A 54,701-nucleotide genomic window follows, 5' to 3' on the forward strand; every position below is an offset into this window, starting at 1 on the left:
ATTATTTCTTCGAAGCTTGTTGCAACTGTGAATATATTAGTACCTTTATATTTTTCCTTGGGTTTAAGGTGCCTCAAATTGTTTCCCGGTACGGGCTTTTCTGTAACCATTAATATTCATCCCTTCTCCATCCTTAATTAGCAAAATTATATTGCAATTGATTGCTCTTTTTTAAACATATATAAACTTATATATGTTTGGGAGAATATATAATATTATTTTTAATGTATAGAAATCAAGTCCATACATATTATAATTGATATGTTATTTTTATTTTAAATGTATTTCATTTTCGCCATCATTATGAGAAAAATATATGTAGCATGTTTTGTTGCACTATTCTTGCATAAATGACTCATATGGCGGGTTTACCCTATTATCTTGTTGTCTAGTTTCCAAAAAGTTATATAAAGGCAGAAGGCTATACGAGACAGACCTTTAACATATCATATTAAAACTAAATTCAGAGTTGATTATATTGGCAATCGAAAATGGAGATTTCATAAAAGTATCATATACTGGTAAATTCGAAGGCGGTCTGATTTTTGACACTACCGATGAGGAATTGGCCAAGGAAAACCAGATCTTCAATCCACGTGGAGTTTATGGCGGTGATGTGGTAGTTGTAGGTGCCGGTCATACCATTAAAGGACTTGACGAGGATTTTGTTGGCAAGGATGTTGGATACAAGGGAGAACTTGTCATTCCTCCTGAAAAAGGATTTGGAGAACATGACCCCAAGAAGGTTGAGACCATTTCCCTGAATAAATTCGAGGACCGTAAAGCAACTCCCGGGATGGGTGTAGAAATAGAAGGAAAACGCGGTGTGGTCACCAAGGTCATCGGAAGACGTGCACGCGTTGACTTCAATCATCCCCTTGCAGGTAAGGAAGTAACCTATGAATACACCATTGATGAGAAACTCGAAGGAGATGTTGACAAAATAAATGGTTTGCTTTCCCTTTACACCGGAGTACCAGAAATCGAAGTTGAAGTTGAAGATAAGACTGCCATTATCAATATCCCTGTTGCACTGAGCTTTAACCAGCGCTGGCTCATGTCAAAAAATAGGATTGCTTCTGAGATAATCGAAAATATCGGAATGAAAAATGTCAAATTTGTCGAGACTTATCCGGTAGAATCTTCTGCACCTGCTGAAGAGGCAGAAGCAGAAAGCGAAGATAATGACTCTGGTGAAGAGTAATCTTCGCCAATTTTTTATATTATAAGCGCTGTTCACCAGATGCTTGTGATTGTTTTTCATTATGCTGAGGTAGCCAAGCGGACTACGGCGCCGGTCTTGAAAACCGGTGGTGCTCTGCGCCCCGGGAGTTCGAATCTCCCCCTCAGCGTCTCTTTATTTTTCTAACAATCAAAAAAAAAGAAGGTAGATTATTCTTTCAGGAATTCCTGGACAGTTTTGCCGAATGAGGGAGCAGCCTTCGGGTCTCTGGCAGTGATTATATGGCCATCTCTGATAACATCTTTGTCTTTATATTCAGCTCCTCCCTTTTTTATTTGTTTTACACTTTCCGGATCGCTGAATACGGTGCTCTTTTTACCTTTTAGTATTCCTGCTTTTGCCAGCACTACCGGCGATATACAGATAGCAGCGATTAATTTACCCTGTTTGTAGGCATCCTGGACAATTTTGTGTAGTTCTTTGTTATCCCAGAGATACTGCTTTGCACCTCCGCCTCCTGAAATAACGATGGCATCATAACTGTCTGCTTTTTCAGAGGAAATAGTTGTGTCGGGCTTGACTTTACATCCAAGCATCCCTCTGGCAACTTTCTTTTGGTTTGTTGCAACGACTATGTCAAATCCTGCATTTTCAAAGATTTCTCTGGGTTGAAGGAATTCTTCGTCACGGAAATTTTCCTGGGCGATTACCATTAGTATTTTCTTCTTATTATCCATACCGATCACCGTATTATGATATCTGATGTATCCTATTTGGTACTGGCGATTACAATCTAATATAACAAATCATCCTGGACTTCTCAGTTAATCCCGGTTCATGCAACATAGTAAATTAATTTTTTGTAATATTGAGATTATTAATCAGTTGTACAAGTTCCTGACGTCGGAACATTCCTTTATGCATAATGCAGGCAACATTATCGTCAAGCATTTTTCTGTTTTCTTCGGTAAGTTCCTGTGCCGTACAGATAATAATAGATATATTTGAAGTCGAATCCAGGTTTTGAATATATTCAATAACATCATAGCCACTGAACTCTGGCATCATCAAATCAAGCAGTACTATATCGGGTTGCTGTTTTTGGAGAATTTTGATAGCTTCTTCCCCTCCGGCAGCATCCAGTATCCAAAAACCTTCAGAATCCAGCATGGAATGGATAAGCTCCCTATCTTGTTCCTCATCATCCACCACAAGAATCGTTGTCTCTTCTGGTTTCATATTTTTCCTGACTCTTTCAAGTGTTTCGATAAGGTCGGTTTTGTCAACAGGTTTCACAAAATAATCTTCCACCGTCCACATGCTATCGATTTTGGCTTTGTCCAGTACGGATATCATGATAACAGGTATGTCCCGTGTATGGCTGTCCTTTTTGAGTCTATCAAGTACGGTCCAGCCGTCCTGGCCCGGCATCATTATATCAAGGGTGACGGCAAGTGGTTTGAGTTCCCTGACCTTTTTTATTACCTGATCCCCTCTTTCCACTCCTATTGCATGGTATCCTTTAGAACTCAGCATCGCAAGCAGAAGTTCTCTTGATTTTGGATCATCTTCAGCAACGACAACTACCGGGTCGTCTCCTTTAGGATTGTGAGGTGCAGCGACAAAGGTTTCATCATCCACTTTCATCTCAGGTATTTTCTTTTCAACTTTATCTTCCGGTATCAATTCGTTTGTTTCTGCAGGATCAACAGGTATGGAAAATGTAAATGTGCTGCCTTTTCCTTCTTCACTTTTCACTTCAAGTGATCCACCGTGAAGTTCTATGAACTTAGTTATAAGTGCAAGTCCCAGTCCTGTACCTTCATATTCTCTATTTGCTGATGAATCAAGCTGGACAAAAGGTTTGAACAATTTGTCCCGATCATTTTCAGCAATGCCTATGCCTGTGTCTTCTACAGCTACATGGACCATCTTTTCGGATTTGGTAGGAATAATTCTAACATTCCCTCCCTCCGGGGTGAATTTTATCGCATTACTTAACAGATTATAAAGCACTTGTTTAATTTTTCCTTTATCTGCTTTTATTTTTGGAATGTTTTCGGCTGGCTCTATCTGTAAGTTTATGGATTTCTTGGATGCCAGTGGTGAAATGATTGTTTTAACTTCTCTGAACACATCATTAAAATAGAATATTTCGTACTGGAGATCCATTTTTCCTGCTTCTACTTTTGATATATCAAGGATGCTGTTTATGAGATCGAGCAAATGTTTGCCACTTTTAAGCACATTTCCCACATACTTGGTTTGTTTTTCGTTCAGTTCTCCAAAAACCTGGTCAAGTAGTATATCCGAAAATCCGATTATGGAATTAAGTGGGGTGCGCAATTCATGACTCATTGTCGCCAGGAATTCACTTTTTGTGCGGTTGGCAGTTTCAGATTCTATTTTTGCATTTTCCATCTCAAGTTCTGTATTTTTACGTTTTGTGATGTCCACTACAATACCGCTTACAATAACTGGATTCCCTTGCTTGTCTTTTTCTGTAATTGCACCCCTGTCGTGATACCATTTCCATTTACCATCCTTTGTCTCTATTCGATAGTCCACTTCATAGGTAGGACATTTTCCTTCTATATGGCAACGCATTGCTTCCATTGCATTTTTTTTATCCTGGGGGTGCAGTAGTTTCATGAAATCAGTATAATGCGCATCTTTAAATTCATCCATGGAATATCCCAGTCTGGTAACTTTGCCGGGATCAAAGTTTACTTTGCCACTAGGAATGTCCATTTCCCACCAGCTAAGGTTGCCTTCTCCCATTGCATTCTGTAGTCTGTGTTGCAATTTTCCAATCTGTTCTTCCGCTTTTTTCCTTCTGGAGATATCCCTTGCAATACTGAGTATTACTTTTTCTTCACGATAATCAATGACTTTACTGCTTATTTCCGTGGGGATTTTTTTGCCGTCTTTGGTCAGATGGACAGTTTCAAATATCAATGAGCCATTTTTAAGAATTTGTTCTATCATTTCGGGTACTTCTTTGGTATTTGCTTGACTATCAATATCCATAGGTGTCAGGTTTAGTAATTCTCCTCTGGTGTATCCCAGTCTTTTGCAGGCAATTTCATTTATCTCCACAAAATTGCCTTCCTGATCATGGATGAAAATTGCATCAGCTGCGTTATCAAAAATAGTATGGAATTTTTTTTCGGAACGGGTGAGTTTGTCTTCCGCATTCCTGCTCTTTATAGCCTTGGTCAAACCCTTTTTCACCAATTCCACCAGTTTTTTTTCTTCATCCAGAAAGCACGTGTCTTCTGATGATTTGTTTTTGAAATACTCCAGTTTGCCTTTTGTATTTCCATTGACATTGATGCTGTGCTCAAGTTTAAGGTCAGTCTCAAGGAAGTTGGTGCTTGTAAATATTTTATCTTCAAAAGTTATGCGTGCAAAATACTGATTTCCACCACATCTGTCTGCCAGAAGTTCTGTAATATCCTCCATCAGTTTATCTGTATTCTCTGAAGATGTCAGGATATCGTAGAAACTGTCAAGACATTCTAATATCTGAAGGGTACAAGAATTTTCAGATTTAGTATCAGTATGTTTTTTGTTGGTCATGGCTATCAGTTTCCTTTTGTATATACAAATAGTCGGTTTGGTTTTTATTTATAATTATCACTTATAATAAACAGGTCTCTACTATTTTTGATCACAACTTATTTTTATGTAGAAGGTGTTAGCACAAATATCATCTAGTACCGATTGAGCCTTTTTCCTGGTGTTTCTTTTCAGACATTAACATTATATAAGAGAAAGTCATATTGGGCCGAGTAAGTCTGTATCATAGGTTTTTACACAGCCTGTAAAAGGGCAGTGCTGGACCTTAGTTCCAGGGCTACGGGACGCAAGAATGTGTCCTTAAGGAGGTTTATAATGGCAGACGAAGAAATAAGACATCTTGTACGTATAATGAACACTGACTTGCAGGGTAAGCAGAAGGTCCTTTATGCACTCACCGGTATCAAGGGGATTGGCAGAAGGACTGCAAGACTCATTGCAGAAAGTGCAGAAGTAGATCCATCAGAAACCATTGGTTATCTTTCTGATGAGGGTATTGCCAGGCTTAATGAAGCTATAGAGACATTTGAAAACCATCTTCCTGTGTGGATGCTTAATAGGCAAAAGGATTTGTTGACAGGTGAAAATAAACACCTTCTTGGACAGGATATTGACCTGACTATAAGGGAAGATTTGAACGATCTTAAAAAGATTCGTGCCTATCGTGGTATACGCCATGAAAGAGGTTTGAAGGTACGTGGACAGAGAACCAAATCCGCAGGACGCGGTGGGTCCACAATAGGTGTCAGCAAAACAAGATGAAGGTGATTTGATATGGTTTATCCCGGAAAGAAAAGAAAAAGTTATGACACCCCGAAGCACCCCTGGCAAGCTTCCCGTATGGCAAATGAGGTTGACCTGATTAAAAAATACGGCCTCAGAAATAAAAAAGAACTCTGGAAAGCACAAAGTATTCTCAGACGTTACAGGGCAGATGCCCGTAGATTACTTGCTGATTCTGCAGAAGCTGAACTTACCGGTCACGCAAAGACTGAAGCAGACCAGATTCTATCCAAATTGATTCGTTATTCCATGATAAAAGGCGATGCCGAGATCGATGACATTCTGGCATTAAATACAGAAGCTATACTCGAAAGAAGGCTTCAGACCCTTGTCCACAGACTTGGTTTAGCCAGAACTCCCAAGCAGGCAAGACAGTTTATTACCCATGGTCATATTGCAATTGGTGGTAAGAAGTTGACAGTCCCTGGTATGCTGGTGTCAAAACAGGATGAGATGATGATAGATTACTATGGAACATCACCTATGACTACCGAGTCACACCCGGAGAGACCCGCTCAGATTGCATCTTCCCTTGTGGAGGAATGAAGGAGGTTTGAATTATGGCAAATGGAATATGGGCTGTTGCTCACATCAAATGTTCATTTAACAATACTATAATCACAGTTACCGATATAACCGGTGCTGAAACAATAGCGAAATCATCCGGTGGGATGGTAGTCAAAGCTGCAAGGGATGAGAGTTCTCCTTATACTGCTATGCAGATGGCCGGCCAGCTTGCTGATACTCTCAGGGATAAAGGTGTCGAAGGTGTACACATTCGTGTCCGTGCTCCCGGTGGTAACAAGCAGAGAAGTCCCGGTCCAGGTGCACAGGCAGCCATTAGGGCTTTCGCACGTGCAGGTATCAGGATTGGACGTATTGAGGATGTAACTCCTGTGCCACATGACGGTACCCGTCCAATAGGCGGCAGGCGCGTCTAATTGGAGTATAATATATAGAAGGTTTGTAATTTCACGAGGTTCCCGAAAATGGATATCGATATACTTGAGCTGTCTGATAGATCTGCCAGATTTATTTTGTCAGATGTGGATGCAGCTTTTGCGAACGGATTGAGGCGGGCTATGCTTGCCGATGTCCCCACTCTCGCAATCGATGAAGTCAATATTTACAACAATACTTCAGTCCTTTATGATGAACAGGTAGCTTTGAGACTGGCTCTGGTACCTCTTGTGACAAGCTTCGATGAGTTTACTCCTCATGAAGAGTGTTCCTGTGAAGATGGGTGTCCGGCATGTACGGTTTCTCTCACGTTGAGTGTGGAAGCACCAATGGATGAGGAAAATACTGTTTATTCAGGGGACCTTGTATCCGCAGATCCCAAAGTAAAAGCTGCTGATTCTAATATCCCTGTTGTTAAGCTTAAAGGCGGGCAGGAACTTTTCCTTGAAGCGATTGCAAGGATGGGTTACGGTCACGACCACGCTAAATGGCAGGCAGGAGTTGCCTGTGGTTACAAAAATGTGCCAGTGATCACAATTGAAGGCTGTGACCTCTGCGAAAAGTGCGTTGAGGCATGTCCTCGCGATATATTGGCCCTTGGTGAGGAATCTGCAGAAGTTGTGAATGATAGACTATTGAATTGCTCTCTCTGCAAGCAGTGTGTAGAAGTCTGTGGAATTGATGCAATCTCGGTTCGTGAGAATGATACATCTTTTATTTTCACTCTTGAATCCGATGGTTCATATAGTGCAGAAGAGTTAATTATAAATGCAGTTAATACTATCAGGACGAAAGCTTCAACCCTTGATGACATCCTGGGTGAATTGTAATAGGAGATACCCTTTCCTATTATCCTTTTATAGGATCTAATAGCAGAAGCAAAAATTCATAATTGGAATTTTTGTGACCATCCATATGGGCAAAGTATATATACCATTGGCCCATTTATGGCGAAAAACAACAGCGTGCGAGGGTTGCCCAGCCAGGCCAAAGGCGCTAGGTTGAGGGCCTAGTCTCGTAGGAGTTCGAGGGTTCGAATCCCTTCCCTCGCACCAAATACTTTTTTAAATCACTAAAAACATTTTTATAATTGTGTTTCTTGGTTTTATGTCTCATAATATTACATAGCATTCCTTAACTGTGTTATTTTAACGATAAGTTTAGTATTTAATTCAGGTAAACTTAAACTCTCCTTTATCTTTTTGATGTGAATTTGATAGGTTTGCGTTTTGCACAATAGTTAAATATAATTGAGTTATTACAAACTTAGTTGATTAAATATCGCTCCATAGTTAAAGGGGGATTTATTCATTTCAATAAAGAATATCTGGGGTAAAATAGAGAATACACTAAAGTCAATAAAAGGCATCGAAGAAACTCTTTTACTGAATCAGGCTGACAGGCATTATATTCTTGGGCTTGAGTTTTCGGATGAAAAGAAATCTTCCGGAAGCCTTGGAATAAAAAATAATACCGGGGTAAAAAAAACACTTGGCTCACAGATTCTCGTCTCTTTCCTAACAAACCAGGAATATGACTGGCCAGAAAATAATCTGAAACTCATATACGGGGATGAAATTGTGGGTGAAGATATCAGTGATCCGCTGGAGCTTGCACGACTTGAAAAATGCAAGGATTGCTGTGTGATGGGTAACATAGTGTTTTATAATGACCGTTTCAAAAGTCTGAAAGCACCGGATTTAGAACTTGAAATGTTAATTCAGGCAAAGCCTTTCCCTGAAGTTGAGAATATCTCCTGTGTTTCAGAAGCTATGGTTGCATTACCCTCAAGGTTAAGTGATTCCTATATCAAATCCAGGATGGGTATTGAATCGAACAACTCTATGGGAACTTTCCTGTTAGGTCTGGATTTAAAACCGGATTTTTGTACAAATATGGAATATTGCGAACCAGTCGAAGTTTGTAATTTTTAACTCTGATTCATCTTTTTTTTGCATAACTTCCAATAATCGGCAATAATTTGGTAAAGTATTAATGCTTGAACTTACTTCATATACTCAATAATAGAGAATTGATTATTTATGGGCGTAAGTTTTAGATTTATATGATGTAAAAGGAGATTGATATGTCTGTTTTGAGGGATATGGGGTGCAATGTTCCTTCTAGGATTGTTAGTAACTTTGATCCATTCTATAATCCACAGAAAATTGAGGGTATGATTATAGGCAACGATCTAGATTCTCTTCTGAGTGCCTCTTTCCTTAAAACAAAATTTGGATGGGACATAGTTGGTGTTTATGACTACAAGACATTAAGTTTTTCAGATAAAGTGGGAGATTTCCACAATAAGTTGCTTGAAGGAAAATATATTGCTGTGGATCTGGACATATATCATCCATGCATCTTCTCCATTGGACATCATATAATAGGATCCAGCTGTCAGGACTGCCTTGAAGGTCATTCAAATTCGCTGAATCCGAACCTTCTAAGGGGTATCTATCTCCAAAATTACAGGAGAAAATATCCCTTAAGTACCATTCATTTTCTTCTCTGGTTGTTTGAATCCGAAGATGGCCTGGATATAAAGACCAGAAGCCTTGTATGGCTTGCAGATTCTTCTTATGTAAATGGACAGCGTCACAGATTCAGGTCGAATGTTCATGAATGGGTGATGAACTTTTTCAGATCACAGGCATTTCTGGATTCTTTCGAATTAATTGATACGTATAAGTTTGAATATTTATTATCCGACTGGCTATTCCCTCTACTTGAGGGAACCGGTTTGAATATCTCAAGGGGTCAGGTTAGGTCTTATCATCTGGGTCTTTCCGGTTATCAATGCCAGTGGACATCTACTGAAAATGAAAGAGATTGTATCATTGCGATGCTTGAGCTGATAGAACATATTACAGGTTGGTGCAAACCTGTCTTCCCGCGTAAATTCATCGACATAAAAGGTGTCCGCAGAAGCATTTTCCTAAGCGATATTTTCAACAATAGTACAAATCTGGACTCTTTTTTGCTTAGGAACAATGTGTTTTCGTTTGTATTTCCCACGTCAAAAACAATTAATTATACAACAGGAATTAAATTGTGATCTGGGTGGATTTCGGGTTATTGGGTTTATTGTGGTTACCTGTTTTCATTCTTTTTGCTCGTTTTCTTAATTGCTTTCTCTATACTCCATCTCCCCCTGCCCAATTCCTCCCCTATTATCTCTATAGTATCTTTTTTGTTTTTTCCGCATTGGCGCAATTCCCTGTATCTTGTACACAGGTAATCTTCTTCCTGAGGGGTCCAGGGGTTTCCCTGGTTTTCCAGATTTTTGATGACAGGATTGCGTAATTCCGGGATCATAAATCCCGGTTTGATTATATTGCTCTGGCTAATTTCCCGGGTTTTTGTTCTAAACATCGTTTCTGATATTTCAAAACCAATGCAGCGTCTATTCAGGCCAATTGCAACGGTTGCAGTTGAAAATCCGCCCAGGAACATGTCACAAACAAGATCACCTTCATTACTACTGTATTGGATAATTTTTTTCAGAAGATTGTAGGGCAATTCATTTTTATTTTTAATTTTACCGGGTTTGTACTCCCTGTTAATTACCCAGACATCTTCCCTATCCCTGTAATTCAGCGATCTGCCATCTTCTGTTTTTTCACAGGTTCCGTACCTTGATTCAAGATTAAATGTGCGCCTTTTGCCGGGTTTTTCGTAGTATAAAATATGATAATGGGAGGATACGTATTTTGCTTTTGTGTAAACACCAAAATTGTATTTCCATATTATGTGATTGATCTCTTCCAGATTTGTCTGGTACAGGGCATGGAGGATATGGTAAAGATTTGTGTATCCCGAAACAATGTAGATGGAGCCACCAGGTTTGAGAATTCTTTCTGCTTCTTTAATCCAGGCCAGGCTGAAATCTGCATATTTATCTTCCGGGATTTCTACATATCCATCAACTACAAATTTTTCATTCCTATTGTAATGCTGATGTAATTTGTCCCCTTTTATCCCATATGGAGGATCGGTAATAATCAGATCTACCGACCCGTTGGGGATATGAGTTGCAGCTCCTGTAATGCAATCCTCATTGTAAAATACATTCCCATAAATTTCAACGGGCTTCATTTTCAACTCCTTACGCCAGGTATTTTCATAACCTATCTGGAAGAATAAATAAATATTGTCTGAAGAGTGGCTGTTTTTGAGTCTTCTATATTACTTTCACCTTGCTTGGAGGTCCTTGAAATAGTTTATATTCTTATTTCTTATTGAGGTGATCAGTATGGATGAATTCTTCAAAGGACTTATAGAGAGAACCAAACGCTATGAAAAACTGGACCACTTTAGGAACAATTAACAATAAAAAGGCTGGCCGGTCTTCATCACCCTCCCGTCATGGTTTCTGATGATACCGGCCTTTTATGAATTTTAGCTATTTTTTTCAGGTAATTTTTTTGGTTGAGAATCAATATCTCTTACATCCAGTTTTCTCTCTATATTATGGATAAAATGCAGTGTCCTGTTGGAAAGTGTCCTGCTTCTTTCTTCCTGTCTCTGCTGGTATGTACGGATGGAACGAAGGAAATCGATTTTCCTGAAATCCGGCCAGTAGGGGGCGCAGAAATAGGCTGCACATTCATTTCCACATGCTTGCCAGGGAAGGAAATTCGAAACCCTTTCATTTCCTCCTGTACGGATTATGAGATCAACGTTTGATACGGCCGAATTTTCTTCTGGATATAGGTGTCTTGATATGGTTTTTTCAGTTATTTCACCCTTTTCGATATCCCCTGTTTTTACCTTCCTGGCAACTTCACGTATTGCCTGTATGATATCCTGTCTTCCGCCATAAGCAATTGCAATGTTAAGTTTTAGCCTGTCATAGTCCTTTGTTGCCATCTCAACTTTATCAATACTCTGCAAAAGGTCCCCGGGTAACAAGGTTCTGTCTCCAATTACACGTACTTTTAGGCGTCTTTTATGTGTCCTTTCATCAACACACATCTCTTCAAGTCTGGTTCCTATAAGTTTTAGTATGCTTTTCTTCTCATCTTTTTTCCTGTTGAAATTCTCAGTAGAAAAAGCATATATTGTCAATTCCTTGATGCCGCTTTCATAGGACCATTCAATGACTTTTTCAGTAATATCGGCTCCCCGGGTATGGCCGTATGAGGTGAATTTACCAATTCTTTTGGCGTATCTGCGGTTTCCATCCATTATAATAGCTATATGCTGCGGTAATTTAGAATTGCGGATATTTTTTTCCAGAATAAATTCATATCCTTTATACAATAATTTCGGTAATATCCGCCACATCATAATCAGAGCTACAGGCGATGTTAATAATTGTCAAGTACTGAACGTACGATATCCCTGTAATCATTTTTTAATAAATAGATGTTGTGATCGCCGGTTACATCAATACTCAGGATTCCCAGGCGTGTGTTCATGAGCCCAACCATAGCTGAAACTCCCCTGTAACTGATATCAAAATCCTTTTCGTGAAGGAATTTATAGATATCATTGGTGGTATATTTTCCGCCGTCAAGGAACAGCTTAAGTACCACTTTGCGTATCCCTGTGTCATCCCGGCCAAGATATTTTATCAGCCTTGATCTTACCCGGTTTTCTATGGTTTCCAGCACGAACACCTCTATCTAAACTATGTTATTTTTGCATATATATTTATGCTAACTTGTAATATGTATCCCTGAAAAGAAACAATCGCAAGACCTTTTATTTTTCTGATGCGGGATACCTATTTATCTGCCTTTTAAAGCTTGAACTGCCCTTTATAATTCATTTTAACATAAAAACATATTGTTTTATTTTAAGTTCAAGGGTATTTTTGCACCTTAAACAGGCATGCTTTCAACAATAAGGCCATCTGAGGTAGGGTACTTTTCAATAATTTCAATTTTATCACTAATGTCCCGAATCTCATCTGCAATATCTTCAAGTATCCATGATGCGATTTCAATATTATTTACCTTTAGTTCATACATTTCTTCAGGAACTTCAAATTCCTGCAATTGATCACGTATTTTAGTAGTATTTTTAGTATGTATTATTCCAAATATGATAGTTCCATCATCGGTTATTTCGTCAAATGGGCGAGAAGTATTTTCTGCAATCCTGATAAGACGTTTCCTTAGCTGTATAGCGTCTTTATACGCAGATGAACAGAAATGGCCCCTTTTAAAAAGTTTCATGACTTTTAATGCACTATCTCGTGAACCCGCTACAGCATTTGAAATATCGTCCTTTAACCGGTACCCTCTGCGATGCAATTCCCCGTAATTTGTATCTGTAAATTCCAGTTCATTGAAATTTATGTAACAGTCAACGTTATCACACAAATCAGCAAACTTTCCAATACCTTCTATGGCAGGCACTTCGATTCCTGTTTCCAGTCCTGCTTGTTTACAATTGAGGATTGCCGTTTTAAATTTACTTTTTTCAATATATTCCCATTCCTGCAGGGGAGGGTGAAAACGTATCTCGTCCAGTCCTGCTTCAACAAGATTATTTATTGTTTTTTCATCTACGGGTAAGGCAGTATAGAGATGAATATGGTACTTTTGTCCGAATGTGCTTTTCAGTAGATGGATGTAATGCAGGACCCTTCCAATTTCAAGGAGTGGTTCACCACCCGTAATTCCTGTTCCCAGGGCCTGCATACGCATGCTTTCTTCTATTACTTCATCGTCGCATTGCACTTTCCTTTCATTGGCATATGCGGCATCGCTTTTTCTCTCTTCTGATAGCGGGCAATAGAAACAATTCTTACCACAAAGGCCGGTTACGTATAACACCATTTTTGCACCATCACGGCACATTTTGCAACCGGTTGAAAGATAACTGTAAAAAGAGCCTGCTTCTGCTTGCTGGATATTTGCCATTGCTTTTGCATGAATATATCAGTATATAACTTTTTCTTTACCCATCAGGGTTAACTAGTATAAAATCAGACACCATTTCATGGTTTGTGGGTCACATGTAGCCGTAATCGGATGTAAAGGCTGTAGAAAATGCATATCTATTTGCATTGAGAATGCAATTTTTTATAGTGCCGGCCGCGTTCAAATAGACATACAAAAGTGCAATGCTTGTGGTCAATGCGTTTCTCATTGCCCGAATAAGGCTCTTTTGTTGATGGATTAAGCAGTCTTTAATCCTGTAGTCAAATTAGTATAAATATTTCCCATCATGTTTTTATTTGATAGCAAGTATGATTAATACATGAACAATACATGTTATCCGGAACCGGTTGGTTATGTTAAAAGTACCTTTAAGGAACCTGTATTTGATGAAAAAATGTATTCATCAATTTCTTTTATTGAAATCTATCCTGATTTTGCAGAAGCCCTGGATGGAGTTGATGAATTTACGAAAATCCAGATATTGTTTCAGTTTGACAAAAGTCAGGGTTATAAGTTAAAGCAAAAGCGTCGAACAGATGGTAAATTGGTGGGACTATTTGCCACCCGAAGCCCTCATCGTCCAAATGGTATAGGTATAACAACGGTAAACCTGCTTTCAGTCGATGGATTAACCCTGGAAGTAGAAGGTCTTGATGCTATAGATGGTACCCCTGTACTTGATATTAAACCATATACCAGCAAATTTGACTGAAATAATTTTCCGTGATTCGATTTTACCAATAAGTATAAATGATTGTTTTTACATTCAGGATGTGTCGGTAGCGGGCGTGTGGCCTAGCCAGGATATGGCGGCAGCCTCCTAAGCTGTAAGTCAGGGGTTCAACTCCCTTCACGCCCGCCATTTTCTTATTATGTAATTAATTATATTGTATTTCTTTTTATACTCAAGTTTGTAAATTCTTCTATTCTCTATTGTAATTAAATACTATGAAGTACGAATTATATATTGTTATACAAAGAATACTATATGTATTTGTGCAATATCGATTAATTCATAGAGGTGAGTTGATGAGAATAAGGATGTTGAATTCCAAATATGAGATTGAAACGCTTAAAGAAGATGAAGAAGTTGTACATCTTTCTTTCAGGCCGAGCAATACGGATATTATGCAGATTATCACCAGGTGTAAGGGCTTAAAGGCTTTGCAATTGCCTTCATCCTACAGGAAAACATTGTCTGATGTGGCAATTAAATTCCTTGAAATGGAAGATGTTGAGTTACTTGAAGGCGATCTGAAAAGTACTGGTATTTCAATGTATAAAGAAATAGATTCTGAAGAGTGATTATAGTTTTTATAATATTATTTGTAATTTTATATTATTTATCCCTGTCACGTGCATCTTCCAGACAGGGTTATTACAATTTTGACTCGATATTTTTATTTATCTTTTTGTTCATTCGTATCATCCATGCTATTATTTCGGAGGAATCTAATATCCATAAGCAGTTACCGGGTATAATTCGTAAGGCTGTAATTGAGGATGTAACTCCCATGAAAGACCTCATAAACAGCTATGCGAAAAAAGAGATTATGTTACCCCGCTCTGTGGGGGAACTGTATGAAAACATAAGGAACTTTTATGTTTATGAGGAAAATGGTGAAGTGGTTGGTTGCTGTGCTCTTCAGGTTGTATGGGAAGATCTGGCCGAAATCCTGTCTTTTGCTGTTAAACCCGAATGCACTGGAATGGGCATTGGGTCGATGCTACTTGATGCCAGTATCGAAGAGGGCAAAAACATCGGGGTTAAAAGAGCATTTACCCTTACTTACGTGCCAGAATTTTTTGAAAGACAGGGTTTTTCAAAAGTTGAAAAAGCATCATTGCCGCATAAGGTATGGGTGGGTTGCATAAAATGTCCCAAATTCCCGGATTGCAATGAAATTGCTTTGCTCAGGTATTTGTAATTTCTTTATCATGATTCTCGCTTGCATTTATTAAAGGAAGGCTATGGATGATTAGGACCAGATTGAGGGATTTTGTACGCACAGATGAAGACTGTTTTTTTTCGGTAGTCGATTATTTCCACCCCGACGGTGTAAGGGGAATACTAAGGTATGCTCCTGATGAGAAGGGGGACCGTTTTGCAAATGGGATCAAGTACAGGAAATACGATTTCGCCGATTCTTTCGGTTACATGCGCAAGCATCACCCGGATTGGATAGCTGATGTACATATAATTCCACAGGAACGGATTTCAGAAATTCTCAGCCCTGTAGATCGGCTGCCTGAAGTAGTTGACTTGGATGACCGAATCAAAACAATAGTCAGGGTTCTTTCTGACGCCGGTATACCTATGAACAAACAGGGTGTTACCGGTTCAATTCTTCCTGGTTTACAAAATGACATGTCTGATATTGATTTTGTGGTTTACGGGCCGGACTGGTTTAAGGCACGTGACGCCATAAACAGGGCAAAACTATCCGGTTTTCGAATTGAGGCAATCGATGAGAATATGTGGCAACGTATTTACAGGAAACGCTCCCCTGAAATTTCATATGATGAGTTTCTTCTGCATGAATTGAGAAAAGGAAATCGTGGAATGGTAAATGGTACCTATTTTGATCTCCTCTTTACAAGAGATTGGGATCAGATACATCACCCTCTGGAAAGGGGGCTAGATACCGAGCATATAAAAATAGAGGCTAATGTTACAGATGCGACATTTGCTTTTGATAATCCTGCATTGTATGAAATAGATCATGAGGAGATCGATCATATCCTTTCATATACTCACACCTATTCGGGTCAGGCATTAGCAGGAGAAAGAATAGAGGCAAGGGGAGTAGTTGAGGATATGGGGCATAAAAAAAGGCTTGTAGTAGGTACTTCAAGGGAGCCACGGGGTGAATGGATGCGCTCCCTTACGTTGCTTGAGAAAGAAGGTTTATTGTAATCAGCCCCCCCCAGTGGACTGATATACATTCTCCAGATTTCCTGAAGAAGTTTCCTCCTCCTGGCTGAGCAGGTAATCTTTTACATCGCTTGCACTGTATTCTTTTTCTCCCCTTTTTCCTACTTTTTCGCCTGATACTTTCAAGGTATCGACCCTGTAGTAAAGGTCTGTGGTATTCATCAGGGCCCATGTGCCTTCATCATCTTCCTTTATATCGACGATTTCTCCTAGGGTTCCTGTATTGAGATATCTCACCACCATGCCTTTTTCAAGGGGATGTCCATCGATGTCAGATGTTTCTACATGTTCCATTTGTATTGCCTTCTTTAACTATTTGCAATCTCATCTTTGAGATCACTGAAATCCGCAACCCTTTCTGCAAATGCATTATGCCTGTGTATGCTTTCCTCATTTATCTGCTTTATAGTTACGACAGCATCATTGGGCAGGTGGGGGAACTTTTCTACAACTTTCTGTGCCATTGTTCTCACACAGTCTTCGACGAATTTTGGATTTCTGTGAGCGGTTTCTACCACAAAAGCTTCGTCCTGGCGCTTCAATAATTCGAAGACACTTGTACTCATGGATGTTTCGATAATCTTTATTATTTCTTCCAAGGACACTTCGACATCACAATTTGTCTGGATCGAAATTATACCTCTGCCACGCTGATTGTGGGTAGGCATTGGCATCCTTTTGAGGAAAAGGGAGACGGTCTTCTCATCCACTCCAAGTTCTGTAAGTTCTTTCATGGCCTTATCCCGCATAATCTCCTGTGCACAGGGGCATGCGGTCATCCCTACAACTTCGGAACCAATAAGTTTCTTGACTTCTATGTTGTTTTCTTCATCACGGATTGCAATGGATTCTGCGAATATATCGACAACTTCCTGACATTGCATTTTGTTCACCGGTGCTTCACGTTTGATCACATACTCACTTTTCATTATCACTTCTGCCTGAGTGGCATATTCATGTCTTGTGAGTAGGTTCTGTGCAACATCGCCACAAAGTTGTTCTATCTCATAAACAGGCATATTGACTGCCTTTTCGAGAACCTCGTCTATAGCTTCAAAATTACGTGAAAGGTTTGCCCCCTTTCTGTCAGAGGGCAGATCAACAAAAATATCAAAAGTAGATATAAGGACGATTGGTCTTTTATCTTTTCTCTTTATCTCCACCAGTTTTTTCACGTCGGTTACACCGACTCTGGTGAGGTTAATCGGTACTTTTGGTTTATTTGCCTGGACATCTGGTAAGTCTAATACTGGGAGTTTCATGTAAATGACCTCAAAACGGGTTAAGTAAAATGAATCGGTGGGATAATTTAAAACTATAATTGAAACTTATTCATAGCATGTAAATGTTTTGTTGACGAATTTATTGTATGTGTTTACTACTGTGCATTAACCTTTTTGGTTGATTTTAGGCCAAATCATTATCAAAAGGCAACATTAAAAGTTAATTATATATATAACAACATTACAATTAATCAATAACCGGTAACGGTGGACAAGGTGATTAAATGTCTAAGTCAGAACCGAGAAATTTTGTATTAAGGGATGAGAAAGGAAACGAACATGGGGTCTTTACAGGAAAGCAACCAAGGCAGGCAGCTCTTAAAGTTGCAAACCGTGGTAAAGGCACCAAGAAAAACCCTGATAAAATCATGCTCCGTGAAAGGGGAACTAAGAAAGTCCATGTTTTCTATGGTTGGAAACAGGAAGTTGATGCTCCCAAGAACAAACCAGACTGGATGCCTGACAAAATCAACAAGCCTTTTGTAAGAAAAGAAAAACCAGGCATAATCAAACTTGAGCAAGTCTGATTATTTCTATTACTTTTTTTATTATACTCATATAGGGGTTATCCCCTTGTTTATCTATTTTTCTTTACAAAAAGTTTAAAGCATTGTTTTCCTATGTAGCCTTTATGTCAGAAGGCCACTATAAGAAGGAAAATATATTGATTGAAGCCCTCCCCTATATTCGTGAATTTTATGACTCTTTTATGGTGATAAAGGTTGGAGGGCACGCAATGGTAGATCCCGAAATAATGAGTGCAATTGTTGAGGACATTGTGCTTCTCAGATTCGTGGGAATACATCCGGTCATCGTACATGGCGGCGGACCTGAAATTACTGAAAAAATGGAGCAGATGGGCAAGAAACCCGAATTTGTAGGCGGCTTGCGTATTACCGATGACGAGACTGTGGAAATTGCCCGTATGGTACTTGTAGGCAGCATCAATACGAAAATTGTGTCCCTGATTGGTCAGCACGGTGCCAAAGGTGTGGGTCTTTCCGGTAAAGACGGCAAAATGATAATGGCACGCAAAAAACCTGCCCAGAAGATCATGATAAAGGATATTGAGCACAGTGTGGACCTGGGATGGGTTGGAGAGACCGAGATAATCAATCCGGAATTGATCCATATAGTTACAGAACAGGGCTACATACCTGTGATCTCCCCGATTGCTGTGGATAATGAGGGCAATGCCCTGAATATTAATGCAGATACGGTTGCCGGAGATATTGCCAAATCCCTGCAGGCCAAGAAACTCATTCTAATGACTGATGTGGCAGGACTTATGAGGGATCCTTCAGACACTACTACAAGGATTTCACGGGTACTTGCACCCCAGGTCGATGATATGATTGATGAGGGAATTATTGGTGGCGGTATGATCCCCAAAATGCGCAGTGCATCCACAAGTGTGGAAAACGGTGTAGAAAGGGTGCATATAATAAATGGAAGTGTGCCCCATTCCATCCTTCTGGAACTGTTTACAGATGGCGGGATAGGCACTATGGTATTTTAAGTTTTCAGGATTTGATGGGGCAGCCAAAGGTTAACCCGTCAAGTTCCAGTACTTTTTCCCATTCTTCCTTGCAATCACAGTTGAGGTTTTTCAGTATCGCGATATTTTGTGTAAGGGAATAATCCCTGATCGCATCGGCAACCATGTGGCTGCATTCCCTGCAGTTATGAGGTCCACGTTTTGAACCGGCTCCTACGGGATCGGATGTGATCACGAGTTCGGGGTATTTCTTTTTGGACTCGATGAGTATCTGGACAATACTCCATAGCCAGGGCGGTCTGTATTGGTTTCTTTCCCATAGGCGTTCCACAAAAGTTCCTCTCTGGACATTACACAGGTTTATGGAGACTGTGTCAACCAGATCGGCAATATCATCTACCGTATCTATAATGTCCTCCATTCCTTCGGTTTCTGATAAAAAGGGTGGTTTGAGAAGCAGGTATGCTTTGACAGTAACATCTTTCTCGTGAGCAAGGTGTGCAGCACGGGAAAAACCTGCATAGGTAAAACCCTTGTTTATGGAACGTTTGCGTATTACATCACTGCTTGTCTCAAGACCAATAGCTATTTCAAAACCGGTGTTTTTGAGCACTTCTGTGCAGGAAGTAAGGGTATCTTCTGTTACAAATTCAGGCCGGGTTTCCACAAGTACTTTCTTAATCCTTTCGTCTGCTTCCATTTTATTCAGCAGGGTTTCTCTGACTTGTGCATCAATTTCCTTTTCATCCAGGAAACTGCCGGATGTGAATATTTTGACTATGAATTCCTGCAATCCGGAAGAACGCTCAAGTGCTTTTTCGTACTGCTGCAAGAGATCTTCAGCTGATGGAGGTGTGGAGGCTCTGTCATAAACAAAACCACACATGGTACACCCTCCTTTTATCCCCCACCAGCATCCACTGGTCTTGAAAATAAGGGTAAGGGTATCTGTTACTTCTCCTTGAAGAAGGTCTCTGCCTGTCCAGACAGCAGCAGGCTCATTGTTTGGAGCCTTTTTAATGCGTTGCTGCTGTCTAATTTCCAGTATTCTATCATTAAGATTCATTCGAACTCGATTGTAGCAGGTGGTTTTGGTGTTATGTCATAGACAACTCTTGCTGCAGTGGGGATTTCCCCGGTTATGCGTGAGCTGATTTTCCTGAGGGTCTCCCAGGGCAATTCCAGGGCCTCTGCGGTCATACCATCTCTTGAACCTACTGCGCGCACGGCAACGATCCAACCATGTACCCTGAGGTCGCCTTTCACGCCGGTCCCTTTGCCCAGAACTGCCGCGAATGTTTGCCAGGGGCAGAACTGTTCAAGCAGTTCTTCTTCCACAATAGCATTTGCTTCTCTTACGACATCGACCTTTTCTCTTGTAACTTCCCCTATTATCCTTACTGAAAGACCGGGTCCCGGGAAAGGCATTCTTTCACATATCTCTTCTGGCAGGTCGAGTGCATGGGCTACTACCCTTACCTCATCCTTGTAGAGGTCATCAATGGGTTCTATAATATGTTTGAAATTGATATGTTCGGGCAGGCCGCCTACGTTGTGATGAGACTTGATACCACCATCGGATTCAATTTTATCCGGGTATATGGTTCCCTGGATCAGGCATTCTGCCTCAATATCTAGTGCTTCTTCTTCAAACACACGAATAAAAGTCTCACCGACAGCTTTTCTTTTTTCTTCAGGGTCCTTGATTCCCACCAGGCTGTCAAGGAAACGATCCTTTGCATCGATGATTTGGAGATTCATATCACCGAATATTTCCTTTATTCGTTCGGTTTCACCTTTTCTCATAAGACCCGTGTCTATATAGATCGGTATCAGATTATCACCAATTGCACGGTGTGCAAGGACTGCACATACGGAACTGTCAACACCTCCCGAGAGGGCGATGATGGTTTTGCCCTGCGCTTTGGCTTTTATTTTCTCGATTGCTTTTGGAATGAATTTTTCGGTTTTTACCATGAAAGGAAACTCCATATGGTTTATGATGATTTGTGCTTACTAGGGATTTGTATGACTTAATCGTACCGATGCAATTTTTAATTTATATAGATATGTTTTCCGGTCGGTAACTTTTAACATAATACTTTCAATCCACTATTTACAGCTTTATATGCATTCAGTGCCATCTATGTAGCATGCGGCAAACCCTCTATGACTATTTCGGTTATAAAAAATTTCGACCCCTTCAGGAAAATATTATTCAGGATGTGCTGGATAAAAAAGATGTATTTGTATTGATGCCAACCGGGGGTGGGAAATCTTTGTGTTACCAGTTGCCTTCCCTGCTTATGGAGGGCGTTACTGTCGTTGTGTCCCCTTTGATATCCCTTATGAAAGATCAGGTTGACAGGTTGCTTTCACGTGGCATTGCCGCTGCCTATATGAACAGTACACTTGACAATTCCGAAATGAACCATGTTAAGGATTCTCTGATTAGGGGGCAACTCGATCTTCTCTATGTGGCCCCCGAAAGACTGGCTATGCCGTCTACTCTTAAATTGCTTGCAAAAGCAAATGTTAACCTTTTTGCCGTTGATGAAGCACATTGTATATCTCAGTGGGGGCATGATTTCAGACCTGAATACAGGAAATTAGGTGCCCTGCGCTCCGGTTTTCCAGATATTCCTCTAATAGCACTTACAGCTACTGCTACCCCTGCAGTTGCCCGTGATATAGCAAAACAACTCAATATGGTCAGGTCTGAGAAGTATGTAGCAAGTTTTAATCGGACCAACCTCTATTATGAGGTTAAATCCGGTGAGAATGCAGATCAACAAATCATATCTTACCTGCGCTCTCATCCTGAATCATGTGGAATTATTTATTGCCAGACACGAAAATCCGTAGAAGTACTTGCTGGCAGACTGAAAAAATTAGGAGTCAATGCTGCATTCTATCATGCCGGTATGTCAGATGAACTGAGGCACCGTGCTCAGGAAAAGTTCCTGAATGGAACTATAAGGGTAGTTGTGGCAACAGTTGCATTTGGGATGGGGATTGATAAGTCCAATGTACGTTTTGTTATTCATTATGATCTGCCAGCGGACCTGGAAAGTTACTATCAGCAAACCGGCAGGGGTGGCAGGGATGGTCAACCATGTGATTGTATCCTTTTTTTCAAGAGAGGGGATTGGTATAAACAGCAATACTTCATTGAACAGATGTCTTCTAAAAAAGAACGAGAAATTGCCCTTTCCAAGTTACGCCTCATGATGGATTACTGTGAAACAGTCACCTGTCGAAGGAAAATCTTACTCGAATACTTCGGAGAGTCCACCGAAAAAGATTGTGGTCATTGTGACGTTTGTATTAACCCGCCACAACAGGTGGATGTTACAGAGGATGCATTAATTATTTTTAAGTGCATAAAGGAGTTGAACCAGAAATTCGGGGCAACACATGTTGCATCGGTAGTTGCAGGTTCAAAGGCTAAAAAAATTGTGTCATGTGGTCACCATCGACTCCATTGTCATGGTAATGGTTCCCACAATCCGCAAGATTACTGGAAAGACCTTTCTCATCGGCTTTCCTCCCTGGGATTTCTGGAAGTGAAAGGCGGAAGATATCCGGTCTTAAAGTTAAATAAGAAAAGCCGTGCAGCTCTCAATGATGGTGCTAACGTAATTATACCTCAATTATCTGCTGCAAAAAATTCAAAGAACAAATCATCCGGGCAAAGCAAGGTTTCTTCGAAGTCATCTCCTGTTGATTGTGAATATTCGAAGTTATTTGAAAAATTGCGCAGACTCCGGTTGCAATTTGCAAAAAGGGATAATGTGCCACCCTACATTGTATTTGCGGATACCAGTTTGAAGCAGATGGCCTCCAGCAAACCCCAAACTGCAAACCAGATGCTCACCATAACAGGAGTCGGGAAATGTAAAATGGAAAAATATGGTGACGCATTTTTGTCAGAGATCAAAAGTTTTTGTTGAATATTTGTTTTTCAGGCCATGAAGTATAAAGTGAGTTTAAAGATCAGGTCACCGTAAAATACAGCTGCTAAAAAACCAGCGGTTATCGGGACTATAAAAGGCAAACCCGGGGTAACCCACACCATACTGTCGATAATTCCCTTCTTTGAGTAGGCCCTGAGTTCTTCAAGAGTTTCCGTGTCAATCTCTTTACCGCTTCTCCTGAAATAGGTTTGAAGTTTACCATTTTCATCTTTTTCGTACTGCTGCATGAGTTTTACATGCCTGTTTTCAAGTTTTCCGATCGGTGCCCTGTAGCCTATAAACATAAAATAGGGTTTTCTGAGGGTAGTTTTAACGTCAGGCTGGCTCAGGTTATAGATAAAAAGCCCCAGGGGCACGATTATTGTCAGGAGTATTGAATTACCAAATACTGTAAAAGTAAAAAAGTTCATGATCGGAACGCCTTCTACCGGGAAATAGGTTCCTCCCATAGTAAATGCCGGATAGAAAGGAAACACAATGGACATTACCATCAACAATTTGGCGTCTGCACCTCCGAATGCTCCCAGATAGAACAGGACGTAGGAAAAAACAAAAATTAGTCCAAAGGAGATGGCCATTTGTATAAGATATGTAACCGGGCTGGATGAAGTTGCAAGCTCATAAATTATAAATGGGGAAAAGGCTGCCAGCATAATTACCCATACCCTGTTGCCTACCCTGCGCTCCTTTATGTCCCTATAGGAGGCATAGGAGAGAAATGCCAGGCATAGAAGTATCTTGGCAATAACTATCATTTTTGCTTCTCCCACTTTTTGAGTTTAAGAATTTCAGAAAGTGTCCCTCCCCTACGGATTTCATCAAATAATCTTTCTTCAGTTTTTTGTACTTCCTTTGCACGTCTTGCAATCTCGTATGCTCTTTCTGCGGGTACTACAACAACTCCGTTATCATCACCTATGATGTAATCGCCGGGTTTGACCTTTTGCCCTCCACAGTTAATCAGCGCATTAACTTCCCCAAACCCTTTGGGATCACCTGCATTTGGTACATTTGAAGTTGCAAATACCGGAAGTCCGATTTTGCGTATCTCTTCTATATCTCTTACCGCTCCATCGACCACAATGCCTGCGATACCACGGTTCAGGCTGCTCTGTGTTGCCAGTCCGCCCCAGGGTGCGATATGAGAACTTCCGTTATAAATTACTATTACATTACCTTCCTTTGCTTCATCTATCGCTTCCACTGTTTTGGCCCAATCGCCCTCGAATGTCTGCACCGTTACAGCCGGTCCTACCATTTTGGTATCATTTAGCATTGGTTTGATGTTTTTCATGGCACCCTGTCGGTGCATGGCATCTGAAATATTAGGAGTGGAAATTTCCATGAACAACTTGCGTATTTCTTCGTCCATATCGAGTTTTTTTGCCTGATTTAATTGTGGATTATCTACACTACGGCGAATCTTTTTGGAAGCTTCTGTTACATTATCCGAGCGAATTATATTACCGCCCACAATGACAATATCAGCACCTGCTTCTACAGACCGGGCTGCAGTTTGCTCATCCAGTCCACCTGCTACAGCAATATTAGCCCTGATTTTGGAGGCAATCTCAAGCACAAGATCTACCGGTGTTTTTCCGGTCATCTGCTGGTCTATTCCCATATGGATATTGATGATGTCCACACCTATCCTGTCCATTTCTTGGGCCCTCTGAACAGGTTTTGGGGTGCTAATTAGATCTGCCATGAGCCGAACTCCATATTTTCGTGCGGCCAGGAGTGCATCTTTTATCGTTGAGTCATCGGCGGTTGCCATAACCATAACAATATCTGCACCGGCTTTTGCAGCCATTTCAACTTCAAGGCTTCCGGTATCTGCAATTTTCATATCTGCCACGATGGTGTGTCCGGGAAAGCTTTTCCTGAGAGTACGAATAGCATCCATGCCCTCACTTTTTATAAGGGGAGTTCCGATTTCTATCCAGTCGATATCTCCCTTGACTGCTTCCTTAGCAATCTGCACAGCTCTATCTATCTCCAGTATATCAAGAGCAAGCTGGATTATAGTTTTAATAGGATCACCTTGTTAACTTTTATTTGGAATTATTGATAATGATTTCTTCAGGCTGGAGAATAGAAGTGAATCACTATAAAGTTTTCCAGATTAGTCTTTGATGCTTCCCTGGGGCTTATATCATTAGGTCTGCGGAAAGAGTCAATTAGAAAAGAACATGATAATTGGCAATAAGTTTATACGCTATCCGCAAATAATCGGATAGGAATAAAAAACGCCTGCGGTTGATTACTATGAAAATAATCTCTAAAGATTTAATCTGCAAGGAGCTGTATTTTGATGTCATTTGAGCATATGCATATCATTTCTATGAAAGAATTCACACGTGATATGATTGACCATGTTCTGGAGGTCGCCGAAGAAATGGAACCAATTGCCAGGTCTAAGTCAAGTTCCGACCTCTTAAAAGGCAAAGTGCTTGGTGTTCTGTTTTTTGAGCCCAGTACCCGTACAAGGATGTCTTTTGAGGCCGCCATGATGCGACTTGGGGGGGAAGTGTTAAGTCTCGGCTCGGTTGATGCAAGTTCTGTTGCAAAGGGTGAAACCCTTGCTGATACCATAAGGGTTGTAGCCGGTTACAGTAATGCCATTGTCCTTCGTCATCCTATGGAAGGTGCTGCACGACTGGCTTCTGAGTTTTCTGCAGTTCCCATACTCAATGCAGGCGATGGTGCTGGTCATCATCCCACACAGACGTTTCTCGATCTTTATACCATCAAGCGTGAAAGCCATCTTGAAGGCTTAAAAGTAGCTCTTGCAGGAGATCTCAAATATGGCAGAACTGTACATTCGCTTTGTTATGCCCTTTCTCTTTATGGTGCCCAGATAACCCTTGTGTCCCCACCTGAACTTTCAATGCCTTCAGAGATTATCGAGGATCTGAAAAAGAAAAATATCAAGGTGATAGAGGAGAGTTCCATTGAAGATGCCATACAGGATGTGGAGGTGCTTTATATGACACGGATACAGAAAGAACGTTTTCCTGATCCGGCAGAATATCAGAAAGTCGCTAATCGCCTCCAGATTACGCCTGAAGTATTGAAAAATGCGAAGAAAAATCTACGGATAATGCATCCTCTCCCCCGAACAAACGAAATCACCCCTCAAGTTGATGAAACGCCCCATGCTTCCTACTTCGACCAATCTTTTTATGGTGTTCCAATAAGAATGGCTTTGCTTTGTCTTGTTATGGGGGTGTTTGAATGAGTGAGATCGTGAAAAAAGAAATTCGTGTACAACCCATATGTTCAGGCACAGTAATTGACCATATTACAGCCGGTCAGGCTCTCAACGTTCTCAAGATTCTGGGTATAACCGGCACTTCCTGGGGAATTGTCAGTATCCTGATTAATGCCCCCAGTTCATATGGAAAGAAGGATGTGGTCAAGATAGAAGGGCGTGAACTCGTGAGTAGTGAGGTGGATAAAATATCTCTCATTTCTCCTGGTGCTACTATCAATATAATCCGGGATTATGATGTGCAGGAAAAGAATCAGGTAGGTATACCCTCGCATGTAGAAGGTGTTGTAAAATGTATCAATCCAAATTGCATTTCCAACAGTAATGAACCCATAGAATCTAAATTTGATGTGGATGCGGGGGAAGGTAAAATCGAATTACGTTGTGGCTATTGTGAAAGGGTGATCTGTGAAAATATTGCAGATCATCTCCTTTAATTTATAGTCCCAGAATATCTTCCATGGAATAAATGCCGGATTTTTTATCTTTTAACCAAATTGCGGCTTTTACAGCACCTGCGGCGAATGCATCGCGAGAATGCGCCTGGTGTTTTATTTCAATCCTTTCACCTTCTCCGGCAAAAAGGATCGTGTGGTCACCGGCAATATCTCCTCCACGGATTGCATGAATACCTATCTCTTTTTTACGAGGTGCGTTGCCCTGGCGGCCAAAGATGTACTCTTCACGCCCAACAGCTTTTCCAATAACCTCTGCAGCCCTCATTGCAGTTCCACTGGGTGCATCCTGTTTCCGGTTATGGTGTGCTTCAATGACTTCAATGTCATAATCGGGAAGATATTTGGCCGCTTCCTCGATAATCTTGAAAAATACATTGACTCCAACTGCATAATTTGGGGCAATAACGGCTGATACACCATTTTTAAGGATACTCTCGTCGATTGCTTCTTTTTGTTCTTCGCTAAAACCAGTAGTCCCGATAATAAGGTTTACACCACTTGCGGCGACTATTGGTGCGTTGGAAGAAGTTGCTGCTGCAATGGTAAAATCAATCAAGACATCGGTTTTACTTTCCTTGAGGACTTCTCCAAGATCTTCTACGCTGGCAATAGAAACGCCGAGGCTGCCTGCACCTGCCACATCTCCTGCATCTTCGCCGATCTTATTCAGGTCAAATGCAGAGGACAATTCAATACCTTCGCTTCTGGCGATGTTCTGTATTATCAGGCCACCCATTTTACCGGATGCTCCGATTACTCCTGCTCGTATCATTTGAGACACCCGATTCCTCTTAATGCTTCTTCCAGTATCTTTTCATTTTCTGGCAGGATAGGCGCCAGTGGTGCTCTCAGCGGACCCGCTGGCATACCTATCATTTCCATTGCACGTTTGACAGGTATAGGATTGGTTTCAGTGAACAGGGCACGTGTGAGGGGTGCAAGTTCATAATGCTTTTTCCTGGCAGCTGCCATGTCGCCTGTAAGGGCGGCTTCTACCATTTCGGACATTATGTTTGGAACTACATTTGCGACAACGGAAATTACTCCTACTCCGCCCAAGGCGACAATAGGATAGGTCAGTCCATCCTCTCCGGAAATAACGCTGAAATCTTCATCCACTGTGTTTTCGATTATCTCTGAGATTTTGGGAATACTTCCACTTGCTTCTTTGATCGCAACGATATTTTCAATCTTGGCAAGCTCGACAATTACTTCCAGTGGGATATCCTGTCCGGTTCTGGAAGGCACATTGTATAATATGATGGGGATGTCTGCTGCTTCTGCTACTGCAGTGAAGTGACGGATCAGTCCTGCATTATTGGGCTTATTGTAGTATGGGGATATAATGAGCGCTCCCCCTGCCCCTGCATCAGCAGCATGTTTTGTAAGTTCTACGGCTTCAACTGTATTGTTTGATCCGGTACCTGCAATCACCGGCACATTGGCACATTCCACCGCGGTATTGATCACTTTTTTGTGTTCAACCGTAGAAAGAGTGGCGGATTCGCCTGTTGTTCCACAAGCCACAACTCCGCTGACACCTCCTTCTTCAGCATATCTTATGTTTTGTTTAAGACCACTGATGTCAATGGTATTGTCTTTTGTGAATGGGGTTATAAGAGCCGGTAGAACTCCTTCAAACATAAAAAAACCAGCTCCGGTTTCACTCGTGTCTCTTGTGATTGATCTTTCTTGTCACGTAGCCTGCAACACGGTTTCTGATTACTTTACTTTCGATTGTGGTGTATTTTGTAACAAGGCTCTTGTTATCATCAAAATTAGATGTGAATACATTTCCATGGTTGCTAAGCAGACGTGAGGTTATGTTCTTAATATTGTTTTGTCTAATATTTCCCATAATTGATAACTCCATATAGTTGGATGGGTAGTAGTTAATTCTTCTTTTTTGAACCAGCTTTAGGTATTTATAACTTTTGGATATTGTGGTGCGTTATAAGTTCACTGCTGCAGGTCGGTTTTACCCAGCATTCTTTCGGTTGCATTTGCATCATTGAACACTTTTTCCCTCGCACCTTTTTTATTCAGGAACATGCCAATCAGCACGAATAATAGCCCTATATTTGGATTTAGGGGTGTGATAACAGCTCCTATCAGCACTATTGTGGATGCGGCAATTCCTTTCATAGCTCCTTTTCGATATGATTCGAAACGAGTGCGGCGATAGATTCTTATGTCTCGCAATGTCAGGAATAATACCACGAAATATGCTGCAATTGCAATATATACATACATGTGGTACCTAGATTGAATTTTTTGATTATAAATCTTCTTAAAAGGGTTGATTTGCTTTTGTTCTGCATTTATATACTTTCTACGGCATGGCTTCCCAGACAAAACATTATTATGGATATAATACAATCCTGTCAACCATGTTCACGATTATTACCGGTGCCCAATTCGGTGATGAGGGCAAAGGCAAGGTAGTAGACCTGATGGCAGGTGACTATGACATTGTTGCCAGGTTTCAAGGAGGCGATAATGCAGGTCACACAGTCAAGGTTAAGGATGAGATCTACAAATTACATCTAATCCCCTCTGGTTTTCTTCTTGACAGCAGGGTGCTCATTGGACCGGGTACGGTCCTGAATCCGGAAGTTATGGTAGAAGAGATACGTATGCTGGAAGAAGCCGGTGTCAAAGTATCTGCTGAAAAACTGGGAATTGATGGCAAGACAAGCATAATCATGCCTTATCACATAGAACTTGATGGTCTCAAAGAAGCTACCCGTTCGGAAAAGATCGGTACCACTAAAAGAGGTATTGGATTTGCCTATATCGATAAGATTGCAAGGGATGAAGTTCATTTTTCCGACCTGATCAATGAGGAACGCCTTATGCAACGCCTTTCAGATCTTGCTTCCCAGAAGGAAGGGGAAATTGAGGCAATGGGTGGTGATCCTTCCATTGTAACTGAAAGTTCTCTTGTGGACAGGTATATTTCCTTGGGTAGGGAACTAGCTCCTTATCTTGCCGATGTTTCCTATGAGATTAATACTGCGCTGGATGAAGGTAAAAATGTACTTGCTGAAGGGGCACAGGGTAGTCATCTGGATGTAATTCACGGTACTCAAAAATTTGTAACTTCTTCAAGTACCATTGCGGGATCCGCATGTGCCAATCTTGGTGTCGGTCCGACTCGTGTGAATGAAGTACTTGCCATCGTTAAATCTTATATTACACGTGTGGGAGCAGGTCCGCTCCCTACTGAACAGGAAGGTGATGCAGGCCAGCACCTGCATGACGTAGGCCATGAATTTGGTACCACTACAGGCAGATCAAGGCGGTGTGGCTGGTTTGATATGCCTCTTGCTAAAAAGTCAGTCTACCTTAATGGTTATACTTCCATAGCTCTTACAAAATTGGATGTACTGACAGGTCTTGATCCTTTAAAAATATGTGTTGGCTATGAATTGGATGGAAATGTAATCGATTATCCGCCGGAAGATACTTCCAAACTTGCAAGATGTGTGCCTGTTTATGAAAATATGGAAGGTTGGGATACAGATTTAACTTCTGTATCTGGTTATGGGGACCTGCCCCAAAAAGCCCGGGAATATGTCGAACGCCTTGAAGAATTGATGGGAATCCGGGTCAAATATATCTCTGTGGGGCCGGGAAGGGAACAAACTTTCATGAAATAAAGGTTTGGAACGCTTTCGATCCAAAAGCCATATATATGAACCGATAGATTTAAGAGTCTTATTCCAGTGCATATACAGACGCGTTTCAAAGTGAATGTCAGTCGTAAACGTTATGCCTGATGCTATCTTTATTTGAAGGAGGATAGAATGACTACAGCATATGATGTCCCTGCTAATGATATTATCAAAAAGACAGCAGAGAAACTTAAAGAAAATGACAAGATCCAACCTCCGGAATGGGCAGCCTATGTGAAGACCGGTGCACACAGAGAACTTCCTCCAGTGGAAGATGACTGGTGGTATACTCGCTGTGCTGCGGTCCTCAGAAGGATATATACTGACGGCCCGGTAGGTGTACAGAGACTTCGTTCCATATACGGAGGAAAGAAAGCAAAGCGTGTAACCCCTGCCAAGAAAGCAAAGGGTAGCGGTGCAGTTGCCCGTACAATAGCCCAGCAGCTTGAAGATGCCGGTTTTGTAAAGAAACAGAAGGCAGGTAGGGTTGCATCTCCAGCAGGAAAGTCTTTGCTTGACAATACAGCTAATGAAATCAAGAAAGAACTGGTTTCTGAAATTCCCGAGATGCAAAAGTATTAAATGTAATTATAATCCGGGTTGGCTAATAAAGCCAGTTCTTCCTTAAAAGGGGTTTTATACCATGGCAGATGATCTCGAAGCAATCCGCAGGAAAAGGCTTGAAGAAATGCAGAGGCAGCAAGCCTCCCAGCAAGAAAACAATCCACAGGCTGCATACCAGCAGGAACAAGCACAGGCAGAAAGGGAAGCAAAGATCCATGCTGTCCTTCGCCAGGTCACGACACCCGAAGCAAGGGAACGCCTTACAAGGTTGAAAATGTCTCGCAAAGAACTGGCAGAACAGGTCGAATCGCAGATTGTGGGGCTAGCTCAGAGTGGCCGGTTGCAATCCACCATTGATGATGAGAAAATGAAAGCCTTGCTTACCCGGATGCAACCCAAAAAACATGACCCCAAGATCACAAGACTGTAATCGGATATGAAAGCAAGGGTGATGTTTAGTGGCGGAAAGGATAGTGCCCTGTCTGCCATTTTACTGGATCCATATTTTGACGTTGAACTTGTAACGTGCACTTTTTCCCTCGTCGATGTGGGAAAGATTGCACGTAAAGTGGCTGATGAATTGGGTTTTGCTCATTCGGTTGTAGAACTTGAGCGTTCAGTTTTGGATGAAGCCCTTGAAATGGCAGTTGAAGACAATTTCCCAAAAAATGCGATTAATCACATTCACTCACATGCCCTCGAAAAAATAGCGGCAGGTGGTAGTGTTGATATGATCGTTGATGGGATAAGACGTGATGACCGGGTGCCCAGGATGGATATATCCAGACTACGCAGTATTGAGGATCGGTATGGGGTGCATTGTGCGTCCCCTCTGCAAGGGTTTGGCCGTGCTGCGGTTGATTTAATGGTTTGTGAGCATCTTGAAGTTGAAGAAGGATTGAGCGACAGAATTTCCAAGGCGGATTATGAAACCGAATTAAGGTATCTGATTCGACAGGAATACGATGATGAAAAGGTCCTTTCCATATTTCCCGAACATGTTCAATCGAGAGTGCTGAGGAAAATTAAGGAAAAGACTACCAATTAAAATTTTATATCATTAATTGATTTATAAATGTAAATTTGAGAGCAACGTGGATCAGGTGAGACAAGTGAGCCATAACACGAAAGGACAGAAAATGAGATTGGCAAAGGCCCACGTCCAGAACCAGAGGGTTCCTACATGGGCAATTATCAAGTCAAACAGAAAGGTTGTCAGTCATCCCAAGAGAAGGCACTGGAGAAGGAACAGCCTTAAAGTGAAATGAGGTGATGGCAATGGCAGATGATATAGTAAAAGAACAGGTTTATACCATCCCGCTCAGGGATGCAAAACTGGCTCCTAAATGGAAACGTACAACTCGTGCGATGACCTTGGTAAAGAAATATCTGGTCAGGCACATGAGGGCGTCTCCTGAACAGGTCAAAATTGATAGCAGTATCAATGAATTGGTCTGGAATCGCGGAGCCGAGAAGCCACCTTCCTCAATCCGGGTACGGGCAGCAATGTTCGATGACGGTGAGGTTCAGGCAGAATTGGCATAATCTGAATGCCGATACAATTCCAAGTTCGAAATAATTTATGATCCGAACCCTAAACATATATGAAAATCCCGTAATAGGGGTATTTGCAACCTGTACAGAGGATTTCGCCCTTGTACCTCCGGGTACGAACGATAAGACATCTGGTATGCTGGAAGATATACTTGATGTGGAAGTAGTTTCCACTCTTGTAAATGGGAGTGTAGTCGTGGGTTCCCTTTCAAAAGGGAATTCCTCAGGATTCCTTGTGCCGAGAGGCTCAAGCCCCCTTCCTAAAAAAATAGACCTTCCGGTAGCAGAGGTTCCAGATAATCTATCGGCAATAGGAAACATAGTACTTGCTAACGATTCAGCAGCTCTTGTCCATCCGGATATCTCTGACAAAGCAATTGAAATAATTGAAAAGACTCTTTCAGTTGATGTCAGAAGAGGCACGATTGCCGGTATCAAAACTGTGGGAATGGCGGGTGTGGTTACCAATCATGGATTGCTTGCCCATCCAATGATAAAACAGGAAGAAGTTTCCATTCTTGAGGACCTTTTTGGACTTAATGTGGAAATAGGTACTGTAAATTATGGATCCCAGGTAGTAGGTTCCGGTGTGCTTGCTAATTCTTCTGGATATGTTGCAGGTTCGGAAACCACAGGTCATGAACTTGGAAGAATTGAAGATGCATTGATGTTTGATTGATTTAACATATTATGCGGGTGATTTTATGAGCGACTTTGTTGTAAAAGGCACATTCAAAGCGGGTCATATCTGGGAAAAATTCACAAAAAATGTGGAAAGCCAGAATGAAAAGAACGCAGTTGAGAAAGTTTATTCCCTTTTTGGAAGCAAGAACGGTATCAAACGCTACTTGATTAAGATAGACAGTGTCGAAGAGGCATGATTATATGGCAGAAGAAGGTCAGCAGAATATCCAGAACCTGGCCCTTCAGCACAGGGAGCTCCAGAAACGTGCCCAGACCATACAGCAGCAGACAAATATGTTGCAGATGTCCATTGATGACTGTGGGCGGGCAATAACGACTCTTGAGGATCTCCAATCATTTTCCAAAAATCCCGATACTCTTGTTCCTATAGGCGCAGGTTCTTTTGTAAATGCACATATAGCCAATGACAACAAAGTTGTTGTTGAGGTTGGTGCAGGGATTAGTGTCGAAAAGGATGTTGATGGAGCCATAGTCACTCTTAATAAGCGCAAAGAAGATTTGCAGAAGGTACTGGAACAGATGAACCAGAACCTTGAACAGATCAATCAGCGCATCCAGTCCATAGAGTCTATGGCAAAACAGCAGCAGCCACAGCAATAATTTTTATGGGGCATAACCTTGTTTAATAAGCTTAAGAACAAACTTTCAGGATTTAAGCAAAATTTCAGTTCCAAAATTGAGGATAAAGCCACTCCTGTGGAAGAATCATCTGCTCCTGAGCCTGAAACTGCAGAAAGTATTAGGTTTCAGGAAAAAGAGGATGTTGGAACTAAGGCTGAAAATAAAACAGGGTTTGCACATAAAGCCAAAGCTTTGGTTTTCGAAAGGGAGTTTATCTTGGATGAAGCTGACGTCGAAGATATCCTCTGGGAGTTGGAGATGTCTCTTCTGGAAAGTGATATTGCAATTTCGGTTTCTGAAAAGATTGTTAATGATGTAAAACAAGAACTTGTAGGCAGCCGTAAGAAGATAGGTAGCAACACCAGCAAGATCGTAGAAGATGCATTGAAAAAGTCTATCAATGATGTCATGTCTGCTAATGTCTTCGATTTTGATGAATTCATTGATAGTCATGAAAAACCTGTAAATATTGTTTTTGTTGGTATTAATGGAACAGGTAAGACAACTTCTATTGCCAAGATTGCTCATCGTCTTAAAGCTATGAATAAGTCTGTTGTAATTGCAGCAGGGGATACATTCCGTGCAGGGGCGATTGACCAGATCGCGGTACATGCTGAGCGTATCGGTGTAAAACTGATTAAACATCAGGAAGGAGGCGATCCTGCAGCTGTTGTTTATGATGCCGTACAGTATGCAAAAGCCCATGATAGTGATGTGGTTTTGTCTGATACTGCCGGCAGGATGCATACCAATGTAAATCTGATGGCACAGCTCCAGAAGATATGCCGTGTAAGTGCTCCGGACCTTGTGCTTTTTGTAGACGAGGCGGTTGCAGGCAATGATGCTGTCGAAAGGGCCGAACAGTTCAATGAGGCAGTGCCAGTTGACGGTTCCATTCTTACTAAAACAGATGCCGATTCAAAAGGCGGGGCTGCAATTTCTATTGCATACATAACAGGTAAACCCATTGTTTTCCTCGGTCTGGGGCAGGAATATGAGGACCTGAAAAAATTCGATCCTCAATGGTTTGTTGACCAGATTTTCAGTTAAAATCTTATCTGCACCCTTCTTTCAAATCCTTTGTTATTTCTTTTAAGCGGGATATTACATTGTCTTTGCTGGCTATTATATTTACAAAGGCAGAACCCACGATTACAGCATCAGCTCCTGCAGCGACCATTTCTTCTACATGTTTTCTGTTTGATATTCCAAAACCTACGGCTTTTGGGAGGTTTGAATTGATTTTATCCAGAAGGCCTGCTACATTGGAAGAGATGTTTTTTCCTTCTCCGGTAACCCCGAGTTTGGATACTACATAAATAAAACCCGAACTTTTGCTGCTAATTGCATCCAGTCTCTGATCGCTTGTATTTGGTGCGACAAGGAATATATTATCTATTCCTTCCTCTTTGCAGATCTCTATCAGCTCATCTGCTTCATGCAATGGCAGATCGGGTATTATCAACCCCGAAATTCCCGCCTCAGCACACTTCTTCACGAAATTCTTGCTACCCTGGCGATATATGAGGTTGTAATAGGTCATACAGATGAGGGGCACATTTACTTCCAGGTCTTTTATCATCTCAAAATAGCGATCTGTGTTCATACCGGCCTCAATGGCACGGCAGGTTGCGGCCTGTATGGTTGGCCCGTCTGCTACAGGATCGGAGAAAGGCAGACCCAGTTCTATTATATCCGCTCCAGCTTCAACAAGTGCATTTACAATAGAAGGTGTGGTTTCCGTATCGGGGTCCCCTGCACATACATAGGCGATCAGTGCTTTTTCATTTTTGTCCTTAAGTTCTTCAAATTTTTGGCTGATGCGCATATTCATTCCTCCATATCCATAATAGTCTGGAGATCTTTATCACCCCTCCCGGAGAGATTGATGACGACTGTATCACCCAGTATGCCACTATCTGCCATCTTCATTACATATGCAATGGCATGTGAAGATTCCAGTGCAGGGATTATTCCTTCCAGCCTGCTAAGCTCATGGAATGCCTCAAGGGCTTCCATATCGGTTATGTAACAGGGTTTAACACGGCCTGTTTCTGAGAGCCGGGCAAGTTCGGGTCCCACACCTGCATAATCCAGGCCAGCTGCTACTGATGTGGATTCCAGTATCTGCCCGTCCCTGTTCTGCAGGACCTTAGTTCTGGCACCATGCAGGATACCTTCCTTCCCTGTTGCCAGGGATGCTGAATGATAGGCGATTTTATCGTCTTCCCTGAGTTTTTCACCGCCTGCTTCTACTGCAAAGAGATTCACTTCATCATCCAGAAAGGGGTAAAAAATACCCATTGCATTACTTCCGCCACCTGCACAGGCCACGATAGAATCCGGGTATCTTCCCTCAACTTTCATTACCTGTTCCTTTACTTCCCTGCCGATAACACTCTGGAAATCCCTCACAATCTTCGGGAAGGGGTATGGGCCGACTACCGATCCAATGAGGTAGTGTGTATCCCCGACATTTGTGACCCAGTCCCTCAATGCTTCATTTATTGCATCTTTCATTGTCTTTGAACCGGTATCAACTGATATTACCTCGGTACCCATCAGTTTCATACGGTAGACATTTGGAAGCTGTCTCTTTACATCTTTTGATCCCATGTATACCATGGTTTCAAATCCCAGTTTTGCTCCCACCATGGCAGTTGCGGTGCCGTGCTGGCCGGCTCCTGTCTCTGCGATTAACCTTTTTTTGCCCATGAATTTTGCAAGAAGAGCCTGCCCCAGGGTATTGTTGAGTTTGTGTGCTCCTCCATGTACGAGATCTTCCCGCTTGAGGTAGATTTTTATGCCGTATTTAGCACTCATGTTTTTTGCATAATATAGAGGCGTACTTCTTCCGGCATAATTTTCAAGGTAGTCATTAAGCTGGGAGGTAAACTCCGGGTCTGCCTTGTATTGTTCATACGCTTCTTCAAGTTCTTGAAGTGGCGGCATCAATATTTCAGGTACGTATTGTCCACCGTAGTCTCCATAATAATGGTTCATACTATCTCCTGCTTATTATTTGCTTCAATAAGTTTTTTCATTTTTTCTTTAAGATCGCCTTCCATAAGGTAGGTTCCAACAAGCAAAGCGTCAGCACCTGCCTTGATCATCCTTGCCGCATCATCTGTGCTCTTGACTCCACTTTCCCCTATTATCAGGTGTTTCTGGTTGTATTTACGGTCATGTTCTTTCACGAGGGGAATGAGCTTTTCAGCTGTTTCCAGATTGATTTCAAGGGTTTCAAAACTGCGGTTATTTATCCCTATGAGGATTGCGTCACATTCAAGTACATATGCCAGTTCTTTTTTATTGTGTACTTCTACAAGAGGCTCGATGTTCCTTCTTCGAGCGATTTCTATGAATTCCGGTAGCCTATTACCCAGTACCCCTGCAATCAGTAATATGACATCACTGTTGGCTTCATGCATCTGACTTGTGTCCACAATAAAATCTTTGCGCAAAACTGGTATGGAAGTATGTTTCCTTGCACTTTCAAGATTTTCTATACATCCCTCAAAGTAACAGGGTTCCGTAAGGACAGATAAGGCTACGGCTCCTGCATTTTCCATATCACAGGCAATCTGTGAGGCTATTTCCGGGTTTACATCAGCAAATTTGCCTGTTGGTGAAGCAGGTTTTACTTCGGCAATTACAGGTATGTGTCCTCTTTTACAGACAAGCCCGATTGATTCGAAAATATCCCTTCTATCATTACATCTGGTCTGTGTGTTAATTTCAGAAAGTGCGTCTGCCCTTTCTTTTGATTTTTGGATTATTTGTTCGATCTTCGAATGCATCTGGACACCTATGTACTTCAATGTATTTGTATGTACATTAGTGTCATCGCATTTAAATTTATTGTCAGGGCATACGATCTATCATTGCCATTGTCTTCTTTGCTTTGAAATAGAATTCCGTGCTATTATGGAGATAATCAGCGGCTATCATTCCTTTTTCAGTGATTGTGTATCCGCCACGTTTAACCTTATTTGCAAGTCCTGAAAGCAGGATTACCGTTTTCATTTTGCTTCCTATACTTCCCCTGTCTGCAATAGGATCTGTGTATTTCCTGATATCCGAGAATTCGACAACTTCCCCTTCATTCATCTCCAGTACTTTGATTATAATTCTGTATTGTATGTCTCCCGGTCCATTTATTATCCCGAGGGACTGGTAAAATTCGGCCACAGCTTTTTCTGTTGCTATATCTATTCTTCCAGACATTCAAATCCTCTCTTTAAATGTCCAGTTTGCTGGTGGGGTTTTCTTCTATTTCAATTTCTTTCATTCCCAGCCTGTCCTTTACAGCCAGAGGCGGGAAATATGCCAGATAACAGAGTACGATTCCGATGAGTATAAAGATACGCAACCCTGCATGCATGCTGATACTGGTGGTAAACATATCCACAACAATACAATCAATAACAAAAGAGGTCGCAAGTAAAGAGGTTGTGATGTTGTACTTGCGTCTTTTTGGTAATTTTCTGATCAGAAGTAAAAACATCACTCCTAGGATCATTGCAGTAGGAACTGCGAAAAGGCCGAAAATGTATACATAGGGTGCGATTCCTCCTTCCTGGATATAAATACTTGCCCATTCTGTATGGGCTGGCATATTTATCACATTATTGTTGAATGTGTTAAGATAGAACCCTCCGACCAGGAAAAATATTGCGGAGAATGCTCCACTTGCAAGTTTGTTGCCTATCATGATATATAGGACAAAAAAGGCAACAGGCACTGTAAGGAATGCAAAGGGAACCAGTGACATTTTGTATAATAGAAGATCCATTGAGTGCCAACTGGTGTAATTTGCAATCATATGCAGGGATGTGGCCAGGTAGATCAGGCCGACTTGTAGCCAGAATATGATGAAAGCAACAAGGGCAGGATTGCTGTTTTTTGACTGGTCCATTCGTCTGGTGTATAACTCCCAGCTAAATCCGATAACTGCCATTGTTATGCATAGGCTTATTATTATGTTAAAGAAGGTTAAAGAAAATATTTTCATTCCTCCGGATGGTATGTAATCTGGTTATAATTACTTAATATAACCTATGCCTGGATGAGTGTAGTTATATATTTTTATCCAAATATTATATATAAGTTGGGTTCATATACTGTTTGAAGTTTGGTGTTTGATATTTCCAACCGAATATTATTTATAGGTTTGAATGATACTCATTATTATGAGTATAAGCCGTGTCCCTAATACCAGAATAATTTGAATTTCACGGCATATTTCCAAATAGGAGGCATTACATGAAAGCAAACAGAACAAGCATGCTCAAAAGAGATACCAGTGCTCAGGTGGGTATAGGTACACTTATTATATTCATCGCAATGGTACTTGTCGCTGCAATCGCAGCAGCAGTTCTTATACAGACCTCTGGTGTCCTGCAACAGAAAGCCCAATCCACAGGTGAAGAAGCAACCGCAGAAGTATCTTCCAACATGAAGGTTCTTGGAATTGAAGGTGTAAGAGCTGACGATTCTAGTGATGACAATCTTTCAGATTACATAGACCTTCTTGAAGTTCAGACATCTGTAAGTGCAGGTGGAGATCCAATGGATCTTGGGGAATTGGTTATCACAATAAGTGATGGTACCAATACAAATACGCTTACTTACAACAACAGTACCACTATTAACGGAACTCTGGAAAACACCACTTCATTTACCGCTACTGCAGTGAGGGATGAAGATGAATCCTTTTCTGACGACAATCCTGTAATGAACAAAGGAGACCTTATCAAAATATATATTTCTTCTGCAAGTGGTGCATATGATATAAGTGGTGTTGAAGCTTTGGATTCAGGCTTGGAACTTGATCCGAGGACTGATGTAAGACTTGTCTTCACTCCGGAAGCTGGAACTCCGCAACAGGTTGAATTCACAACCCCGAGTTCTTACAGTGTGGACACAAGATTGGGTCTTTTCCCCTAATAAGGGATAATTGACCAATCTTCTTTTTCTCTTTTTTATTCTACTGTTCTATTCAATCCTCAATTAAATTGATATATCCTGAAACCAACCTTAATTAATGAATAAATTAAGGGGGATTATATGCCAAAAGTAATTCTTTTATATGCAAGCTGGTGCCACAACTGTCCCAAGGCTGAAAAGATCTGGAGAGACCTCAAAGAAGAACATGATTTTGAATATGAAGAGGTCGATGTGGAATCTGAAGAGGGGCAAAAGATAGCTCAGGAATATTCCGTGATGGCTGTGCCAACGACTGTGATCGATGGAGAGGTGGCTTTTATAGGTATTCCTTCCAAAGATGAAGCTCTTGAAAGCATCAAGTAATCTTAAACGTCGGGATATTGATGTATGATTTAATAATTCTGGGTGCAGGACCCGCAGGAGTTACTGCTGCAATCTATGCAGTCAGGTATGGACTTGATACTCTGCTTGTTGATAAGGACAGCATGAGTGGCCTGATAAGCACTGCAAAAACGGTCGAGAACTATACAGGTTTTCCTTCGATCGGTGGAATGAAACTGATGGAAAAGTTCCTTGACCATGCAGAACAGGCCGGGGTCACTTTTAAAGTCATGGAACTCAACTCCGTGACTGAAGAAGGTGATCACTTTATTGTTTCTTCCAGTGAGGAAGAACTGAAAAGTAAATCCCTCATTGTTGCAACAGGTTCTTCTCCCAGAGAACTGGATGTGCCGGGTGAAAAGGATTTCCTGGGCAGGGGTGTTTCTTACTGTGCCACCTGTGACGGTCCCTTTTTCTCCGGCAAAGAAGTAGCAGTGATCGGTGGCGGGGAATCGGCTGTTACAGATGCTATATTCCTTTCAGATATTGCTTCAAAGGTGTATGTAGTTCATCGTCGCGATAAATTGAGAGCATCCCAAATCCTTCAAGACAGGGCATTTGACCGTCCAAATATTGAATTTATTTGGGATAATGTTGTGGATGCAATAGAAGGAAAAGATATTGTTGAATTCCTGCAGGTACATAATGTAATTACTGAAAAAACAAAAAAACTTCCTGTAAACGGTGTTTTTATCTATATAGGCCTGAATCCCAATACTGATTTTATTAATGTTAAAAAGAACGATAAAGATTTCATAATCACTGATGAATTGATGGCAACATCTGTCAGGGGCATATTTGCCGCCGGTGATTGCAGGCAATCTCCCCTTTACCAGGTAATCACTGCAGCCTCAGACGGCGCCATTGCGGCTTATTCTGCTTTTAAATACATCGAAGGCATCTAAATATATGTTTTTCTTTGTTTTTCGATAAGTATTATATTTTTTGAAGTCTATTAGTATGTAAGGTGGAATTATGATATGCTTGAAAATATGTAAAGACTCTACTGCAGAGGACCTGGAGCCAATTGCATCTGCTGTTCACTCTCTTCTGGGCATTCCGACTACCATACGCAGTGTAAACTGTAAGGGTATCCGAATGGAAAGGGGAGAAGTTGTTGATTGGGATTATACAGGTCCTATACTTGAAAAAGTCCTGGAGGACAAGACCACCATCCGCACAGTCCCCAAAGAAGGTGTGTATAAAGGAAAGGCGGTTGCAGTGACCCCGATAATGACCCCTGACGGAGAATTAGTTGGTTCAATAGGGGTTGTGGACCTTGTGGCCGCTCTGGATATACTTTCTGTTTTCCGGGAATATCCCGATATAATAGATGAAGTGGAAGAGGCCAAAAAAAGGCACTCTTAATTATCCTTTTTTATTTTGTGATACAATGATTGCCGATGTACTCAAACTATTTCCTGGTATAACCTCCAGGGACTTTCGTATTCTAACAGGTATTGAAGTAGGCATGCAAGATCATGAATGGGTGCCTTTTGATGAACTTGTGAAATATACACGTATCGACCATCAGAATCTTGCCTATCGGTTAGGTGAATTGATCGAAAAAGAGCTTGTCGTGGCAACAACAAGACCTTATGAAGGCTACAGGCTGTATTTCAATGGTTATGATGCTCTGGCTATCAATGCACTGGTAAAAAGGGGTAGTATCTCCGCTCTTGGGGATGAAATCGGTGTGGGTAAGGAATCGGTTGTTCATGAGGGTATGAAAGAACCTGAATTGCCCATAGGCGATCCTGAAACAGTGATAGTCAAATTCCACAGGGAAGGGCGCACCAGTTTCAGGGATGTCAAAAGGTTGCGCGGGCACCTGGTTAATAAAGAACATTTTTCCTGGATATATGCCGCCCGTCTTGCAGCTGGTCGTGAATACGAAATAATGTCCCGTCTGTATCCTGATATCAGCATTCCCCGGCCAATTGACGGTAACAGGCATGCTATAGTAATGGAACCTGCCAAAGGAGAACTTTTGTTCAAGGTCAGGCTGGAAGATCCCGAAATCTTTTTTGATATGATAATGGAACAGATCAAAAAAATCTATTGCCATAATATAATTCATGCCGATCTGAGTGAGTACAATGTTTTTGTCAATCCTGAAGGTGTGCAGATTATCGATTGGCCTCAGTATGTAACTCCGTCTCATCCTCATGCAGAGGAGCTCCTGATGCGTGATATTTCGAATATAGCTGCTCATTTCAAGAAAAAATATAACCTGAAAAGAGATGTCGATGAATTATATGCACAGATAGTATCCTGTACCGATAACATTAAAGATTAATACATACAAAAATATAGATAATGACATCAAATACCATTTATGGTATAGACGTTGCCAGGGGGTCGCCGCGTTCCGGTCAGGTTCCACGTTATGCAGTTGCTATCCTGAAAGACGGTTCGGTTTACAGGCATTCGATGTTGAAAATGCATCGTATTTTCAGGATGATAAAAGATGATCATCCAATGATGATAGCTGTAGACAATATCTATGAACTGGCAAAAGATAAGAAGGAACTGATTCATTTCCTGGAAAAACTCCCTTCAGGTGTGAAACTCGTACAGGTCACAGGTGGATTGAAGCAGGTTTCCCTGCCCTTTCTTGCCCACAAGTATGATATTTCAATAAATCCCCGTGATCCCGGGGATGAAGCAGAAGCCTGTGCAAGACTGGCTGAAATGGGGGTAGGAGTGGAAGTATCCCTTTTTGAGGATAAAACAAAAATAAAGGTAAGCAGGGCGCGTTCTCTTGGCCGGGGAGGTTGGAGTCAGAATCGTTATCGACGTAAGGTTCACGGAGCTGTGAAAGTAAAAAGCCGTGAGATCGAGTCGATACTTAAAGGGGCTGCAAAGGAGCGCAACTTCAATTATACAAGCAAAGTCGTCAAGGGTTTTGGAGGTTATGTCAGGTGTGAATTTACCGTTAATGCACGCAAGTCCGACATACCCATCCATTCTTCATCAGGTTCGGATGTGCAGGTAAATGTCAGGAGTCTTGTGAGGGATAAGATACAGTACATACCTTTGAAAAGCAAGGAACGTAGGCCTACCATCGTGGGTGTTGACCCGGGCACGACTGTTGGCCTTTCCATACTTTCCCTTGAAGGTGATGTTCTACATTGCGCCAGTTATCGGGGTATTTCCCATGATGAAGTGGTGAAACTTATTTCTGAATACGGTAAACCTGCAATAGTGGCGACCGATGTATACCCAATGCCTGCAGCAGTGGAAAAAATCAGGCGTAGTTTCAGTGCTGTCAGTTATTCTCCTGGTGGCCCCATTCCATCGGAAGAAAAGATTGAACTGGCAAAACCTCATGGTTACTCCAATGACCATGAAAGAGATTCTCTTTCCGCTGCCATATCAGCTTATAAAAAATACAGACAACTTTTCCTGAAGATTGAAAGCAAGTCTCCTCCTTACATGGATATCGATAAAATAAAAGTCGAAGTTATCAAAGGTTCATCCATAGAAGAGGCTATTAGTTCTTTGAAGGAAAAGAAGCAACCATTGAAGGCCCAAAAAAGTGCAGCAGAAACTTCTGATTCTTTTTCTGATGGTATTGATGATGAAACCTACCGTAAAATGACAGAAAAACTCAAAAGCAGGGATTTGGAGATTGCTGAATTGCAGGAATATGTGAAAGAGCTCATTGATCAACGCAGGTCAAGGGATAGTACAATCTCCAACCTGGAATCAAAAATTCGGCAAATGCGTGAAACTGAACGTATTAAACTGCAAAAGGAAAAAGAGATTTCAATTCGTAATAAGAAAATTGCGAACCTTAAAAAGGATATCAAACGTCTGAATAAGAGACTTCATGATTCCAGGGCTCAGGTAAATCGCCTTAAACGTATAAAAAAGATGGAAAGCAGGGGTGAAGGCATTCCTGTGAAGGTCATTTCCTCTTTTAGCCGTGAAGCCATCTTGAATGTAGCAGATGTATATGGCTTAAAAAAAGGTGATGTTGTTTATTTCCAGGACCCCAGTGGAGGAAGCGCTTCAACTGCTGGCCTGCTTGCCGATTATTCACCAAAAGCGCTGATCGTGCCTGCAGGAATATCTTATGCGGCAAAAGAGGTATTTTTCGAGAAAAGTATTCCTGTAATTGAAGATCTGGAAATACAAAAGGAGGGTGATTTTGCAGTTGTATCTCCTAAAACTTTGAAAATTGCAATTGAAAACTGGTTTGGCATAGCTGATCACTGGAAAAAAGAAAAAGAGGAAGAGAAATTAAAATCCCTTGTGGATGAATATAGAAGTGAGCGCCGTCGTGGCATAACCTGATATTCAGGGCCATTTCCTGTCAAAGAAAGGATTCTTTCCTGAAACGCTTAATGGAATTCCCATAACGACATCCGCTTCTACCAAACCCAGTGAACGTGCAGCGTTTCCTGCCGAGTACATTATACGGTTATCTATGCACAGGTCTTTTGCTTTAGCCACAGCAGATCCAATAGCAATTCCGAGGTCTATGTTCTTGAAAGCACAGTTAGGACCCGCATAATCTCCTTCTATCCTTTTTTGAGCTTTCATTTCTGCACATGTTGCAAAGCCGCAGGCAGCACAGTTTAATTTAAGCGGCTCGGCATGTTTGACTCCTATAGCTATAAAGGCATCCGCCTGTCTTACATTTGCTGCATCCCTTTTCAGGAATTGGAATCCATCACCCTTTTCATCAGCGATATTTTCCATCTTGCTTGCGATATCTTCCATATCTTTTCTATCAGCCAGGGCAGTTACTATATCATCAATTCCCTTGCCCTTTGGAGCAGTTCTGGCTGCTGCTAATATGATCCTCGCCATTTCTGCTACTTCTTTTTTTTCCGGATTTTGTTCCATGCATAACGGATTGATAATACTGGTCTTTAATTGTTTCGGATATTGCACGAAAATGTAATATTCAATGCCGGGATTGTTGGCACTATGCCACGTTCGGCCCTGATACTTGCAGGAGGAAAAGGAAAACGGTTTGGTTATAAAGAAAAGGCCCTGATAGAGATTGAAGGAACGCCTGTAATCAGCCGGATAATCAGCACACTCGAGCCTCTTGTGGATGAAATAATAATATCCCTGCGGGATAAACACCAATATGATTTACTTGCTCCAGTTATGGGAAAATTACCGACGGCTTTTGACGAGCAGGAAGGTGTCGGCCCCCTTGCAGGCATACTGGCAGGATTAAAAGCTGCCTCTTATGAATATATTTTTGTCACAGCCTGTGATATGCCTTTTCCTGACCCTAAAATAGTTGAGTTTCTCTTCTCAAGGTCCAAAGGTCACGATTGCGCTCTCATAAAAAGAAAAAACGGCAGTTATGAGCCTCTCTGTGCAGTTTACAGAGTTTGCCTGCTGATTCCCCTCATTGAAAAGTCGATACGGGATAACAGGTATTTCATTCTGTCACCCGTATTTGAAATGAATGACATGGTTGAAGTGGATATAGCTGAAATTGAAAAAATGGATCCATTCTTTGCATGCCTCCAAAATATTAATACTCTGGATGACCTCAGGGCAGTCAGGAATGATTTCAACGGGTCATAAGGGTTTCACCGGTTGAAGGGGCATAGGCCTCAACACCAATCTCGTCCCGTATCCATTGTGCGAACTCTTCCGCATCATCCCCGTGCATTGTGTACACGGTTTCAGTTCCCCTGTCGCAAAAGTCCCTTACGAGTTCTTTCAACTCTTTATCCCCGCAATGGGCCGAAAAATCGTATTGCTCCAGTTTGCATCTCAGATGTTGTATTCGGTCATTTATTTCGAGAAAACCACTATCAAGAGCAAGTCTGCCATTTGTTCCTTCTACCTGGTATCCCGTAAGCATTACTTTTGTTTTCGGATCGTCAGCTTTCTTATCCAGATAATGGAGTACAGGACCGCCATTAAGCATTCCCGCAGTTGTTACTATGACCGAACCTTCCAGAGGAATTTTATTTCTCTTGTTTCCTTTTACAGTAGTAGCAAAACCAAATGCCTTTTCCAGTTTTTGTGGATCTTTTAGATATTCTGGATGATTCAGCATCTCATCTGTCATTGCCACTCCCATGCCATCCACAAAACAGGGAATCTTCTCCGAATGGAGTAACATCATAATTTCCTGTGTCCGTCCAATGGCAAAAGCAGGGATAATGACCGTACCACCAATATCAATTGTATCAATAATAGATTCAATAAATGCCTTCTCGATCTCCTGTCGGGGTGGGTGGTCTTCTCCGAAGTATGTGCTCTCTGTAATCAATATATCCGCATCAGGCATTGTGTCAGCTTTTGATACAAGCCTGGAATCAATGGTACTTATATCACCTGTATAAAGCAGACTTTCTCCTTTTTTATCCTCAAGATATATCGATGATGCACCCGGTATGTGCCCTGCACTATAGATCCTGGCAAGATAGTCGTTTGTCCTGACCTCTTCTCCAAAGTGCTTTCTTCTTGTAATCTGGGAAAGTTTCTGCAAATCTCCTTCATCATACGGTTCGGGTAATCCTCTTCTTTCTGATATTTTTAGTGTGTCCCTGCCCAGGATTTCAGTAAACCTGGATGTCATATGTGTCATGTACACCTCTGGACTCAGGTCCATGAGGTTGGGAACCGCTCCGCAATGGTCAAGATGGCCGTGGGAGACAAAAATGCTTTTCGGAAAAATGCCATCTACAGGATAATCAGGCCTGTCTCCCGGTTTGATGCCGTAATCTATCAGGATCTCTTCATTCACCAGAATTGCAGATCGTCCTACCTCCCTGCAACCCCCCTTAAAATCAATACGCATAGTTTTCTCCCCTTTAATATGCAACTGCTTCCTGCCATCGGATTATTTTACCCAGAGGTATATTTGTAGTTTTTGAAATTTCGTTTGCATCTGAATTTTCAAGTTCATCGACAGTTGAAATGCCTGCAGAATTTAGTTTTTCTTCGGTAACTTTCCCGATACCCGGAATATCACTGATCTTTTCCGGTCGAGGTGTTGCAGCTTTTTCTTTCTTTTGTTCTTCTTTCCATTCAAGGTAGTTACAATAGGGACACCCCAGATCCCATGCTCTTTTCTTCTGCCCCTTTACTTTTATGTGGTACAGGCTGTGTTTGTCACATGTCTTGTCGGTAACAAGTATATGTCCGCTTTTTGGAAGGGGCAGGGAAAATGTACAGTCGGGATATCCCTCGCATCCGATAAATCTTGAACCCCGGCGTGAGCGTCGTACGATCAGGTCACAGCCACAATCCGGACATTTGCCAATGATCTTATCTTTTCTCAGGCCTTCCCTGAGGGATTCGGATATTTTCTCACGGTTATCCTCCAGTTCCTTAAAGACATCTGTCAGCATGTACCTGGATTGCTGCAGTACCTTTTCTTCAGATGTATTGCCCTCTGCAATGCGATCCATGTCTTCTTCAAGGGTACTGGTCATGTCTGGTCTGGTAATTGTGGGGGCATAATTTTCCAGGCCTTCTACCACCGCATATGCAGTCTGGGTAGGCTGGAGGGGATTGCCATGCACGTATGCTCTTGAGTAAAGTTTGCTTATAATCTCATGACGTGTGGCTTTTGTTCCCAAGGCCATGTCTTCCATCATTTTGATAAGTCTTCCCTGACCGTATCTGCCCGGAGGGTTCGTTTCCTTATCAAGCATTTCTTTATCATTAACAGGAAGTATCTCCCCTTCTTCCAAAGCAGGGAATAATCTATCTTCCGGAGCATTGTAGGGGTAATACCATCTCCATCCTGACTTTACAAGCCTGGAACCATTTGCCCTGAATTCCTCTTCATTGATATCAAACCTGACTTTCATGGTTTCCCATTCTGCATTTTCGGCAAACGTAGCAAAGAAACGCCTGACTACAAGTTCATACAGTTTCCATTCATCTTCCTTAAGCTGGGATTTCTTCGCAACTGATGCAGGGAAGATTGGCGGATGGTCTGTAGTTTCTTTCTTTCCCTTTGTGGGTTTGAGCTCTTTTTTTGCCAACAGCTTTTTTGCATATTCACTGAAATGGCCTTTAGAGAAAATTTCTATCTGTTCCCGCAGGTCAATTGTTGAGGGATAGACAGTATTGTCGGTCCTGGGGTATGAAATATAACCGTTGGTATAGAGGGATTCTGCTATTCTCATGGCATTGGCCGGGGTAAATCCAATCGAGTTGGCAGCCCTTATGAATTCGGTTGTATTGAACGGCGTGGGTGGCTTGTCTTCTTTAGTGGAAGTTTCCAGGGAAGAGACCAGTGCTTCATCACCAATAACTCCAAATACCCGGTCTGCTTCTTCCTTTTCCCAGAAGCGGGTTTTCTTATGCCTGATTTTGAAATTTTCTCCGTTTTTAGCCAGGTCTACATATATTTCCCAGTAAGGTGTAGGTACAAAAGCTTCTCTCTCTTTTTCTCTGTCCACAATAAGGGCAAGGGTTGGTGACTGTACACGTCCGACCGATAGGAATTGCTTTCCAAGTCTTCTGGAGGCCAGGGAAATAAAACGTGTGAGACTGGCACCCCATACCAGATCAATCACCTGTCTGGAATGTCCTGCATCTGCGAGATTGAAATCGATTTTTGTAGTGTTTTCGAATGCTTCCTTGATAGCTGCAGGTGTGATTGCACTGTATACTGCCCTTTCATATTCGATGTTTTCGTTTACTCCCTTTACGATATTGAGAGCTTCAACACCAATAAGCTCACCTTCCCTATCGTAGTCAGTGGCAATCGTAACCTTTGTTGCTTTTTTACCGAGTTTTTTCAGGGCGCTCACAATTTTTGCGTGGGTGGGTGTAACAATAAGTTCGGCGTCTACGAGTTCTTTTGCTTCAACCTTCTGCCAGTTATTATATGCGGGAGGGAAATCGAGCTGGACTATATGTCCGCTAAGCCCGATAACTATGGTTTTTTCATCGTTCCCAAACTCATAGGAGTCAATACCGCTAATCCTTTTTTTCTGCGGCTTTTTTGGACTGAGAATAGATGCAATTCTTCTTGCTGCAATTTGTTTTTCGGCTATTATCAGGTGCATTGAGAATCAGGTTATAAGTTGTTTTTTCTATTATCTATAAATATTTCTGTCAAAAGAGTCATTGCATATAAATGTATCTTTCAGCAAATATCAATAACGTAGTCTCAATTTATCTTTTTAAATGCCATATCTACCGCTTCTTTTGCCGAATGGGCAGGGATTGTTCCTTCAATATCCCACTTTGAACAAAGTCTGATGACTGGTTTGCCGTTTTTAATAGACAGTGCTATCTCTGATAATGTACCATATTCCCCGCCAACTGCTATAGCCGCATCGCATGAAGCCGCAATGATTGCATTTCTTGCATGTCCCATGTCCGTTACTATGGCGATGTCAACATAAGGGTTTGCTTCATTTGCAGAAGGCCCGGGCAGTATTCCAATAGTTTTGCCGCCTTCTTTCTTACATCCCCTGCAGGCAGCTTCCATAACACCTTTCATGCCACCACAAAGAAGGCAGGCTCTCCGTTTTGCAATCTCCCTTCCCACCTCTTCTGCAAGGCTGTCGATTTCACTGTCGCAGGACCCGGCTCCGATAACTCCAATCTGTATCTCCATATTTTGCCTCCGTCTCAGATGTATTCATTCTGGATTTGTATGATGTCTTCACTATTGTTTGCTTTACTATAATCTTCCAGAGGTTCTCTGTTAAGTTCCAGAAAAGTATGTCCCCATCGGAATTTTGACAGAATATTTTCCGCCTGATCTTTGTTTCCCAGAATATATAAAGCCGCTGCAAAAGCTTCGACAGAATTCATTTTAAAAGGTTTGCCAAAATTCACCGGATTTGAAGCTAGTAGATAGGGCAACGCACGATGCTGTAACTTGCGGCGCAACAGTTTAGGAAAAATTTCTTCCACAGTATTCCAGGAACAGTCAAGGACAATAATGTCTGAAATCTCACCGTCTGCAGGAGAAAGGGCTTTTTCTGCCAGTGGGTCCAGTAAGATGGATCCCTTTGGGAGTGAATTTATTTTTTCATGCAGTCGGACCAGATCAAATTTTTTGAGTCTTTTACCTGTGCATTTTTTGGGATCACATTGACGGGCATGATAAATATGGAGTCTGAATTCTTTCATTCAGGCTATATTATTCATTAATGATACATATTGTTTGTTCAAAAAAAGCGTGTGATTCGGCCGGTTTCGTGCCGGCCAGAATCAACAAAGGTGGTTGTATGATATTTGCTCCCGTAGTTTACGGGGGCGGGCAGACTTGCTAATCTGTCCTACTATAAAATGAGGGTTGTTCTATTATTTAAATGTTAACGGCGAATACTTTGTACAATTCCATTCCTCTTTTTGCATATTTGGGATGTCTTTTTTAGTATAATTAGACTTTTCGGAATCCAGGGTATTTTACAATCAAAGATCATTCCTGGTTTTGTCAATAATCCTTGTGCCATATTCAGTTTTTCCATATGTGTATATTTCAAGCTGATCCTTTTTGATCAGGCAAACAGCACCCTTTGCAGGATTGCTATGGTTATTCAGTGTGGAATGTATTGAAAGTAATTTATTTCCAAACCACCATTTATATCCTGTATCCAGTGAACTATGGGCACGAATAATCATTTGCAGGTCATTAAGGTGCAGAAATCTTTCCACAATGTCAGGGCCAAAGGTCCGTATATCTCTTCCTCTTATGGAGAAGTTCAGGCCCGGTATCTCAGACGGGTCATTCCAGAGATAATTAAATGAATTTTGTTTTGTGATCGCTGTTGTTTTTATAATATCCTCGATACCGCCGTGGACGCAGAATATTTTTTTGTTTATTACAGCTGCTACAGGCATTTCTTCAAACACGATATTAGCAAAATTGAACAGCTCACTATCCTTCAGCTCATCAAAGAATCCACTTTTCTCGTTCATCTGCTTTGTTTCATGATTCCCTCTCAGGAGGAAGACATTTTTTGGTGAGGCAATCTTTAATTCCAACAATCTTGAAAGGACTTCTGCAGAATTTCTTCCACGATCTACATAATCTCCCAGGAATATTATATTTGCAGGCTCTAACTCTTCTTTAATTGAAATTGCCATGTTCAGGGCTTCAAGGTCCCCATGCAAATCCCCGATTATCATTGTGGGAAGCTCTTTTATTCTTATTACTGCATCTTCTTCCCTGAACAAGTTTCTCGCATGTGTTAGATTGGCCTGAAATTGTTCGTTCTGGTTCATATCCACTCTCTTTAGACTTCTGTAGAGGAATATTTAAATTGATTCTGGTTGATATGGGGCTCATATTGATGGAGGCGAAAAATGGGTTTGATTAAAGGTGCCGTCATAGGCTTGATAGTAACATTTGTACTTTATTTAGTTCCGTTTGTAAACATGTTTTCTCCATTTATAGGCGGCTTTGCAGGAGCTTATTCCGAGGTGCGCTCTGCATGGGATGGCTTTTTAGTAGGCACATTAATGTTCATATTGATGGTGATTCCCGGTTTTATTCTGGCAGGCTTTGTGGGTTCCCTTTTCCAAAATATACCGGGTTTGATGGCAATTGTAACAGGACTGGGTGCAGGCATGTTCTTCCTGATTATGTTGCATACCGGTATAATTGGTATTATTGGAGCAGTTCTCGGTGGGCTGCTGGCTCATGATTAAAAGTATGTCAGATTATTGGTATGTATATGCCTGAATCAGAAAAACAGGTGATGCATATTGGATGGGATGCTGAAGCCGTCTTCATCAGCCGTCCCAACCGGTTTGTTGCGATTGTAGATATTCCGTCATCTGGTATACAAAACGTGGAGGTCCATGTTCACGACCCCGGAAGGCTGGTTGATCTGCTTTACAGGGAAAACCGGTTACTACTGAAAAAGGCGACAAATCCCCATCGTAAAACAAAATGGGATCTCATTGCTGCAAAAAAGGATGATGGCTGGGTACTTGTAAATTCTGCATATCATCGCAAGATTGCTGAGTGGGTATTATCGGATCCTGATATTAGTCCTCTGGGACAGGTGGATTCAATTTTGCCTGAGCAAAAACTTGGTGAAAGCAGACTGGATTTTCTTGTTTTCAAAGGGGACAAACGTATTTGGGTAGAGATTAAAGGGTGTACCCTTGTTAGGGATGAAGTAGCCCTCTTTCCCGATGCTCCTACAACAAGGGGCAAGCGTCACCTTGATGAACTTACACTGGCAAAGAGAAACAGGGATCATGCAGCAGTTCTTTTCTTGGTTTTCAGGCCTGATGCAAAATATTTTTCCCCTAACCGGCTAATGGATCCGGGATTTTACGGGGCATATCAAAAGGCCAGGGAGGCAGGAGTAGATTTTTATCCGCTTCTGTTTACTTTTCGGGAAGGGATTATTTATTTTTATAAGATACTTTCTTCACATGAAATTTGAATTGGCTACAAGCCACACTAGATAAAAATTAGTAATGTGCAAGTTGTATGTTCTTTTCAATACACTCAAGAATAAGCATATACAGAGCCAATTACTTATTTGAGGCTGATTATGTATATGCCAATAATGAGTATATATTTTATGTATAACAAACCATAAATATGGTGTTTACTCTTCTACTTTCTGCTATATGGGAATCTGTTGGTGTATATGGATAAAAATATTATTGAATACAGGGACCTTAGCATTATTCATTCGCATCAGAAGGTTCTGGAGAATTTCAATCTTACAATAAATGAAGGTGAAAAAGTTCTAATCAGGGGGAAATCCGGAACCGGTAAATCCACCCTTTTCCTGTGTCTGCTGGGATTGATGCGTCCTTCAGGTGGGGATGTTTATTTTAAGGATTTGCCGGTTAATGGTAATTCTGTTTCTCTTGTGCGTACAAAAGTAGCCTATGTTCCCCAGAATGTTGATGTTGGAAGAGATAGTGTAAACGAGTTCTTTGACACTATATTCTCCTATAATGCCGTTGGGTTTACTCCTTCTTTTGAAAAAATCCAAAGGTTGCTTGAATGGTTTGAACTTGATGATTCCATTCTCAAAAAAGAATTCAAATCTCTCTCTGGAGGGGAAAAACAGCGTATTGTACTCATTTTGTCTCTACTTCTGGAAAGAAATGTATTATTGCTTGATGAACCCACTTCTTCCCTCGATTCTTCATTAAAATCAAAGGTAGTTGACTATTTTGTCAATGACCCTTCATTAACAGTAGTTGTCATTTCACACGATCCCCAGTGGGAAAAAGAAGGTTTGCGTGTTGTGGATATTCCAAACAAATGAGGTGCATAGATGGCAGAAATTAACGTAATTCAAAACATCGGTGTTTCCGGATTCATATTCTGCGCCTTGTTGCTTATTCTTCCCTTTCTGGTAAGTTATTATTTCAAATTGGGTATCATAAAGAAAAGTGTCATTATCGTATCGCGGATGTCTTTCCAGTTATTCCTGATAGGGCTTCTGCTTACCGTAGTTTTTGATATTAATAACCCGCTTATTAACGTTTTATGGGTATTTGTAATGCTGTTCTTTGCGACATATACCATACTCGAAGGAACAGAGTTCAAGACAGGACCTTTTCTTCCCACAATGCTGATCCTTTTTTCCATTGCAAACATACTGGTTCTGTTTTATTTTACCGGTTTTATCATAAAACTTGATGATATCTTTGAAGCTCGCTACCTCATACCCATTGCAGGTATGCTTATGGGTAACTCCTTGCGTGCAAATATTGTTGCATTGAACGATTTTTATCAAGATGTAAAGAACAATGAGCAACGTTACCTGTACAGGCTTTGTGTTGGTGCATCCAGGAAAGAAGCCTTATTTCCCTATATGCAAAGGAGTATGCTATCTTCTCTCAAACCGACTCTTGCCAACATGGCAACAATGGGTATAGTATTCCTGCCGGGTATGATGACCGGTCAGATATTGGGGGGAGTGAATCCCATACTGGCTATCAAATACCAGATAACCATAATGGTAGCTATTTTTGTAACTACTGTGCTGGGTGTCCTGGTTTGTGTGATTGTAGTCGTGGAGAAAGGCTTTGATGATTATGACCTGATGGTCGAAGATATTAAAAAAGTATGATTAAAAGGCTCTGTAGAATTCATCATTTGAATAATTACTGAAACAGTGATAGCTCTGTATCTATTATAATTTAAAAATTTGAACTTGGCCACTTTCATCTGATTTATGTATTTTGTAACCTTCAGTTCTTCCCCATATCTCCGTTTTTAAAAATAGAACTTCATTTTACATTTCTTTAATTATAGATGTCTTCATCAAATTCATTTTTCAAGTGAAAGGAAGTTATTTTCCTTTCTTTTTTTCCTTGGCAAGTTTCTTTTTGGCATCTTTGTCGCCGCCGGCTGCTAATTCTTCCAGTTTTGCCAGTTTTTCTCTCTTTGCACCCTTTTTTCTGTTTATATCTTTTTTCGACATTGCCATAATCAAATACCTTCGTTGCATTTTCCTTATGCAGCAGTATAAT

At 41.3% G+C, this 54,701-nt stretch carries 67 protein-coding genes and 3 tRNA genes (1 of these 70 only partly in view); 41 read left to right on the top strand and 29 right to left on the bottom strand.

Features of this window, described 5'->3' with window-relative positions; translation table 11 throughout:
- Window positions 1-110, bottom strand: the beginning of a protein-coding gene (locus tag BKM01_RS03525; protein WP_072359866.1) for an ATP-binding protein. The gene continues 1,552 nt to the left of window position 1, outside the view; 110 of the gene's 1,662 nt are visible here — the first part of the coding sequence; the start codon lies at window positions 108-110; the stop codon falls past the left edge of the window.
- Between the two features lie 368 nt (window positions 111-478).
- On the opposite strand from BKM01_RS03525, the gene BKM01_RS03530 reads away from it, so the two are divergent.
- On the top strand, window positions 479-1,204 hold the full coding sequence (locus BKM01_RS03530) for a peptidylprolyl isomerase (RefSeq protein WP_072359864.1): 726 nt from the start codon (window positions 479-481) through the stop codon (window positions 1,202-1,204).
- A 63-nt stretch (window positions 1,205-1,267) separates the two neighbouring features.
- A tRNA-Ser gene (locus BKM01_RS03535) sits at window positions 1,268-1,352 on the top strand.
- 40 nt (window positions 1,353-1,392) lie between these two features.
- Here BKM01_RS03535 and BKM01_RS03540 read toward each other — a convergent pair.
- Window positions 1,393-1,920, bottom strand: coding sequence for a DJ-1/PfpI/YhbO family deglycase/protease (locus tag BKM01_RS03540; RefSeq protein WP_072359862.1), 528 nt, complete (start codon window positions 1,918-1,920; stop codon window positions 1,393-1,395).
- A gap of 115 nt (window positions 1,921-2,035) precedes the next feature.
- A complete protein-coding gene (locus BKM01_RS03545) occupies window positions 2,036-4,765 on the bottom strand; it encodes a PAS domain S-box protein (RefSeq protein ID WP_072359860.1) in 2,730 nt (909 codons plus the stop codon).
- A 315-nt stretch (window positions 4,766-5,080) separates the two neighbouring features.
- Between BKM01_RS03545 and BKM01_RS03550 the strand changes: the two genes are divergently transcribed.
- From BKM01_RS03550 to BKM01_RS03580, 7 genes are all read left to right on the top strand, one after another.
- Window positions 5,081-5,527: a 30S ribosomal protein S13 gene (locus tag BKM01_RS03550; protein WP_072359858.1), complete on the top strand. Its 447-nt coding sequence runs from the start codon at window positions 5,081-5,083 to the stop codon at window positions 5,525-5,527.
- Between the two features lie 12 nt (window positions 5,528-5,539).
- Window positions 5,540-6,094, top strand: a complete 555-nt coding sequence (locus tag BKM01_RS03555) for a 30S ribosomal protein S4 (protein WP_072359856.1) — start codon at window positions 5,540-5,542, stop codon at window positions 6,092-6,094.
- 14 nt (window positions 6,095-6,108) lie between these two features.
- Window positions 6,109-6,489, top strand: a complete 381-nt coding sequence (locus BKM01_RS03560; protein WP_013037689.1) for a 30S ribosomal protein S11 — start codon at window positions 6,109-6,111, stop codon at window positions 6,487-6,489.
- Between the two features lie 48 nt (window positions 6,490-6,537).
- On the top strand, window positions 6,538-7,338 hold the full coding sequence (locus BKM01_RS03565) for a DNA-directed RNA polymerase subunit D (protein WP_072359853.1): 801 nt from the start codon (window positions 6,538-6,540) through the stop codon (window positions 7,336-7,338).
- Window positions 7,339-7,475: 137 nt separating this feature from the next.
- Window positions 7,476-7,563: transfer RNA gene (locus BKM01_RS03570), tRNA-Leu, on the top strand.
- A 525-nt stretch (window positions 7,564-8,088) separates the two neighbouring features.
- Window positions 8,089-8,442 carry a hypothetical protein gene (locus BKM01_RS03575; protein ID WP_084006290.1) on the top strand — a complete coding sequence of 118 codons (354 nt, stop codon included), beginning with the start codon at window positions 8,089-8,091 and terminating at the stop codon, window positions 8,440-8,442.
- Window positions 8,443-8,594: 152 nt separating this feature from the next.
- The gene (locus BKM01_RS03580) at window positions 8,595-9,566 is read left to right on the top strand and encodes a hypothetical protein (protein WP_072359849.1); all 972 of its coding nucleotides are present in this window, start codon (window positions 8,595-8,597) and stop codon (window positions 9,564-9,566) included.
- Between the two features lie 35 nt (window positions 9,567-9,601).
- Here the strand turns inward: BKM01_RS03580 and BKM01_RS03585 are convergent, their stop codons facing one another.
- The 4 genes from BKM01_RS03585 to BKM01_RS03600 form a co-directional block, all read right to left on the bottom strand.
- Window positions 9,602-10,606: a DNA-methyltransferase gene (locus BKM01_RS03585; RefSeq protein ID WP_072359847.1), complete on the bottom strand. Its 1,005-nt coding sequence runs from the start codon at window positions 10,604-10,606 to the stop codon at window positions 9,602-9,604.
- A gap of 303 nt (window positions 10,607-10,909) precedes the next feature.
- Complete coding sequence (gene uppS, locus BKM01_RS03590) at window positions 10,910-11,800, bottom strand: polyprenyl diphosphate synthase (RefSeq protein ID WP_327078535.1); 891 nt, start codon at window positions 11,798-11,800, stop codon at window positions 10,910-10,912.
- Between the two features lie 20 nt (window positions 11,801-11,820).
- Window positions 11,821-12,132, bottom strand: coding sequence for a DUF2551 domain-containing protein (locus tag BKM01_RS03595; RefSeq protein ID WP_225420068.1), 312 nt, complete (start codon window positions 12,130-12,132; stop codon window positions 11,821-11,823).
- 204 nt (window positions 12,133-12,336) lie between these two features.
- Complete coding sequence (locus BKM01_RS03600) at window positions 12,337-13,383, bottom strand: radical SAM protein (protein WP_072359843.1); 1,047 nt, start codon at window positions 13,381-13,383, stop codon at window positions 12,337-12,339.
- A gap of 79 nt (window positions 13,384-13,462) precedes the next feature.
- On the opposite strand from BKM01_RS03600, the gene BKM01_RS11235 reads away from it, so the two are divergent.
- From BKM01_RS11235 to BKM01_RS03630, 6 genes are all read left to right on the top strand, one after another.
- Window positions 13,463-13,645, top strand: a complete 183-nt coding sequence (locus BKM01_RS11235; protein WP_072359841.1) for a 4Fe-4S binding protein — start codon at window positions 13,463-13,465, stop codon at window positions 13,643-13,645.
- Window positions 13,646-13,723: 78 nt separating this feature from the next.
- On the top strand, window positions 13,724-14,116 hold the full coding sequence (gene tsaA, locus BKM01_RS03610; RefSeq protein WP_072359839.1) for a tRNA (N6-threonylcarbamoyladenosine(37)-N6)-methyltransferase TrmO: 393 nt from the start codon (window positions 13,724-13,726) through the stop codon (window positions 14,114-14,116).
- Window positions 14,117-14,188: 72 nt separating this feature from the next.
- A tRNA-Arg gene (locus BKM01_RS03615) sits at window positions 14,189-14,266 on the top strand.
- 167 nt (window positions 14,267-14,433) lie between these two features.
- On the top strand, window positions 14,434-14,709 hold the full coding sequence (locus BKM01_RS03620) for a DUF1699 family protein (protein WP_072359837.1): 276 nt from the start codon (window positions 14,434-14,436) through the stop codon (window positions 14,707-14,709).
- A 173-nt stretch (window positions 14,710-14,882) separates the two neighbouring features.
- Window positions 14,883-15,332: an N-acetyltransferase gene (locus tag BKM01_RS03625; protein ID WP_072360284.1), complete on the top strand. Its 450-nt coding sequence runs from the start codon at window positions 14,883-14,885 to the stop codon at window positions 15,330-15,332.
- 47 nt (window positions 15,333-15,379) lie between these two features.
- Complete coding sequence (locus tag BKM01_RS03630; protein ID WP_072359835.1) at window positions 15,380-16,321, top strand: DNA polymerase subunit beta; 942 nt, start codon at window positions 15,380-15,382, stop codon at window positions 16,319-16,321.
- Here the strand turns inward: BKM01_RS03630 and BKM01_RS03635 are convergent, their stop codons facing one another.
- Together BKM01_RS03635 and mptA are read right to left on the bottom strand one after the other, a co-directional pair.
- Window positions 16,322-16,633: a DUF2098 domain-containing protein gene (locus BKM01_RS03635; protein ID WP_072359833.1), complete on the bottom strand. Its 312-nt coding sequence runs from the start codon at window positions 16,631-16,633 to the stop codon at window positions 16,322-16,324.
- Between the two features lie 14 nt (window positions 16,634-16,647).
- Window positions 16,648-17,601 (bottom strand): GTP cyclohydrolase MptA, encoded by a 954-nt coding sequence (gene mptA / locus BKM01_RS03640; RefSeq protein ID WP_072359831.1) that lies wholly within the window; start codon window positions 17,599-17,601, stop codon window positions 16,648-16,650.
- A gap of 245 nt (window positions 17,602-17,846) precedes the next feature.
- Here mptA and BKM01_RS03645 point away from each other — a divergent pair, with 245 nt between their 5' ends.
- A complete protein-coding gene (locus BKM01_RS03645) occupies window positions 17,847-18,149 on the top strand; it encodes a non-histone chromosomal MC1 family protein (protein ID WP_072359829.1) in 303 nt (100 codons plus the stop codon).
- 104 nt (window positions 18,150-18,253) lie between these two features.
- The gene (argB, locus tag BKM01_RS03650) at window positions 18,254-19,141 is read left to right on the top strand and encodes an acetylglutamate kinase (RefSeq protein ID WP_072359827.1); all 888 of its coding nucleotides are present in this window, start codon (window positions 18,254-18,256) and stop codon (window positions 19,139-19,141) included.
- A 4-nt stretch (window positions 19,142-19,145) separates the two neighbouring features.
- Here argB and BKM01_RS03655 read toward each other — a convergent pair whose 3' ends face one another.
- Window positions 19,146-20,186: an archaeosine biosynthesis radical SAM protein RaSEA gene (locus BKM01_RS03655; RefSeq protein WP_072359825.1), complete on the bottom strand. Its 1,041-nt coding sequence runs from the start codon at window positions 20,184-20,186 to the stop codon at window positions 19,146-19,148.
- Complete coding sequence (guaA, locus tag BKM01_RS03660; protein ID WP_072359824.1) at window positions 20,183-21,097, bottom strand: glutamine-hydrolyzing GMP synthase; 915 nt, start codon at window positions 21,095-21,097, stop codon at window positions 20,183-20,185. The genes BKM01_RS03655 and guaA overlap by 4 nt, the downstream gene beginning before the upstream one ends.
- A 176-nt stretch (window positions 21,098-21,273) precedes the next feature.
- On the opposite strand from guaA, the gene recQ reads away from it, so the two are divergent.
- A complete protein-coding gene (gene recQ, locus BKM01_RS03665; RefSeq protein WP_072359822.1) occupies window positions 21,274-23,073 on the top strand; it encodes a DNA helicase RecQ in 1,800 nt (599 codons plus the stop codon).
- A gap of 11 nt (window positions 23,074-23,084) precedes the next feature.
- Here recQ and BKM01_RS03670 read toward each other — a convergent pair whose 3' ends face one another.
- Entirely contained in the window at window positions 23,085-23,852 is a 768-nt protein-coding gene (locus tag BKM01_RS03670) for an A24 family peptidase C-terminal domain-containing protein (protein WP_072359820.1), read from the bottom strand.
- The gene (gene hxlA, locus BKM01_RS03675) at window positions 23,849-25,132 is read right to left on the bottom strand and encodes a 3-hexulose-6-phosphate synthase (protein WP_072359818.1); all 1,284 of its coding nucleotides are present in this window, start codon (window positions 25,130-25,132) and stop codon (window positions 23,849-23,851) included. Before hxlA ends, BKM01_RS03670 begins: the two co-directional genes overlap by 4 nt.
- Window positions 25,133-25,411: 279 nt before the next feature.
- Between hxlA and pyrB the strand changes: the two genes are divergently transcribed.
- Entirely contained in the window at window positions 25,412-26,338 is a 927-nt protein-coding gene (gene pyrB / locus BKM01_RS03680) for an aspartate carbamoyltransferase (RefSeq protein ID WP_072359816.1), read from the top strand.
- Window positions 26,335-26,808: an aspartate carbamoyltransferase regulatory subunit gene (gene pyrI, locus BKM01_RS03685; protein ID WP_072359814.1), complete on the top strand. Its 474-nt coding sequence runs from the start codon at window positions 26,335-26,337 to the stop codon at window positions 26,806-26,808. The genes pyrB and pyrI overlap by 4 nt, the downstream gene beginning before the upstream one ends.
- Before the next feature lies 1 nt (window position 26,809).
- Here pyrI and dapB read toward each other — a convergent pair whose 3' ends face one another.
- The 4 genes from dapB to BKM01_RS03705 all read right to left on the bottom strand — a co-directional run bounded on the left by dapB (window position 26,810) and on the right by BKM01_RS03705 (window position 29,082).
- Window positions 26,810-27,601 carry a 4-hydroxy-tetrahydrodipicolinate reductase gene (gene dapB, locus BKM01_RS03690; RefSeq protein WP_072359812.1) on the bottom strand — a complete coding sequence of 264 codons (792 nt, stop codon included), beginning with the start codon at window positions 27,599-27,601 and terminating at the stop codon, window positions 26,810-26,812.
- A complete protein-coding gene (gene dapA / locus BKM01_RS03695; protein WP_072359810.1) occupies window positions 27,598-28,473 on the bottom strand; it encodes a 4-hydroxy-tetrahydrodipicolinate synthase in 876 nt (291 codons plus the stop codon). Before dapA ends, dapB begins: the two co-directional genes overlap by 4 nt.
- Before the next feature lie 19 nt (window positions 28,474-28,492).
- A complete protein-coding gene (locus BKM01_RS03700) occupies window positions 28,493-28,687 on the bottom strand; it encodes a 30S ribosomal protein S17e (RefSeq protein WP_072359809.1) in 195 nt (64 codons plus the stop codon).
- Window positions 28,688-28,788: 101 nt separating this feature from the next.
- Window positions 28,789-29,082, bottom strand: coding sequence for a hypothetical protein (locus BKM01_RS03705; RefSeq protein ID WP_072359807.1), 294 nt, complete (start codon window positions 29,080-29,082; stop codon window positions 28,789-28,791).
- A gap of 137 nt (window positions 29,083-29,219) precedes the next feature.
- Here BKM01_RS03705 and BKM01_RS03710 point away from each other — a divergent pair, with 137 nt between their 5' ends.
- From BKM01_RS03710 to ftsY, 10 genes are all read left to right on the top strand, one after another.
- Window positions 29,220-30,491, top strand: coding sequence for an adenylosuccinate synthase (locus tag BKM01_RS03710; protein ID WP_072360282.1), 1,272 nt, complete (start codon window positions 29,220-29,222; stop codon window positions 30,489-30,491).
- Window positions 30,492-30,638: 147 nt separating this feature from the next.
- Complete coding sequence (locus BKM01_RS03715) at window positions 30,639-31,088, top strand: 30S ribosomal protein S19e (RefSeq protein WP_072359805.1); 450 nt, start codon at window positions 30,639-30,641, stop codon at window positions 31,086-31,088.
- A gap of 61 nt (window positions 31,089-31,149) precedes the next feature.
- Window positions 31,150-31,500 (top strand): DNA-binding protein, encoded by a 351-nt coding sequence (locus tag BKM01_RS03720; RefSeq protein WP_072359804.1) that lies wholly within the window; start codon window positions 31,150-31,152, stop codon window positions 31,498-31,500.
- A 6-nt stretch (window positions 31,501-31,506) separates the two neighbouring features.
- On the top strand, window positions 31,507-32,118 hold the full coding sequence (locus tag BKM01_RS03725; protein ID WP_072359802.1) for a DUF7411 family protein: 612 nt from the start codon (window positions 31,507-31,509) through the stop codon (window positions 32,116-32,118).
- Between the two features lie 64 nt (window positions 32,119-32,182).
- Window positions 32,183-32,338, top strand: coding sequence for a 50S ribosomal protein L39e (locus tag BKM01_RS03730; RefSeq protein WP_048902271.1), 156 nt, complete (start codon window positions 32,183-32,185; stop codon window positions 32,336-32,338).
- A 10-nt stretch (window positions 32,339-32,348) separates the two neighbouring features.
- Window positions 32,349-32,615: a 50S ribosomal protein L31e gene (locus BKM01_RS03735; RefSeq protein WP_072360280.1), complete on the top strand. Its 267-nt coding sequence runs from the start codon at window positions 32,349-32,351 to the stop codon at window positions 32,613-32,615.
- Between the two features lie 37 nt (window positions 32,616-32,652).
- Window positions 32,653-33,303 (top strand): translation initiation factor IF-6, encoded by a 651-nt coding sequence (locus BKM01_RS03740; protein WP_072359801.1) that lies wholly within the window; start codon window positions 32,653-32,655, stop codon window positions 33,301-33,303.
- Window positions 33,304-33,328: 25 nt separating this feature from the next.
- A complete protein-coding gene (gene rpl18a / locus BKM01_RS03745) occupies window positions 33,329-33,505 on the top strand; it encodes a 50S ribosomal protein L18Ae (protein ID WP_013037654.1) in 177 nt (58 codons plus the stop codon).
- A 4-nt stretch (window positions 33,506-33,509) separates the two neighbouring features.
- Window positions 33,510-33,929 carry a prefoldin subunit alpha gene (gene pfdA, locus BKM01_RS03750; RefSeq protein WP_072359798.1) on the top strand — a complete coding sequence of 140 codons (420 nt, stop codon included), beginning with the start codon at window positions 33,510-33,512 and terminating at the stop codon, window positions 33,927-33,929.
- An 18-nt stretch (window positions 33,930-33,947) separates the two neighbouring features.
- The gene (gene ftsY / locus BKM01_RS03755) at window positions 33,948-35,000 is read left to right on the top strand and encodes a signal recognition particle-docking protein FtsY (protein WP_072359796.1); all 1,053 of its coding nucleotides are present in this window, start codon (window positions 33,948-33,950) and stop codon (window positions 34,998-35,000) included.
- Window positions 35,001-35,004: 4 nt separating this feature from the next.
- Here the strand turns inward: ftsY and trpA are convergent, their stop codons facing one another.
- From trpA to BKM01_RS03780, 5 genes are all read right to left on the bottom strand, one after another.
- Window positions 35,005-35,778 (bottom strand): tryptophan synthase subunit alpha, encoded by a 774-nt coding sequence (gene trpA, locus BKM01_RS03760; protein ID WP_072359794.1) that lies wholly within the window; start codon window positions 35,776-35,778, stop codon window positions 35,005-35,007.
- 2 nt (window positions 35,779-35,780) lie between these two features.
- Window positions 35,781-36,953 (bottom strand): tryptophan synthase subunit beta, encoded by a 1,173-nt coding sequence (gene trpB, locus BKM01_RS03765; RefSeq protein ID WP_072359792.1) that lies wholly within the window; start codon window positions 36,951-36,953, stop codon window positions 35,781-35,783.
- The gene (locus BKM01_RS03770; protein ID WP_072359790.1) at window positions 36,950-37,750 is read right to left on the bottom strand and encodes an indole-3-glycerol-phosphate synthase; all 801 of its coding nucleotides are present in this window, start codon (window positions 37,748-37,750) and stop codon (window positions 36,950-36,952) included. The genes trpB and BKM01_RS03770 overlap by 4 nt, the downstream gene beginning before the upstream one ends.
- Before the next feature lie 64 nt (window positions 37,751-37,814).
- Complete coding sequence (locus tag BKM01_RS03775; RefSeq protein ID WP_072359788.1) at window positions 37,815-38,177, bottom strand: hypothetical protein; 363 nt, start codon at window positions 38,175-38,177, stop codon at window positions 37,815-37,817.
- A 13-nt stretch (window positions 38,178-38,190) separates the two neighbouring features.
- Entirely contained in the window at window positions 38,191-38,868 is a 678-nt protein-coding gene (locus BKM01_RS03780; protein ID WP_072359786.1) for a hypothetical protein, read from the bottom strand.
- Between the two features lie 347 nt (window positions 38,869-39,215).
- On the opposite strand from BKM01_RS03780, the gene BKM01_RS03785 reads away from it, so the two are divergent.
- From BKM01_RS03785 to BKM01_RS03810, 6 genes are all read left to right on the top strand, one after another.
- Entirely contained in the window at window positions 39,216-39,899 is a 684-nt protein-coding gene (locus tag BKM01_RS03785; RefSeq protein ID WP_072359784.1) for an archaellin/type IV pilin N-terminal domain-containing protein, read from the top strand.
- Window positions 39,900-40,019: 120 nt separating this feature from the next.
- Window positions 40,020-40,262 carry a thioredoxin family protein gene (locus tag BKM01_RS03790; protein WP_072359782.1) on the top strand — a complete coding sequence of 81 codons (243 nt, stop codon included), beginning with the start codon at window positions 40,020-40,022 and terminating at the stop codon, window positions 40,260-40,262.
- A 20-nt stretch (window positions 40,263-40,282) separates the two neighbouring features.
- The gene (trxB, locus tag BKM01_RS03795; RefSeq protein ID WP_072359780.1) at window positions 40,283-41,185 is read left to right on the top strand and encodes a thioredoxin-disulfide reductase; all 903 of its coding nucleotides are present in this window, start codon (window positions 40,283-40,285) and stop codon (window positions 41,183-41,185) included.
- A gap of 70 nt (window positions 41,186-41,255) precedes the next feature.
- A complete protein-coding gene (locus BKM01_RS03800; protein ID WP_072359778.1) occupies window positions 41,256-41,648 on the top strand; it encodes a DUF2111 domain-containing protein in 393 nt (130 codons plus the stop codon).
- Window positions 41,649-41,673: 25 nt separating this feature from the next.
- Window positions 41,674-42,579, top strand: coding sequence for a serine/threonine-protein kinase RIO2 (locus tag BKM01_RS03805; protein WP_072359776.1), 906 nt, complete (start codon window positions 41,674-41,676; stop codon window positions 42,577-42,579).
- 20 nt (window positions 42,580-42,599) lie between these two features.
- Window positions 42,600-44,582 carry a DUF460 domain-containing protein gene (locus BKM01_RS03810; RefSeq protein WP_072359774.1) on the top strand — a complete coding sequence of 661 codons (1,983 nt, stop codon included), beginning with the start codon at window positions 42,600-42,602 and terminating at the stop codon, window positions 44,580-44,582.
- 3 nt (window positions 44,583-44,585) lie between these two features.
- Here BKM01_RS03810 and BKM01_RS03815 read toward each other — a convergent pair whose 3' ends face one another.
- Window positions 44,586-45,137 (bottom strand): ferredoxin domain-containing protein, encoded by a 552-nt coding sequence (locus BKM01_RS03815; RefSeq protein WP_072359772.1) that lies wholly within the window; start codon window positions 45,135-45,137, stop codon window positions 44,586-44,588.
- 42 nt (window positions 45,138-45,179) lie between these two features.
- Here BKM01_RS03815 and mobA point away from each other — a divergent pair, with 42 nt between their 5' ends.
- On the top strand, window positions 45,180-45,839 hold the full coding sequence (mobA, locus tag BKM01_RS03820; RefSeq protein ID WP_143744137.1) for a molybdenum cofactor guanylyltransferase: 660 nt from the start codon (window positions 45,180-45,182) through the stop codon (window positions 45,837-45,839).
- Here mobA and BKM01_RS03825 read toward each other — a convergent pair.
- From BKM01_RS03825 to BKM01_RS03845, 5 genes are all read right to left on the bottom strand, one after another.
- On the bottom strand, window positions 45,826-47,067 hold the full coding sequence (locus BKM01_RS03825) for an MBL fold metallo-hydrolase (RefSeq protein ID WP_072359770.1): 1,242 nt from the start codon (window positions 47,065-47,067) through the stop codon (window positions 45,826-45,828). The genes mobA and BKM01_RS03825 overlap by 14 nt on opposite strands.
- Before the next feature lie 13 nt (window positions 47,068-47,080).
- Window positions 47,081-49,294, bottom strand: coding sequence for a DNA topoisomerase I (locus BKM01_RS03830; RefSeq protein ID WP_072359768.1), 2,214 nt, complete (start codon window positions 49,292-49,294; stop codon window positions 47,081-47,083).
- A 104-nt stretch (window positions 49,295-49,398) separates the two neighbouring features.
- Window positions 49,399-49,851: a TIGR00725 family protein gene (locus BKM01_RS03835; RefSeq protein WP_072359766.1), complete on the bottom strand. Its 453-nt coding sequence runs from the start codon at window positions 49,849-49,851 to the stop codon at window positions 49,399-49,401.
- 14 nt (window positions 49,852-49,865) lie between these two features.
- Window positions 49,866-50,372 carry a DUF367 family protein gene (locus BKM01_RS03840; RefSeq protein WP_072359764.1) on the bottom strand — a complete coding sequence of 169 codons (507 nt, stop codon included), beginning with the start codon at window positions 50,370-50,372 and terminating at the stop codon, window positions 49,866-49,868.
- 285 nt (window positions 50,373-50,657) lie between these two features.
- Window positions 50,658-51,470 (bottom strand): metallophosphoesterase, encoded by an 813-nt coding sequence (locus tag BKM01_RS03845; RefSeq protein WP_072359761.1) that lies wholly within the window; start codon window positions 51,468-51,470, stop codon window positions 50,658-50,660.
- Between the two features lie 81 nt (window positions 51,471-51,551).
- Here BKM01_RS03845 and BKM01_RS03850 point away from each other — a divergent pair, with 81 nt between their 5' ends.
- The 4 genes from BKM01_RS03850 to BKM01_RS03865 all read left to right on the top strand — a co-directional run bounded on the left by BKM01_RS03850 (window position 51,552) and on the right by BKM01_RS03865 (window position 54,298).
- Complete coding sequence (locus BKM01_RS03850; protein WP_072359759.1) at window positions 51,552-51,896, top strand: DUF5518 domain-containing protein; 345 nt, start codon at window positions 51,552-51,554, stop codon at window positions 51,894-51,896.
- Between the two features lie 26 nt (window positions 51,897-51,922).
- Window positions 51,923-52,645, top strand: a complete 723-nt coding sequence (gene sfsA / locus BKM01_RS03855) for a DNA/RNA nuclease SfsA (RefSeq protein ID WP_072360276.1) — start codon at window positions 51,923-51,925, stop codon at window positions 52,643-52,645.
- 210 nt (window positions 52,646-52,855) lie between these two features.
- Window positions 52,856-53,488, top strand: coding sequence for an ABC transporter ATP-binding protein (locus BKM01_RS03860; RefSeq protein ID WP_072359757.1), 633 nt, complete (start codon window positions 52,856-52,858; stop codon window positions 53,486-53,488).
- Between the two features lie 9 nt (window positions 53,489-53,497).
- On the top strand, window positions 53,498-54,298 hold the full coding sequence (locus BKM01_RS03865) for an ABC transporter permease (RefSeq protein ID WP_072359755.1): 801 nt from the start codon (window positions 53,498-53,500) through the stop codon (window positions 54,296-54,298).
- A gap of 222 nt (window positions 54,299-54,520) precedes the next feature.
- Here BKM01_RS03865 and BKM01_RS10885 read toward each other — a convergent pair whose 3' ends face one another.
- Window positions 54,521-54,658 carry a hypothetical protein gene (locus BKM01_RS10885; protein WP_169922774.1) on the bottom strand — a complete coding sequence of 46 codons (138 nt, stop codon included), beginning with the start codon at window positions 54,656-54,658 and terminating at the stop codon, window positions 54,521-54,523.
- Between the last annotated feature and the right edge of the window lie 43 nt (window positions 54,659-54,701).

It is taken from the genome of Methanohalophilus portucalensis, from assembly GCF_002761295.1.
Classification (GTDB): domain Archaea; phylum Halobacteriota; class Methanosarcinia; order Methanosarcinales; family Methanosarcinaceae; genus Methanohalophilus; species Methanohalophilus portucalensis.

Excerpts from the sequence above, each read along its gene's own strand:
- BKM01_RS03540 (WP_072359862.1), bottom strand. The coding sequence starts at position 1,920 with ATGGATAATAAGAAGAAAATACTAATGGTAATCGCCCAGGAAAATTTC.
- BKM01_RS03545 (WP_072359860.1), bottom strand. The coding sequence starts at position 4,765 with ATGACCAACAAAAAACATACTGATACTAAATCTGAAAATTCTTGTACC.
- BKM01_RS03550 (WP_072359858.1), top strand. The coding sequence starts at position 5,081 with ATGGCAGACGAAGAAATAAGACATCTTGTACGTATAATGAACACTGAC.
- BKM01_RS03555 (WP_072359856.1), top strand. The coding sequence starts at position 5,540 with ATGGTTTATCCCGGAAAGAAAAGAAAAAGTTATGACACCCCGAAGCAC.
- BKM01_RS03560 (WP_013037689.1), top strand. The coding sequence starts at position 6,109 with ATGGCAAATGGAATATGGGCTGTTGCTCACATCAAATGTTCATTTAAC.
- BKM01_RS03565 (WP_072359853.1), top strand. The coding sequence starts at position 6,538 with ATGGATATCGATATACTTGAGCTGTCTGATAGATCTGCCAGATTTATT.
- BKM01_RS03580 (WP_072359849.1), top strand. The coding sequence starts at position 8,595 with ATGTCTGTTTTGAGGGATATGGGGTGCAATGTTCCTTCTAGGATTGTT.
- BKM01_RS03585 (WP_072359847.1), bottom strand. The coding sequence starts at position 10,606 with ATGAAGCCCGTTGAAATTTATGGGAATGTATTTTACAATGAGGATTGC.
- uppS (WP_327078535.1), bottom strand. The coding sequence starts at position 11,800 with ATGATGTGGCGGATATTACCGAAATTATTGTATAAAGGATATGAATTT.
- BKM01_RS03600 (WP_072359843.1), bottom strand. The coding sequence starts at position 13,383 with ATGGCAAATATCCAGCAAGCAGAAGCAGGCTCTTTTTACAGTTATCTT.
- BKM01_RS11235 (WP_072359841.1), top strand. The coding sequence starts at position 13,463 with ATGGTTTGTGGGTCACATGTAGCCGTAATCGGATGTAAAGGCTGTAGA.
- tsaA (WP_072359839.1), top strand. The coding sequence starts at position 13,724 with ATGAACAATACATGTTATCCGGAACCGGTTGGTTATGTTAAAAGTACC.
- BKM01_RS03620 (WP_072359837.1), top strand. The coding sequence starts at position 14,434 with ATGAGAATAAGGATGTTGAATTCCAAATATGAGATTGAAACGCTTAAA.
- BKM01_RS03630 (WP_072359835.1), top strand. The coding sequence starts at position 15,380 with ATGATTAGGACCAGATTGAGGGATTTTGTACGCACAGATGAAGACTGT.
- BKM01_RS03635 (WP_072359833.1), bottom strand. The coding sequence starts at position 16,633 with ATGGAACATGTAGAAACATCTGACATCGATGGACATCCCCTTGAAAAA.
- mptA (WP_072359831.1), bottom strand. The coding sequence starts at position 17,601 with ATGAAACTCCCAGTATTAGACTTACCAGATGTCCAGGCAAATAAACCA.
- BKM01_RS03645 (WP_072359829.1), top strand. The coding sequence starts at position 17,847 with ATGTCTAAGTCAGAACCGAGAAATTTTGTATTAAGGGATGAGAAAGGA.
- argB (WP_072359827.1), top strand. The coding sequence starts at position 18,254 with ATGTCAGAAGGCCACTATAAGAAGGAAAATATATTGATTGAAGCCCTC.
- BKM01_RS03655 (WP_072359825.1), bottom strand. The coding sequence starts at position 20,186 with ATGAATCTTAATGATAGAATACTGGAAATTAGACAGCAGCAACGCATT.
- guaA (WP_072359824.1), bottom strand. The coding sequence starts at position 21,097 with ATGGTAAAAACCGAAAAATTCATTCCAAAAGCAATCGAGAAAATAAAA.
- recQ (WP_072359822.1), top strand. The coding sequence starts at position 21,274 with ATGCGGCAAACCCTCTATGACTATTTCGGTTATAAAAAATTTCGACCC.
- BKM01_RS03670 (WP_072359820.1), bottom strand. The coding sequence starts at position 23,852 with ATGATAGTTATTGCCAAGATACTTCTATGCCTGGCATTTCTCTCCTAT.
- pyrB (WP_072359816.1), top strand. The coding sequence starts at position 25,412 with ATGTCATTTGAGCATATGCATATCATTTCTATGAAAGAATTCACACGT.
- pyrI (WP_072359814.1), top strand. The coding sequence starts at position 26,335 with ATGAGTGAGATCGTGAAAAAAGAAATTCGTGTACAACCCATATGTTCA.
- dapB (WP_072359812.1), bottom strand. The coding sequence starts at position 27,601 with ATGATACGAGCAGGAGTAATCGGAGCATCCGGTAAAATGGGTGGCCTG.
- dapA (WP_072359810.1), bottom strand. The coding sequence starts at position 28,473 with ATGTTTGAAGGAGTTCTACCGGCTCTTATAACCCCATTCACAAAAGAC.
- BKM01_RS03700 (WP_072359809.1), bottom strand. The coding sequence starts at position 28,687 with ATGGGAAATATTAGACAAAACAATATTAAGAACATAACCTCACGTCTG.
- BKM01_RS03705 (WP_072359807.1), bottom strand. The coding sequence starts at position 29,082 with ATGTATGTATATATTGCAATTGCAGCATATTTCGTGGTATTATTCCTG.
- BKM01_RS03710 (WP_072360282.1), top strand. The coding sequence starts at position 29,220 with ATGTTCACGATTATTACCGGTGCCCAATTCGGTGATGAGGGCAAAGGC.
- BKM01_RS03715 (WP_072359805.1), top strand. The coding sequence starts at position 30,639 with ATGACTACAGCATATGATGTCCCTGCTAATGATATTATCAAAAAGACA.
- BKM01_RS03720 (WP_072359804.1), top strand. The coding sequence starts at position 31,150 with ATGGCAGATGATCTCGAAGCAATCCGCAGGAAAAGGCTTGAAGAAATG.
- BKM01_RS03725 (WP_072359802.1), top strand. The coding sequence starts at position 31,507 with ATGAAAGCAAGGGTGATGTTTAGTGGCGGAAAGGATAGTGCCCTGTCT.
- BKM01_RS03735 (WP_072360280.1), top strand. The coding sequence starts at position 32,349 with ATGGCAGATGATATAGTAAAAGAACAGGTTTATACCATCCCGCTCAGG.
- BKM01_RS03740 (WP_072359801.1), top strand. The coding sequence starts at position 32,653 with ATGATCCGAACCCTAAACATATATGAAAATCCCGTAATAGGGGTATTT.
- rpl18a (WP_013037654.1), top strand. The coding sequence starts at position 33,329 with ATGAGCGACTTTGTTGTAAAAGGCACATTCAAAGCGGGTCATATCTGG.
- pfdA (WP_072359798.1), top strand. The coding sequence starts at position 33,510 with ATGGCAGAAGAAGGTCAGCAGAATATCCAGAACCTGGCCCTTCAGCAC.
- trpA (WP_072359794.1), bottom strand. The coding sequence starts at position 35,778 with ATGCGCATCAGCCAAAAATTTGAAGAACTTAAGGACAAAAATGAAAAA.
- trpB (WP_072359792.1), bottom strand. The coding sequence starts at position 36,953 with ATGAACCATTATTATGGAGACTACGGTGGACAATACGTACCTGAAATA.
- BKM01_RS03770 (WP_072359790.1), bottom strand. The coding sequence starts at position 37,750 with ATGCATTCGAAGATCGAACAAATAATCCAAAAATCAAAAGAAAGGGCA.
- BKM01_RS03775 (WP_072359788.1), bottom strand. The coding sequence starts at position 38,177 with ATGTCTGGAAGAATAGATATAGCAACAGAAAAAGCTGTGGCCGAATTT.
- BKM01_RS03780 (WP_072359786.1), bottom strand. The coding sequence starts at position 38,868 with ATGGACCAGTCAAAAAACAGCAATCCTGCCCTTGTTGCTTTCATCATA.
- BKM01_RS03785 (WP_072359784.1), top strand. The coding sequence starts at position 39,216 with ATGAAAGCAAACAGAACAAGCATGCTCAAAAGAGATACCAGTGCTCAG.
- BKM01_RS03790 (WP_072359782.1), top strand. The coding sequence starts at position 40,020 with ATGCCAAAAGTAATTCTTTTATATGCAAGCTGGTGCCACAACTGTCCC.
- trxB (WP_072359780.1), top strand. The coding sequence starts at position 40,283 with ATGTATGATTTAATAATTCTGGGTGCAGGACCCGCAGGAGTTACTGCT.
- BKM01_RS03800 (WP_072359778.1), top strand. The coding sequence starts at position 41,256 with ATGATATGCTTGAAAATATGTAAAGACTCTACTGCAGAGGACCTGGAG.
- BKM01_RS03805 (WP_072359776.1), top strand. The coding sequence starts at position 41,674 with ATGATTGCCGATGTACTCAAACTATTTCCTGGTATAACCTCCAGGGAC.
- BKM01_RS03810 (WP_072359774.1), top strand. The coding sequence starts at position 42,600 with ATGACATCAAATACCATTTATGGTATAGACGTTGCCAGGGGGTCGCCG.
- BKM01_RS03815 (WP_072359772.1), bottom strand. The coding sequence starts at position 45,137 with ATGGAACAAAATCCGGAAAAAAAAGAAGTAGCAGAAATGGCGAGGATC.
- BKM01_RS03825 (WP_072359770.1), bottom strand. The coding sequence starts at position 47,067 with ATGCGTATTGATTTTAAGGGGGGTTGCAGGGAGGTAGGACGATCTGCA.
- BKM01_RS03830 (WP_072359768.1), bottom strand. The coding sequence starts at position 49,294 with ATGCACCTGATAATAGCCGAAAAACAAATTGCAGCAAGAAGAATTGCA.
- BKM01_RS03835 (WP_072359766.1), bottom strand. The coding sequence starts at position 49,851 with ATGGAGATACAGATTGGAGTTATCGGAGCCGGGTCCTGCGACAGTGAA.
- BKM01_RS03840 (WP_072359764.1), bottom strand. The coding sequence starts at position 50,372 with ATGAAAGAATTCAGACTCCATATTTATCATGCCCGTCAATGTGATCCC.
- BKM01_RS03845 (WP_072359761.1), bottom strand. The coding sequence starts at position 51,470 with ATGAACCAGAACGAACAATTTCAGGCCAATCTAACACATGCGAGAAAC.
- BKM01_RS03850 (WP_072359759.1), top strand. The coding sequence starts at position 51,552 with ATGGGTTTGATTAAAGGTGCCGTCATAGGCTTGATAGTAACATTTGTA.
- sfsA (WP_072360276.1), top strand. The coding sequence starts at position 51,923 with ATGCCTGAATCAGAAAAACAGGTGATGCATATTGGATGGGATGCTGAA.
- BKM01_RS03860 (WP_072359757.1), top strand. The coding sequence starts at position 52,856 with ATGGATAAAAATATTATTGAATACAGGGACCTTAGCATTATTCATTCG.
- BKM01_RS03865 (WP_072359755.1), top strand. The coding sequence starts at position 53,498 with ATGGCAGAAATTAACGTAATTCAAAACATCGGTGTTTCCGGATTCATA.
- BKM01_RS10885 (WP_169922774.1), bottom strand. The coding sequence starts at position 54,658 with ATGGCAATGTCGAAAAAAGATATAAACAGAAAAAAGGGTGCAAAGAGA.